General features: G+C 63.9%; 55 protein-coding genes and 1 riboswitch (1 of these 56 only partly in view). Of the genes, 23 read left to right on the forward strand and 32 right to left on the reverse strand.

What is annotated here, in order from left to right; all coding sequences use genetic code 11:
* Both BLV07_RS20865 and BLV07_RS20870 read right to left on the reverse strand, forming a co-directional pair.
* Window positions 1-908, reverse strand: partial view of a low temperature requirement protein A gene (locus tag BLV07_RS20865; protein ID WP_091889029.1) — the 5' portion only. The gene continues 274 nt to the left of window position 1, outside the view; the window shows 908 of its 1,182 coding nt (coding positions 1-908); its start codon is at window positions 906-908; its stop codon lies beyond the left edge, outside the window.
* Window positions 909-947: 39 nt separating this feature from the next.
* Window positions 948-1,193 carry a BolA family protein gene (locus BLV07_RS20870; RefSeq protein WP_091889031.1) on the reverse strand — a complete coding sequence of 82 codons (246 nt, stop codon included), beginning with the start codon at window positions 1,191-1,193 and terminating at the stop codon, window positions 948-950.
* A 174-nt stretch (window positions 1,194-1,367) separates the two neighbouring features.
* Between BLV07_RS20870 and BLV07_RS20875 the strand changes: the two genes are divergently transcribed.
* Entirely contained in the window at window positions 1,368-1,727 is a 360-nt protein-coding gene (locus BLV07_RS20875) for a DUF427 domain-containing protein (protein WP_091889032.1), read from the forward strand.
* 182 nt (window positions 1,728-1,909) lie between these two features.
* On the opposite strand, the gene BLV07_RS20880 is transcribed toward BLV07_RS20875, so the two are convergent.
* Window positions 1,910-2,083: a DUF1328 domain-containing protein gene (locus tag BLV07_RS20880; protein ID WP_007612121.1), complete on the reverse strand. Its 174-nt coding sequence runs from the start codon at window positions 2,081-2,083 to the stop codon at window positions 1,910-1,912.
* Window positions 2,084-2,257: 174 nt separating this feature from the next.
* Here BLV07_RS20880 and BLV07_RS20885 point away from each other — a divergent pair, with 174 nt between their 5' ends.
* Window positions 2,258-3,448 (forward strand): acyltransferase family protein, encoded by a 1,191-nt coding sequence (locus BLV07_RS20885; protein ID WP_091889034.1) that lies wholly within the window; start codon window positions 2,258-2,260, stop codon window positions 3,446-3,448.
* A gap of 201 nt (window positions 3,449-3,649) precedes the next feature.
* Here the strand turns inward: BLV07_RS20885 and purL are convergent, their stop codons facing one another.
* The gene (gene purL, locus BLV07_RS20890) at window positions 3,650-5,860 is read right to left on the reverse strand and encodes a phosphoribosylformylglycinamidine synthase subunit PurL (RefSeq protein ID WP_091889036.1); all 2,211 of its coding nucleotides are present in this window, start codon (window positions 5,858-5,860) and stop codon (window positions 3,650-3,652) included.
* A 184-nt stretch (window positions 5,861-6,044) separates the two neighbouring features.
* Between purL and BLV07_RS20895 the strand changes: the two genes are divergently transcribed.
* Both BLV07_RS20895 and BLV07_RS20900 read left to right on the forward strand, forming a co-directional pair.
* A complete protein-coding gene (locus tag BLV07_RS20895; protein WP_176945662.1) occupies window positions 6,045-6,524 on the forward strand; it encodes a PaaI family thioesterase in 480 nt (159 codons plus the stop codon).
* A 75-nt stretch (window positions 6,525-6,599) separates the two neighbouring features.
* Window positions 6,600-7,562, forward strand: coding sequence for a DMT family transporter (locus BLV07_RS20900; protein WP_091889038.1), 963 nt, complete (start codon window positions 6,600-6,602; stop codon window positions 7,560-7,562).
* Window positions 7,563-7,588: 26 nt separating this feature from the next.
* Here BLV07_RS20900 and BLV07_RS20905 read toward each other — a convergent pair whose 3' ends face one another.
* A complete protein-coding gene (locus BLV07_RS20905) occupies window positions 7,589-8,944 on the reverse strand; it encodes an NAD(P)H-dependent oxidoreductase (RefSeq protein ID WP_091889040.1) in 1,356 nt (451 codons plus the stop codon).
* Window positions 8,945-9,082: 138 nt separating this feature from the next.
* Window positions 9,083-9,988 (reverse strand): LysR substrate-binding domain-containing protein, encoded by a 906-nt coding sequence (locus BLV07_RS20910; protein WP_091889042.1) that lies wholly within the window; start codon window positions 9,986-9,988, stop codon window positions 9,083-9,085.
* A 284-nt stretch (window positions 9,989-10,272) separates the two neighbouring features.
* On the opposite strand from BLV07_RS20910, the gene BLV07_RS20915 reads away from it, so the two are divergent.
* Window positions 10,273-11,298, forward strand: a complete 1,026-nt coding sequence (locus BLV07_RS20915; protein ID WP_091889044.1) for a TRAP transporter substrate-binding protein — start codon at window positions 10,273-10,275, stop codon at window positions 11,296-11,298.
* Window positions 11,295-13,175 (forward strand): TRAP transporter large permease, encoded by a 1,881-nt coding sequence (locus tag BLV07_RS20920; protein ID WP_091889046.1) that lies wholly within the window; start codon window positions 11,295-11,297, stop codon window positions 13,173-13,175. Before BLV07_RS20915 ends, BLV07_RS20920 begins: the two co-directional genes overlap by 4 nt.
* Before the next feature lie 16 nt (window positions 13,176-13,191).
* On the opposite strand, the gene BLV07_RS20925 is transcribed toward BLV07_RS20920, so the two are convergent.
* Genes BLV07_RS20925 through purQ form a run of 3 tightly spaced genes read right to left on the reverse strand, consistent with a single transcriptional unit; the run spans window position 13,192 to window position 15,099 of the window.
* Complete coding sequence (locus BLV07_RS20925) at window positions 13,192-13,389, reverse strand: hypothetical protein (protein WP_091889048.1); 198 nt, start codon at window positions 13,387-13,389, stop codon at window positions 13,192-13,194.
* Between the two features lie 40 nt (window positions 13,390-13,429).
* Window positions 13,430-14,401 (reverse strand): tripartite tricarboxylate transporter substrate binding protein BugD, encoded by a 972-nt coding sequence (locus BLV07_RS20930; RefSeq protein WP_091889050.1) that lies wholly within the window; start codon window positions 14,399-14,401, stop codon window positions 13,430-13,432.
* The gene (gene purQ / locus BLV07_RS20935; protein WP_091889052.1) at window positions 14,398-15,099 is read right to left on the reverse strand and encodes a phosphoribosylformylglycinamidine synthase subunit PurQ; all 702 of its coding nucleotides are present in this window, start codon (window positions 15,097-15,099) and stop codon (window positions 14,398-14,400) included. The genes BLV07_RS20930 and purQ overlap by 4 nt, the downstream gene beginning before the upstream one ends.
* 169 nt (window positions 15,100-15,268) lie before the next feature.
* Here purQ and BLV07_RS20940 point away from each other — a divergent pair, with 169 nt between their 5' ends.
* The gene (locus tag BLV07_RS20940; RefSeq protein ID WP_091889054.1) at window positions 15,269-16,285 is read left to right on the forward strand and encodes a magnesium and cobalt transport protein CorA; all 1,017 of its coding nucleotides are present in this window, start codon (window positions 15,269-15,271) and stop codon (window positions 16,283-16,285) included.
* Between the two features lie 12 nt (window positions 16,286-16,297).
* Here the strand turns inward: BLV07_RS20940 and purS are convergent, their stop codons facing one another.
* On the reverse strand, window positions 16,298-16,537 hold the full coding sequence (gene purS / locus BLV07_RS20945; protein WP_091889056.1) for a phosphoribosylformylglycinamidine synthase subunit PurS: 240 nt from the start codon (window positions 16,535-16,537) through the stop codon (window positions 16,298-16,300).
* A gap of 15 nt (window positions 16,538-16,552) precedes the next feature.
* Complete coding sequence (gene purC, locus BLV07_RS20950) at window positions 16,553-17,320, reverse strand: phosphoribosylaminoimidazolesuccinocarboxamide synthase (protein ID WP_173015815.1); 768 nt, start codon at window positions 17,318-17,320, stop codon at window positions 16,553-16,555.
* 319 nt (window positions 17,321-17,639) lie between these two features.
* Here purC and BLV07_RS20955 point away from each other — a divergent pair, with 319 nt between their 5' ends.
* Window positions 17,640-17,963: a DUF1476 domain-containing protein gene (locus tag BLV07_RS20955; RefSeq protein WP_091889058.1), complete on the forward strand. Its 324-nt coding sequence runs from the start codon at window positions 17,640-17,642 to the stop codon at window positions 17,961-17,963.
* A 5-nt stretch (window positions 17,964-17,968) separates the two neighbouring features.
* On the opposite strand, the gene BLV07_RS20960 is transcribed toward BLV07_RS20955, so the two are convergent.
* Entirely contained in the window at window positions 17,969-18,943 is a 975-nt protein-coding gene (locus BLV07_RS20960; protein ID WP_091889171.1) for a LysR family transcriptional regulator, read from the reverse strand.
* A 104-nt stretch (window positions 18,944-19,047) separates the two neighbouring features.
* Here BLV07_RS20960 and BLV07_RS20965 point away from each other — a divergent pair, with 104 nt between their 5' ends.
* Entirely contained in the window at window positions 19,048-19,875 is an 828-nt protein-coding gene (locus tag BLV07_RS20965) for an isocitrate lyase/PEP mutase family protein (RefSeq protein ID WP_091889060.1), read from the forward strand.
* Here BLV07_RS20965 and cynS read toward each other — a convergent pair.
* The 4 genes from cynS to BLV07_RS20985 all read right to left on the reverse strand — a co-directional run bounded on the left by cynS (window position 19,862) and on the right by BLV07_RS20985 (window position 23,738).
* Window positions 19,862-20,350, reverse strand: coding sequence for a cyanase (gene cynS, locus BLV07_RS20970; protein ID WP_091889062.1), 489 nt, complete (start codon window positions 20,348-20,350; stop codon window positions 19,862-19,864). The two genes, BLV07_RS20965 and cynS, sit on opposite strands and share 14 nt — an antisense overlap.
* Window positions 20,351-20,424: 74 nt before the next feature.
* Window positions 20,425-21,348, reverse strand: coding sequence for an ABC transporter ATP-binding protein (locus BLV07_RS20975; RefSeq protein WP_091889064.1), 924 nt, complete (start codon window positions 21,346-21,348; stop codon window positions 20,425-20,427).
* Window positions 21,349-21,352: 4 nt separating this feature from the next.
* On the reverse strand, window positions 21,353-22,192 hold the full coding sequence (gene ntrB, locus BLV07_RS20980; RefSeq protein ID WP_091889066.1) for a nitrate ABC transporter permease: 840 nt from the start codon (window positions 22,190-22,192) through the stop codon (window positions 21,353-21,355).
* A 166-nt stretch (window positions 22,193-22,358) separates the two neighbouring features.
* The gene (locus tag BLV07_RS20985; protein WP_091889068.1) at window positions 22,359-23,738 is read right to left on the reverse strand and encodes a CmpA/NrtA family ABC transporter substrate-binding protein; all 1,380 of its coding nucleotides are present in this window, start codon (window positions 23,736-23,738) and stop codon (window positions 22,359-22,361) included.
* Between the two features lie 159 nt (window positions 23,739-23,897).
* Between BLV07_RS20985 and BLV07_RS20990 the strand changes: the two genes are divergently transcribed.
* The gene (locus BLV07_RS20990; protein ID WP_091889070.1) at window positions 23,898-25,832 is read left to right on the forward strand and encodes a sigma 54-interacting transcriptional regulator; all 1,935 of its coding nucleotides are present in this window, start codon (window positions 23,898-23,900) and stop codon (window positions 25,830-25,832) included.
* A 217-nt stretch (window positions 25,833-26,049) separates the two neighbouring features.
* On the opposite strand, the gene BLV07_RS20995 is transcribed toward BLV07_RS20990, so the two are convergent.
* The 3 genes from BLV07_RS20995 to BLV07_RS21005 form a co-directional block, all read right to left on the reverse strand.
* On the reverse strand, window positions 26,050-26,928 hold the full coding sequence (locus BLV07_RS20995; protein WP_091889072.1) for a sulfurtransferase: 879 nt from the start codon (window positions 26,926-26,928) through the stop codon (window positions 26,050-26,052).
* A gap of 76 nt (window positions 26,929-27,004) precedes the next feature.
* On the reverse strand, window positions 27,005-28,138 hold the full coding sequence (locus BLV07_RS21000) for an acyl-CoA dehydrogenase family protein (protein WP_176945663.1): 1,134 nt from the start codon (window positions 28,136-28,138) through the stop codon (window positions 27,005-27,007).
* 37 nt (window positions 28,139-28,175) lie between these two features.
* Entirely contained in the window at window positions 28,176-28,718 is a 543-nt protein-coding gene (locus BLV07_RS21005; protein WP_091889076.1) for an OsmC family protein, read from the reverse strand.
* A 247-nt stretch (window positions 28,719-28,965) separates the two neighbouring features.
* Between BLV07_RS21005 and BLV07_RS21010 the strand changes: the two genes are divergently transcribed.
* Complete coding sequence (locus tag BLV07_RS21010; RefSeq protein ID WP_091889078.1) at window positions 28,966-29,625, forward strand: TetR/AcrR family transcriptional regulator; 660 nt, start codon at window positions 28,966-28,968, stop codon at window positions 29,623-29,625.
* 185 nt (window positions 29,626-29,810) lie between these two features.
* Here BLV07_RS21010 and BLV07_RS21015 read toward each other — a convergent pair whose 3' ends face one another.
* Together BLV07_RS21015 and BLV07_RS21020 are read right to left on the reverse strand one after the other, a co-directional pair.
* The gene (locus BLV07_RS21015) at window positions 29,811-31,493 is read right to left on the reverse strand and encodes a tetratricopeptide repeat protein (protein WP_244551156.1); all 1,683 of its coding nucleotides are present in this window, start codon (window positions 31,491-31,493) and stop codon (window positions 29,811-29,813) included.
* A gap of 237 nt (window positions 31,494-31,730) precedes the next feature.
* Window positions 31,731-32,930, reverse strand: a complete 1,200-nt coding sequence (locus BLV07_RS21020; RefSeq protein ID WP_091889080.1) for a TrmJ/YjtD family RNA methyltransferase — start codon at window positions 32,928-32,930, stop codon at window positions 31,731-31,733.
* Between the two features lie 336 nt (window positions 32,931-33,266).
* On the opposite strand from BLV07_RS21020, the gene BLV07_RS21025 reads away from it, so the two are divergent.
* A complete protein-coding gene (locus BLV07_RS21025; protein ID WP_091889082.1) occupies window positions 33,267-34,481 on the forward strand; it encodes an NADP-dependent isocitrate dehydrogenase in 1,215 nt (404 codons plus the stop codon).
* A gap of 155 nt (window positions 34,482-34,636) precedes the next feature.
* Complete coding sequence (locus tag BLV07_RS21030; RefSeq protein WP_091889084.1) at window positions 34,637-35,137, forward strand: DUF3455 domain-containing protein; 501 nt, start codon at window positions 34,637-34,639, stop codon at window positions 35,135-35,137.
* Window positions 35,138-35,153: 16 nt separating this feature from the next.
* Here the strand turns inward: BLV07_RS21030 and BLV07_RS21035 are convergent, their stop codons facing one another.
* Together BLV07_RS21035 and alaS are read right to left on the reverse strand one after the other, a co-directional pair.
* The gene (locus BLV07_RS21035) at window positions 35,154-36,386 is read right to left on the reverse strand and encodes a cyclic nucleotide-gated ion channel (RefSeq protein ID WP_091889086.1); all 1,233 of its coding nucleotides are present in this window, start codon (window positions 36,384-36,386) and stop codon (window positions 35,154-35,156) included.
* A 6-nt stretch (window positions 36,387-36,392) separates the two neighbouring features.
* Window positions 36,393-39,071, reverse strand: a complete 2,679-nt coding sequence (alaS, locus tag BLV07_RS21040; protein ID WP_176945664.1) for an alanine--tRNA ligase — start codon at window positions 39,069-39,071, stop codon at window positions 36,393-36,395.
* A 235-nt stretch (window positions 39,072-39,306) separates the two neighbouring features.
* Window positions 39,307-39,395, forward strand: a riboswitch (glycine riboswitch).
* 164 nt (window positions 39,396-39,559) lie between these two features.
* Here alaS and gcvT point away from each other — a divergent pair.
* The 3 genes from gcvT (at window position 39,560) to gcvP (ending at window position 44,117) form a co-directional block, all read left to right on the forward strand.
* Window positions 39,560-40,708: a glycine cleavage system aminomethyltransferase GcvT gene (gene gcvT / locus BLV07_RS21045; RefSeq protein WP_091889090.1), complete on the forward strand. Its 1,149-nt coding sequence runs from the start codon at window positions 39,560-39,562 to the stop codon at window positions 40,706-40,708.
* A gap of 10 nt (window positions 40,709-40,718) precedes the next feature.
* A complete protein-coding gene (gcvH, locus tag BLV07_RS21050; RefSeq protein WP_091889091.1) occupies window positions 40,719-41,087 on the forward strand; it encodes a glycine cleavage system protein GcvH in 369 nt (122 codons plus the stop codon).
* A gap of 162 nt (window positions 41,088-41,249) precedes the next feature.
* Window positions 41,250-44,117 carry an aminomethyl-transferring glycine dehydrogenase gene (gcvP, locus tag BLV07_RS21055; protein ID WP_176945670.1) on the forward strand — a complete coding sequence of 956 codons (2,868 nt, stop codon included), beginning with the start codon at window positions 41,250-41,252 and terminating at the stop codon, window positions 44,115-44,117.
* 121 nt (window positions 44,118-44,238) lie between these two features.
* On the opposite strand, the gene BLV07_RS21060 is transcribed toward gcvP, so the two are convergent.
* The 3 genes from BLV07_RS21060 to recA all read right to left on the reverse strand — a co-directional run bounded on the left by BLV07_RS21060 (window position 44,239) and on the right by recA (window position 47,210).
* Complete coding sequence (locus BLV07_RS21060; RefSeq protein ID WP_244551157.1) at window positions 44,239-45,213, reverse strand: hypothetical protein; 975 nt, start codon at window positions 45,211-45,213, stop codon at window positions 44,239-44,241.
* 120 nt (window positions 45,214-45,333) lie between these two features.
* Complete coding sequence (locus BLV07_RS48915; RefSeq protein WP_244551158.1) at window positions 45,334-45,663, reverse strand: hypothetical protein; 330 nt, start codon at window positions 45,661-45,663, stop codon at window positions 45,334-45,336.
* 461 nt (window positions 45,664-46,124) lie between these two features.
* Complete coding sequence (gene recA / locus BLV07_RS21070) at window positions 46,125-47,210, reverse strand: recombinase RecA (protein WP_091889095.1); 1,086 nt, start codon at window positions 47,208-47,210, stop codon at window positions 46,125-46,127.
* A 368-nt stretch (window positions 47,211-47,578) separates the two neighbouring features.
* Here recA and BLV07_RS21075 point away from each other — a divergent pair, with 368 nt between their 5' ends.
* Together BLV07_RS21075 and BLV07_RS21080 are read left to right on the forward strand one after the other, a co-directional pair.
* Window positions 47,579-47,770, forward strand: coding sequence for a hypothetical protein (locus tag BLV07_RS21075; RefSeq protein WP_091889097.1), 192 nt, complete (start codon window positions 47,579-47,581; stop codon window positions 47,768-47,770).
* Window positions 47,771-48,024: 254 nt separating this feature from the next.
* The gene (locus tag BLV07_RS21080; RefSeq protein WP_164934493.1) at window positions 48,025-48,192 is read left to right on the forward strand and encodes a hypothetical protein; all 168 of its coding nucleotides are present in this window, start codon (window positions 48,025-48,027) and stop codon (window positions 48,190-48,192) included.
* Between the two features lie 844 nt (window positions 48,193-49,036).
* On the opposite strand, the gene BLV07_RS21085 is transcribed toward BLV07_RS21080, so the two are convergent.
* A complete protein-coding gene (locus BLV07_RS21085) occupies window positions 49,037-49,294 on the reverse strand; it encodes a DUF2798 domain-containing protein (protein WP_091889177.1) in 258 nt (85 codons plus the stop codon).
* A 263-nt stretch (window positions 49,295-49,557) separates the two neighbouring features.
* Here BLV07_RS21085 and BLV07_RS21090 point away from each other — a divergent pair, with 263 nt between their 5' ends.
* Together BLV07_RS21090 and BLV07_RS21095 are read left to right on the forward strand one after the other, a co-directional pair.
* Window positions 49,558-49,746, forward strand: a complete 189-nt coding sequence (locus BLV07_RS21090) for a hypothetical protein (protein WP_091889179.1) — start codon at window positions 49,558-49,560, stop codon at window positions 49,744-49,746.
* Between the two features lie 164 nt (window positions 49,747-49,910).
* Window positions 49,911-50,156, forward strand: a complete 246-nt coding sequence (locus BLV07_RS21095; protein ID WP_091889101.1) for a DUF6894 family protein — start codon at window positions 49,911-49,913, stop codon at window positions 50,154-50,156.
* Between the two features lie 97 nt (window positions 50,157-50,253).
* On the opposite strand, the gene BLV07_RS21100 is transcribed toward BLV07_RS21095, so the two are convergent.
* Window positions 50,254-50,508, reverse strand: a complete 255-nt coding sequence (locus tag BLV07_RS21100; protein ID WP_176945665.1) for a hypothetical protein — start codon at window positions 50,506-50,508, stop codon at window positions 50,254-50,256.
* Between the two features lie 109 nt (window positions 50,509-50,617).
* Complete coding sequence (locus BLV07_RS21105) at window positions 50,618-50,911, reverse strand: hypothetical protein (protein WP_091889181.1); 294 nt, start codon at window positions 50,909-50,911, stop codon at window positions 50,618-50,620.
* A 115-nt stretch (window positions 50,912-51,026) separates the two neighbouring features.
* Here BLV07_RS21105 and BLV07_RS47680 point away from each other — a divergent pair, with 115 nt between their 5' ends.
* Window positions 51,027-51,236, forward strand: coding sequence for a hypothetical protein (locus tag BLV07_RS47680; protein WP_164939634.1), 210 nt, complete (start codon window positions 51,027-51,029; stop codon window positions 51,234-51,236).
* Window positions 51,237-51,273: 37 nt separating this feature from the next.
* Window positions 51,274-51,738, forward strand: coding sequence for a PaaI family thioesterase (locus BLV07_RS21115; protein WP_091889104.1), 465 nt, complete (start codon window positions 51,274-51,276; stop codon window positions 51,736-51,738).
* 81 nt (window positions 51,739-51,819) lie between these two features.
* Here the strand turns inward: BLV07_RS21115 and BLV07_RS21120 are convergent, their stop codons facing one another.
* Window positions 51,820-52,113, reverse strand: a complete 294-nt coding sequence (locus BLV07_RS21120) for an HdeA family protein (protein WP_176945666.1) — start codon at window positions 52,111-52,113, stop codon at window positions 51,820-51,822.
* 177 nt (window positions 52,114-52,290) lie between these two features.
* Here BLV07_RS21120 and BLV07_RS21125 point away from each other — a divergent pair, with 177 nt between their 5' ends.
* Window positions 52,291-52,533 carry a PilZ domain-containing protein gene (locus BLV07_RS21125; protein ID WP_091889108.1) on the forward strand — a complete coding sequence of 81 codons (243 nt, stop codon included), beginning with the start codon at window positions 52,291-52,293 and terminating at the stop codon, window positions 52,531-52,533.
* Window positions 52,534-52,577: 44 nt separating this feature from the next.
* On the opposite strand, the gene BLV07_RS21130 is transcribed toward BLV07_RS21125, so the two are convergent.
* Together BLV07_RS21130 and BLV07_RS21135 are read right to left on the reverse strand one after the other, a co-directional pair.
* On the reverse strand, window positions 52,578-54,614 hold the full coding sequence (locus tag BLV07_RS21130) for a pyrroloquinoline quinone-dependent dehydrogenase (protein WP_502690182.1): 2,037 nt from the start codon (window positions 54,612-54,614) through the stop codon (window positions 52,578-52,580).
* A 13-nt stretch (window positions 54,615-54,627) separates the two neighbouring features.
* Window positions 54,628-54,858 (reverse strand): hypothetical protein, encoded by a 231-nt coding sequence (locus BLV07_RS21135; RefSeq protein ID WP_091889110.1) that lies wholly within the window; start codon window positions 54,856-54,858, stop codon window positions 54,628-54,630.
* Window positions 54,859-54,906: the final 48 nt, after the last annotated feature.

Raw genomic sequence — 54,906 nt, forward strand, 5'->3', positions numbered from 1 at the left:
AGCTCGTCCGAGACCGCAGTCAGGATGATGCCGGCGACGATCGGCATGTGCAGATAGGTGTAGGCGAGCCGCGCCAGCCGGCCGGATTCGGTGGACTTCGAGATGCGCTCGGAGCCGGCCTCAGCCCCTTTGTGGAAATAGACCCACCACATCGCGATGGCGCCGACCAGCGCCGAGACGAAGGCGAGGATGTTGTCCGCGGTCCACGTCAGCTCGGCAAAAGTGGCACCGTTGACGACGATGGCCTCGCCGAGCGCGATGATGACGAACAGAGAGCAGCGCTCGGCCATGTGCGCGCCTTCGACGGCCCAGGCCTCGACCGACGAGAAGCCCAGCTTCGGGACCCAGAAGCGCGCCGCCGGGGAGATGTACTCCCAGGTCACCGCCGCGATCCACAGCCATAGCCGCGTATCACCCTCGGACAGGCCGCCAGCGATCCACAACACCGCGGAGATCGAGAGCCAGGTCAGGATGCGAATCGCATTGTGCCGCACCGCGGTGCGGTGATGCGGGGTCGCGAACAGCCAGAACGCGGTACGCCCCACCTGCATGGTCGCATAGGCGATCGCAAACCACAGGCCCCGCCCCTCGAAGGCGGTCGGAATCGTCGTCGACAGCACGAGGCCGCCCAGCATCATCGCGAAAAGCAAGATGCGGACCGGCGTCAGCTCGGGATTGAGCCAATTGGTGACCCAGGCGGTGTAGACCCACACCCACCATACCGCGAGAAACAGCACCGCGACATGCACCGCGCCGAGCGGCGTAAAATGGTGCAGCAGAGTGTGCGAGACTTGTGTGACGGCAAAGACGAAGACGAGGTCGAAGAACAGCTCGGCATTGGTGACACGGCTGTGCTGGTTCGGACCGATGACGCGAAACATCGCGCCGCGCGGGTTCTCCGCCGCCATCTTCGTGCCCCGTCGCGCTTGGATCAGGTGCCCGTCAGATCAAGCGCCCGGCCCGCCGGGTACCCCGGTTTGCAGCGCCAGCGCATGCAGCACGCCGCCCATCTGGCCGCGCAGGGACTGATAGACGATCTGGTGCTGCTGGACGCGGGATTTGCCGCGGAAGGATTCAGAGATCACAGTCGCAGCATAGTGGTCGCCATCGCCGGCGAGGTCTCGGATGGTCACTTCGGCATCGGGGATTGCTGCCTTGATCATCGCCTCGATATCGTGGGCGTCCATGGGCATTCTGGTCTCGCTCCTTCTGGTCTCGAATCGCTTGCCGGGGTCCCCTCACCGGCACGGCCAAACTTAGCGTGAACGGCCTTCACCGTCACGCACTCAGGCACTATATCCCTGATCCCAACAGGAAGGCACGACAAAGTGCCGCGCGCGGCAGGTTGATCGAAAAGGCGTGACATCATGAAGCTTCCAGGGCCCGACCACCCCATCACCATCACCCAAAATCCCCGGCGCGTCCGCGTCACGGCCGGCGACATCGTGATCGCCGAGACCAGCAAAGCGCTGACCTTGAAGGAGGCCAAATATCCGGCGGTGCAATATGTGCCGCGGGAGGACACCAATATGGCCCTGCTCGAGCGAACCGACCGCGTCACCCATTGTCCGTACAAGGGCGACGCGAACTATTACAGCGTCAAAGCCGACGGCAAGACGCTGGACAACGCGATCTGGACCTACGAGACGCCCTTCCCCGCGATGACGGAGATTTCCGGCCATCTTGCCTTCTATCCGGACAAGGTGAAGATCGAGGAAGTGGGGTAACGTCATGGCCGGGCATAGCCGTCCGAAGGACGGCGTCGCTTCCGCTCGCCTTTGTCCCGGCCATCCACTTTCTTAGCTTCGGGCATAGAAGACGTGGATGCCCGGGCCTTTGCCTCGCCGAAGCGGCTTCGGCCGCGCTGGCGGGTCCGGGCATGACGAGTGTAAGCGTGGAAGCTGCGCAGCTACGCCCTGAAGATCGTGAGCCCCAGGATCAGCAGCACCAGGAAGATCACGACGAAAACGTAGAACAGGAAGCGGGCGATATCGGCGGAGGCGGCCGAAATGCCGGTGAAGCCGAGTACACCGGCCACGATCGAAACGAGTAAGAAGATCAGCGCCCACTTCAGGATCGTCATCGCCAGCTCCGAATTGGTGCCGCCCCTCGCGGCCTCACGCCCTTTTCGCGAACCCTAACTTCGTCACGCGGAACTGGTTCCTAAGGGTCCGGGACTGAAGAGCGACCCAAACGGCCCTTGCTGAATCAGGTTCCCGGCGGCACAGTCCAGCCGGGGCGGGAGCGCGGGGCAATCATGATGACGATGTCACATTCGGCGACGATCGGCGCAGAGGCACACGCCGCACCCAAGGCCAAGACGCGCAATTTGTCGCTCGATCGTGCCCGTACCTTCCTGACGCTGGTGGTGCTGCTGCACCATGCCGTCATCCCCTATACTTACTTCGGTCATACCGACCCGAAATTCTTCTTCGGCTTTGACATGATCGTGCTCGCCACCGACAGCTTCTTCATGGCGATGTTCTTCTTCCTGTCGGGCTTGTTTGCGTGGTCGGGCATCTCCCGCAAGGGACCGCTGAACTATTTGGCAGATCGCCTGCTTCGGCTTGGCCTGCCGTTCGTGATCTGCGCATTCACGATCATTCCGCTCGCCTATTACGCCATCTCGCTCAGACACCATCCCGAGATCGGCTTTTCGGAATATTGGTGGAATATGGTCACGAAGGGCCCGTGGCCAAGCGGGCCGATCTGGTTCCTTTGGGTCCTGCTCGGATTCGACGTGGTCGCCTGCATATTGCATCGGCTGTCACCCACCCTGCTCGATCCGATCAACCGCCTCTCGCTGCACGGTCGCCGTCGGCCCGCCGTGTTCTTCGCGGTCATGCTTGCCGTCACCGCAGCGTTCTATGTTCCCGGGCTGATGTATTATGGACCAGGCAACTGGTTCGAGTTCGGGCCGTTCTCGGTGCAGCACGGGCGCGTGATGCTCTATGCGAGCTACTTCTTTTTCGGTGCCGGCATTGGCGTCGCGAATATGGATCGCGGCCTGCTCGCGGCAGACGGCCGGATGGCGAAGGTCAGCTGGGACTGGATGGTCTTGACGATCGTTCCGTATTGCCTGCTCTGGGGACTGATCTTCATCAAGCGCGAAATATTGGGAAATCCGTCGCCGCTGCCGAACTGGTATGAGGGGCTCTATGCCATCTGCTTCGCTGTCTTCAGCGTGGCCATCATGTTTCTAATCCTCGCCTTTTTCCAGAGGTTCAGACAATCAGGCTCAGCCAAGCTACTCGATCCGATGCAGTCGGACGCCTACGGCATGTTTTTGGTGCACTACCCGATCGCGCTTTGGCTGCAATATTGGCTGTTTGAATATGACCTGCCAGCGATCGTCAAGGCGACGATCGGCTTCGTGCTGACAGTCGCGTTCAGTTGGGCGCTAACGCGCGCCTTGCGCCAGATCCCCGGGGCAACGAAGGTGCTGTGACCCAGTAGATGGGATGGAGCGCAAGCGCAATCCGGGGTCTTGCCACAAGCGGCAGTGGTCCCCTTATCGTGAGGCCAAGGTCTCTCAACTCGTCATTGCGAGGAGCCGCTTGCGACGAAGCAATCCAGAGTCCCTCCGCGGAGACCGTCTGGATTGCTTCGTCGCTTTGCTCCTCGCAATGACGGAGAGCGCGGGAACGCCTTACGCCGCCTTCCCGCCCATATACTCCGGCAGCCAGTGCTCGAACGATTTGCGCAGCGTGTCGATCGCCACCGGCGCCTCGCCCGCGATGGCGATCGCATAGCTCCCGGTGGTGCCGATCCGCACGCAGGGCACCTCGCATCCGCGCATCTTGGCGAGCACGCGGCCGGCCTCAGTTTCCGGCACAGTGACGAGATAGCGTGCCTGGTCCTCGCCGAACCAATAGGCCTGCGACACAAGCGCGGTCGGCGCGGCGAGCAATTTTGCGCCGATGCCGCTCGCCATCGCCATCTCGGCGAGCGCGATCAGGAGACCGCCGTCGGAGAGGTCGTGCACGGCCGTCGCGGTACCCGCATGGATCATGCCGCGCACGCAATCGCCGTTGCGCTTCTCGGCTGCGAGATCGACCGGCGGCGGGGCGCCCTCCTCGCGGCCGCAGATGTCGCGCAAGTAAACCGACTGGCCAAGCCAGCCATGGGTCTCGCCGACAAGCAGGATCGCCTCACCCTCGGCCTTGAAGGCGAGCGAAGCGGATTTGGTGAAATCGTCGAGCAGGCCGACGCCGCCGATCGAGGGCGTCGGCAGGATCGCGCGGCCATTGGTCTCGTTGTAGAGCGAGACGTTGCCGGAGACGACCGGGAAGTCGAGCGTGCGGCAGGCTTCCGAGATGCCCTTCAGGCAGCCGACGAACTGCCCCATGATCTCGGGCCTTTCAGGGTTGCCGAAATTGAGGTTGTCGGTGATCGCCAGCGGCTTGCCGCCGACCGCGGTGATGTTGCGCCAGGCTTCCGCCACCGCCTGCTTGCCGCCCTCAAACGGATCGGCCTCACAATAGCGCGGCGTGACGTCGACCGTCAGCGCCAGGCCCTTCGGTCCGTCCTGCACGCGCACCACGGCGGCATCGCCGCCGGGGCGCTGCATGGTGTTGCCGAGGATGACGTGGTCGTACTGCTCCCACACCCACCGCTTGCTGCACATATCCGGCGTACCGATCAGCTTCTCCAGCGCCGCGCCGAGGCCTATCGGCGCCGCAACGTCACGCGCATGTACGATCGGCAGCGCGGCGGAGGGGACATGCGGGCGGTCATAGACCGGCGCTTCGTCACCGAGCTCCTTGATCGGCAGGTCGGCCATGACGTCGCCGCCGTGCTTGACCACGAAACGCTTGCTCGGCGTGGTGTAGCCGACCACGGCAAAGTCGAGGCCCCACTTCGTGAAGATGGCCTCCGCTTCCTTTTCCTTCTCGGGCTTGAGCACCATGAGCATGCGCTCCTGGCTCTCCGAGAGCATCATCTCGTAGGCGCTCATGCCGGTCTCGCGCGTCGGCACCGCATCGAGATCGAGGTCGACGCCGAGATCGCCCTTGGCGCCCATCTCGACCGCCGAGCAGGTCAGGCCCGCCGCGCCCATGTCCTGGATCGCGATGACGCAGCCCTTCTCCATGATCTCGAGGCAGGCTTCCAGCAGCAGCTTCTCGGCGAAGGGATCGCCGACCTGCACGGTCGGGCGCTTCTCCTCGGACTTGTCGTCGAACTCGGCCGACGCCATCGAGGCGCCGTGGATGCCGTCGCGGCCCGTCTTGGAGCCCAAATAGACGATCGGCATGTTCACGCCGGAGGCGGCCGCATAGAAGATCTTGTCGGCATCGGCGAGGCCGACGGCCATCGCGTTGACGAGGATGTTGCCGTCATAGCGGGTGTGGAAGCGGACCTGGCCGCCGACCGTCGGCACGCCGAAGGAATTGCCATAGCCACCGACGCCGGCAACGACGCCGGAGACGAGATGCCGGGTCTTGGGATGTTCCGGCGCGCCGAAGCTAAGCGCATTGAGGCAGGCGATCGGGCGCGCGCCCATGGTGAAGACGTCGCGCAAAATGCCGCCGACGCCGGTGGTCGCGCCCTGATAGGGCTCGATGTAGCTTGGGTGGTTGTGGCTCTCCATCTTGAAGATCACGGCCTGGCCGTCACCGATGTCGATCACGCCAGCATTCTCGCCCGGGCCCTGGATCACCCAGGGCGCCTTGGTCGGCAAGCCGCGCAGATGGATACGCGACGATTTGTACGAGCAATGCTCGTTCCACATCGCCGAGAAGATGCCGAGCTCGGTGAAGCTCGGCTCCCGCCCGATCAGCTTGAGGATGCGCTCATACTCGTCGGGCTTGAGCCCGTGGGCGGCAACCAGTTCGGGGGTGATCTTGGGTTCATTCTTCATGGATTCGGGGCTTTCGGCGGGCTTTGGCCGTTCTTAGGAACATCGGAGGGCTTGGAAAAGCCCTTTATGGCGCATTTTCCCGCTGTCCCACGTTTTGCGCCGGGGGCCCCGCGGGAACAGGAATTGCACGGCGCGGACGGATCGGATTTAAGGGCTAAAGACCCGTAATTGAAGGCCCATTTCCTTGCACGAATTGACCAAAGCGCCCGCTCCCCGCCGCCCCGACCTCCATGTTGCCACCGAGGGAGAATTTAAGGGCTGGCGGACCTGGATTCGGGACAGTTTTGAGTCCCATGTCGGCCCCTTCTGGCACCGGATCGAGGCGGACGGCAGTGTCCGCAGCGCCTTGCGGGTCGAGAAAAAGCACCTCAACGGCTCCGGCAACGTCCATGGCGGCTGCTACATGGCCTTTGCCGACTACTCCTTGTTCGCGATCGCCACCCACGTCCTGGACAGCCGGGCGGTGACGACCAATTTTGCCTGCGAATTCCTCGACGCGGCGCGGGAGGGCGAGCTGATCGAATGCACCGGCGAGGTCAGCCGCGCCGGCGGCTCGCTGATCTTCCTGCGCGGCAAGATGATGTCCGGCGAGCGGCTGCTGCTCACCTTTTCCGGCACGATCAAGCGGATGAAGCGGCGGCCGCAGCCCCAGCCAAACGCATAGCTCGACGCCTTCCCTTTTCACGCCCCCTCGCCCAGAGTTGCACCAAGCGCTTGTGCGCCGGGGAGCAGGAACAAGGTGCCGCAGAGCACATCTGAGGCGGGTCGCGCGATGGCGTCCGCATCAACGCCGTCGTCCATGGCCGCCACCGGCGCGCGCAACTGGCGCGACTATGCGTTGCTGTTCGCGCTCGCCTGCTGCTGGAGCTCGACCTATCCGCTGGCCAAGCTGGCGCTGGACACGATTCCGCCCATCACCTTCATCGCGGCGCGCTCGCTGATCGCGGCCGCCTTTCTGTTCGCGATCCTGTGGATGCGCGGCGTCAGGATCCCGACCGACGCCAAGGCCTGGAAGCTGTTCGCGACCCAGCAATTGATCAACTCGACCTTCCCGTTCCTGATCATCACCTGGTCGCAGCAATACGTGCCGGCATCGAACACGGTGGTGCTGGCGTCGACGACGCCGATCTTCGCCTTCCTCATCACCTCGCTGATCACACGGCACGAACCGGCAACGCTGCTGAAGCTCGCGGGCGCGATCCTCGGCCTTGCCGGCACGATTCTCATCGTCGGCCTCGATGCGCTACGCGGTTTTGGAAGCGAGATCATCGCGGAGATCGCGATCCTCCTCGCCACCATCTCCTTTGCTTGCGCGACGATCTTCGGCCTCAGGCTGTCCGACTACGACCCGATGGTGGTGGCAGCGGGCTCGCTGCTGTTCGGCGGCATCATCCTGCTGCCGCCCTCGCTTGTCATCGATCAGCCCTGGACTCTGCACCCGACGCCGACAGCGATCATCGCCACCATCGTCATGGGCATCGTGTCGAGCGCATTGGGCTTGATGCTGTTCTACGTCTGCCTCGGCCGGCTCGGCACGCTGACCACGAATGCGCAAGGCTATTTGCGCATCCCGATCGGCGTCGGCCTCTCCGTGCTGCTGCTCGGCGAGAGCGTGCCATCGAACCTGGCGCTGGGCCTGCTGCTGGTCATGGCCGGCGTTGCGGCCATGACGGTGCCGGCGGAGCGGCTGAAGCTACGATAGCGTGAAGCGCTTTTTGCGAGCGCCAATCAAGCAGCCACGTTCGGCTGCCGGAAGGCCGCTTCCATCTCGCGGCGCACCCGCACGGCGAGACTATTGGGATCGTATTCGACGTCCTCCCATCTCAGGCGCTGACCTGGCTCGATATCGGTCTTGAGCTTGACATGGTGGGCGAGGCCGAGCGGCAAGTAGCCCTGCTTCAGTGAAGCGTCAGCTGGGGTCTGCTTGCCCCAGACGCAGAAGCCGCCTTCGCCGTCGAGCATCTCGCCGGCCTTCAGCTTGCGCTTGGCGGTCGCGACCACGTCAGAGTTGAACACGATCGGCGCGCCGGTCGGCTCCTTGCGCAGCGCTGCGGAGGCGACGGAGATGCCGAGCTCGAGCCCGATCATGTGGATCGGCCGGTACAGCGAGGCATATTTGCCGGTCTTGTCCGGCAGCATGCTGTATTCGCGGAAGCATTCCTCGGAATAGGCGCTGTCAGTCTCGAACACGACATAGGTCCCCATCACGAGGCTCTGCGGCACGTCGGAGCCGTCCCGATAGACCGACGACGTGACCTCGGTGACGCCTGACTTCTCCAGCATGCCGCCGTCGGATTTCGGCTTGCAGATTTCGGCGTGCTCGAAGCGCGTTGCTGGCGGGAACGACAGGCCCTCACTCTGCGCATGCAGCCCCGTCGCATTACATACCGCCGTCATCTCGATGCCCGACTTGGTGCCGTCGACGAAGGAGTTGAACATCTTCGGGTTGATCGAGTTGCGATCCTTGATCTTCATGTACTTGTCGAGAATGTCCCACACCGTATCCGGCGTCGACTGGTGATAGGTCGGGTGATAGCGCGTTCCCTTGCCGGCAGCGACGACCTTGAAGCCGGCGGCACGCGCCCAGTCGACGTGATCGGCGATCAGCGCCGGCTGGTCGCCCCAGGCGAGTGAATAGACGACGCCGGCCTGCTTCGCCTTGCGCGCCAGGATGGGGCCTGCGACTGCGTCCGCCTCGACATTGACCATCACGATGTGCTTGCCGTTCTCGATCGCCTTCATCGCGAAGCGGATGCCGGCGCCGGGATCGCCGGTCGCCTCGATGATCACCTCGATGGCCGGGTGCGTGATCAGCGCGTCGGCATTGTCGGTGACGACGGTGCGGCCATGCTTGAGCGCGTCGTCGATCGAGGTTGCCGCATATTGCTCCTCCGGCCAGCAACCGAGCTTGAGCTGCGCGCGGGCACGGGCGGTGTTCAGGTCGGCGACGCCGACGAGATGCATGCCGTCGGTCTGGCGCACCTGCGACAGGAACATCAGGCCGAATTTTCCGGCCCCGATCAGGCCGATGGTAACAGGTTTGCCGGCCGCCTTGCGTTCCAGCAGCATGCGATGGAGATTCATCTGGATTTCCTTAAGCGTTCCTCGGATGACGGCGTTGTTGCAGCTGTGAAGTCCGGCCGCGCTCGCCTTGCACGGAAACGTTAGGCAGCGGCGAATCCGGGGGCAATTCAGATTATCTGCCGCGACGATGTAGGCGCGCTAAACAATCGACACGGTCTGCTGCCCGCTCCAGGCGTCGCGTTCCCCGCGCAACCAGTCGAGGAAGGTGCGGGTCTTGCGATGGCGCAGATGGCCGTGCGGACAGACGATCCACTGCGTGGTCAGCGCGACCTCCGGCGGGTTCTTCACGGGGCAAACCAGGCGACCGTCGCGCAATTCGCGCCAGGCCAGCAGTTCGCTTTCCAGCCCAATGCCGAGGCCGTCGACCGCAGCGTCGATCGCCATGTGGCTGCGGTCGAACAGCACGCGCTTCCAGCGTTCCGCAGGCTCGATGCCGGCCTCCGTGAACCAGCGCGGCCATTGCATCTGCGATTTCACCGAATGGATCAGCCGGTGCTTGAGCAGGTCTTGGGCTACGAGACTCCCCGCAGCAAACGAGGAAGGCGAACACAGCGGAAAGAAGCGCTCCTTGCCGAGACTTTCCACGAACAGACCAGGCCAGCTGCCTTCGCCATGGCGAATCTCGAGGTCGACATTCTCCTTGCGGAAATCGGTCGGCTCATTGGTGCCGTCGAGCCGCAATTCGATGTCCGGATTGGCGTTGACGAAGCTTGCCAGTCGCGGCAGCAGCCATTTGCTCGATACGCTCGGCGCGGCGCGCACCGTCAATGTGGTGGCGGAGCGGATGCCGCGGACATGCTGCGTGACGTCGGTGACGTGCTCGATCTCGCGGCTGATCATCTCGAAATAGCGTTCGCCGGCCTCGGTCAGGGTAATGTTACGCCCCACCCGAGAGGTCAGCGCCGTGCCGAGATGCAGCTCCAGCGCCTGGATCTGCTGGCTGACCGCCGACGGGGTGACCCGCAATTCATCCGCCGCACGGGAAATGCTGCCCGCGCGCGCCACCGCGTGGAAGACGATGATGGCGCGAAACGGTATCTGCATCAGGAAACCTTTTAGGCCAGCTAAAGTGACGGCGAATATAATTCAATTGTCGCCCATGGCCAGCGATCTAGGCTTCAGGCTCAAGGCGACCCGCGGCAGACGGGTGCTGATCGAGGAAACAGGACGGCGCGGAGCGCCGGTTCGCCCGGGGGGAAGGACGCAAGGCTAAGCCCTTTCACCAGACAAGCGATTTTGAGAACACCGGCGCAGGGTTTGCGCGCGGCAACGAAGACGTGCGCCGACAAGACAAGGCGCGGCACAACAGCATCAGGGGAGGACGAACGATGTCGGGTCAGCGCCACACCATCTCGCGCCGCAATTTCATGGCTGCCGCTGCCGCGGCTGTACCTCTGGTCGCCGTTCGCACCAGGCCGGCGCAAGCGGCCGAGTTCGAGTACAAGCTCGCCACCGGCCAATCGCTGACGCAACCGATCAACACCCGGCTCGACCAGGCTGTGAAGCGGATCAAGGAGGCGAGCGGCGGGCGCCTCGAGATCAAGTTCTTTCCGGCCTCGCAGCTCGGCTCGGACACCGATCTGTTGACCCAGATCCGCAGCGGCGGCGTCGACTTCCTCAACATCGCCGGCTCCGTGCTGTCGACCGTATCGCCTGTGGCCGGAATCGCCAATGTCGGCTTTGCCTTCTCCGACTACAGCCAGGTCTGGAATGCGATGGATGGCGATCTCGGCAGGCTGATCGCAACCCAGATCGAGAAGACCGGCGCGCTAGTGATGGCCAAGCCGGCCGACAACACGTTTCGGCAGATCTCGTCGTTTACCAAGCCGATCAAGACGCCGGGCGATCTCGCTGGCTATCGGATCCGCGTGCCTGTTTCGCCGATCTTCACCTCCCTGTTCAAGTCGCTGGGTGCCAACCCGACCTCAATCAACTTCAACGAATTGTACACGGCGCTGCAGACGCATCTGGTCGATGGGCAGGAGAACGGCCTCGTCACCATCGAGGCTGGCAAGATCTATGAGGTGCAGAAGTACATCTCCGAGACCAATCACATCTGGGATCCCTTCTTCATCCTCGGCAACCGCCGTTCGGTGAAGGCACTGCCTGACGATCTACAGGTGATCGTCCGCAAAGAATTCGACCAGGCCGCGATGGAGCAGCGCGCCGATACCGCGAAGCTCAACACGACCCTGAAGGATCAACTGGTCGCCAAGGGCATCAGCTTCGAGGTGTCCGATAAGGAGGCCTTCCGCAAGGGATTGTCGAGCGCCGGCTTCTACAAGGAATGGCGCGGCAAGTTCGGTGAGGACAACTGGAAAACACTCGAGGCCGCCGTCGGGGCGCTCGCATGAGCGCGGTCGTCGACATGCCCGAGGCGGTCACGCTCGGTGACGCGCGGGCGATCCGGGGACGCTGGCCGGAGCAGGTGCTGCGCTGGCTGGTGGAGATCCCGGCGGCGATCGCCGTGGTCGCCGAGGTGATCATCCTGTTCGCCGGCATCGTCGCACGCGGAGTCTTCCATCGGCCGATCGTCTGGTCGGACGAGCTCGCCTCGATCCTGTTCCTCTGGCTCGCCATGCTCGGCAGCGCCATCGCGGTGCAGCGCTCGGCGCATATGCGCCTGACTTTCTTCACCTCCCATTTGTCGCCACGCGCGGAGGCGTGGGCCTCGACGCTCGCAGCCGGCTCCGTCGCGCTGTTCCTGGCGATCATCCTGCATCCGGCGCTGGACTATGTGGAAGATCAGGCGTTCGTGGAGACGCCGGCGCTCGGCTGGTCGGGCGTGGTCCGCGCCGCGGCAATTCCGGTCGGCTGCGTCGTCGCGCTGGCCAGTATCTGCCTCATGCTGGTCAAGCGATCGGCGAAGGACCTGTTGGCCGTTGGAATGTTGTTTGCCGCGATCGCCGGCGCACTCTATTTCGCCGGGCCTTGGCTGAAGTCGCTCGGCAACTGGAACCTGCTGATCTTCTTCGTCGGGCTGCTCGGCTGCGCCGTGATGGCGGGCGTGCCGATCGCGTTTTCCTTTTGCCTTGCGACCGTCGCTTTCCTGCTGACCACGACGCGCACCCCGTTGCTGGTCGTGGTCGGGCGGATCGACGAAGGCATGAGCTCGCTGATCCTGCTCGCAGTGCCGCTGTTCGTGCTGCTGGGCCAATTGGTCGAGCAGACCGGCATGGCGCGGGTCATGGTCGCCTTCCTCGCCTCAGTGCTCGGCCATGTCCGCGGTGGGCTGTCCTATGTGATGCTCGGCGCCATGCTGCTGGTCTCGGGCATCTCCGGCTCCAAGACCGCCGATATGGCGGCGATCGCACCGGTGCTGTTTCCCGAAATGCGCAAGCGCGGCATGAAGGATGGCGAATTGGTTTCGCTGTTGGCGGCATCGGGCGCGATGAGCGAGACCATTCCGCCATCGATCGTGCTGATCGCGATCGCCTCCGTCACCGGCGTGTCGATCGCGGCTCTCTTCACCGCCGGCATCCTGCCGGGGATCGTGCTGGCGATCGTGCTTGCTTTCGTTGCGCGCTATCGGGCGGGCGCGGAGGAGAATGGCGCGGCCAAGGTCGCTCGCGCGCCGCTATCCGTGGTCGCAAGAACGTTCTGGGTGGCGCTGCCGGCGCTCGCCCTGCCGTTCCTGATCCGCAGCGCCGTGGTCGAGGGCGTTGCGACCGCGACCGAAGTCTCGACGATCGGCATCGCCTACTGCCTCGTGCTCGGCCTGATCATCTATCGCGGCAGTCTGACATGGAAGAATGTGCTGCCGATGCTGGTCCAGACCGCCTCGCTCTCCGGCTCGATCTTGTTCATCGTGGGCGCCGCGAGCGCGATGGCCTGGGCGTTGGCGCAATCCGGCTTCTCGCATGATCTCGCCGCGCGCATGGCGGGCGTGCCAGGCGGCGCCTACGGCTTCCTGCTGATCTCGGTGCTAGCTTTCATCGTGCTTGGCAGCGTGCTGGAGGGCATCCCGGCCATCGTGCTGTTCGGCCCCCTGCTTTTTCCAGTGGCGGCGCAGTTCGGCATCCACGAGGTGCACTATGCGATGGTGGTGATCCTCGCCATGGGCCTCGGCCTGTTCGCGCCGCCGTTCGGCCTTTGCTACTACGCCGCCTGCATCATCGGCAACGTGCCGCCGGATGCAGGCATGCGCCGGATCTGGATCTATCTCGCCTGGCTGTTCCTGGGCCTGTTGCTGATCACTTTCGTACCCTGGATATCCCTAGCGTTTCTATGAGATTGGCACGCCCCCTTCAGGTCGAAAGCTGCTTCTCGGCGATCGACAGCCATTCGGCCTGCGCCTTGCGCAGATATTTCGGCGCGCGCCGCATCTGGATCAGGAGCTCGTTGAAGACCATGCGCGCTTTGGCCGTGCGGCCGACCATCTGCAGCAAGTGCGGCCATTGCTTCTGGAGATCGTCCAGCGTCGCGACGAGGGTCAGTCGTCTCAAACGCGATGCAAGTTCATGAAATCGCAGCCGAATGCCGCTATTACTTGGCGTCGTCCGCCAGCATCTTCCGGTACTTCTCGACGTCACGCGTCACGAGCTTTTGCAGCACCTCGGGCGTGTGCTCGTCGGGGTCGGGCGCAACGGTCGAGAGGTCGGCAAAGCGCTTCTTCACCGCGTCGGTTTCCACCGCCGTGCGCGCGGCGGCACTGAGCTTGGCGATCACCGCCGGCGGGGTGCCTTTGGGCGCGAACAGGCCGTTCCAGCCCTGCGCCTCGAATTCGGGCAGGCCGGCTTCGGCCGACGTCGGAAGATCCGGCAGCGTCGCGAGCCGCACCGTCGAGCCGACCACGAGCCCCTTCACCAGCTTCTCGTTGATCGACTGTGAGACGGACGCCGCCGCATCGCAGACGCCGTCGATCTGACTGCCGACCGCATCGGTCAGCGCGGGCGCGGCGCCGCGATAGCCGACCAGCGTCGCGTCGATCCCGGCGGCGGTGACGAAGCTCTTGCAGATCAGGTAATTCGAGGAGCCGACGCCGGCATGGCCAAGATTGATCCTGCCCGGATTGGCCTTGGCATAGGCGATGAACTCCTTCAGGTCCTTCGCCGGAAGATCCTTGCGCACGGCGATGATGCCGAACGTCTTCGCCACCATGGCGATCGGCACGAACGAGTCCGGCGTGAACGGCAGTTTTGGATAGATCGTATAGGTCGCGGCATTGGTGCCGGCATTGCCGATCGCGATGGTGTAGCCGTCAGGCTCGGCACGAGAGGCGCGTGCCAGCGCGGTCGAACCGCCGGCGCCGGCGACGTTCTCGATCACGATGGTCTGGCCGAGCGCAATGCCCATCTGCTCGGCGACGGTCCGCGCGATCACGTCCGAGGTGCCGCCGGCCGCGAACGGCACGATCATGGTAACAGGACGTTTGGGATAATCCTGCGCGAACGCAGCGGTCGCGAACGACAGCGCCGCGAGCGCGGCGAGCGACCGCTTCAGCATGAACGAAATCACGCGGCTTTTTCCAGATGCTGGACCAGACCGGCGAACAGGCCGCGGCCGTCGGTGCAGCCCATGATGTCTTCGACGTGGTTTTCCGGATGCGGCATCATGCCGAGCACGTTGCCCTTGTCGTTGACGATGCCGGCGATGGAATGCGCCGCGCCGTTGATGTTGCTGTCATCGTCAACGACACCGTCGGCCGAGCAGTAGCGATAGAGCACCCGCCCCTCACCTTCGAGCCGCTTGATGGTCTCTTCGTCCGCCTCGTAATTGCCCTCACCGTGGGCGACCGGCACGCGGATCACCTGCCCGGCATTGTAGCCGCGGGTGAACGGCGTGTCGGAACGCTCGACCCGCAGATGCACGTCGTGGCAGATGAATTTCAGCCGCGCATTGCGCATCAAGACGCCCGGCAACAGGCCGGACTCGCAGAGGATCTGGAAGCCGTTGCAGACGCCGAGCACGAGGCCGCCCTTGGCCGCATAGTCGCGCACAGCGTCCATCACCGGCGCCCGTGCCGCAATCGCGCCACAGCGCAAGTAATCGCCGTAGGAGAAGCCGCCCGGCACCACCACGAGGTCGGTGCCCGCAGGCAGCGAGGTCTCGGCGTGCCACACCATTGCGGGCTCGCTGCCGGAGATCAGCCTCAAAGCACGCGCCATGTCGCGCTCGCGATTGATTCCGGGAAAGACGAGGATGGCGGCTTTCATGGCTTAAGTTCCGACGGTGGCTGGAATCGGGGTGGCACGGAGGGGCCAATTCGCCAAGAGACATAACCATTTGACGGGGATTTTACCAGTGCTAGCCTCCGCAAAGGGCCTTGTACACAGGCTCTGGTTGCACGCAGTCTGACCGCTCGATTTGCCCGGGATTGAAGCCATGAATATCCCGTCGCTGCCCGCATCCCCCTCCGAGCCGGTGCCCACCGAGGGCGTCGTCGCTGCCGGCGCCTATGTCGACGGCCGGCGCGTCGCCAATATCGCCATCAGCGAGGCCTCGAGCTGGCGGGCCAAGCCCGGCCATGTGGTCTGGATCGGCCTGCACGAGCCGGACATGGCGCTGCTCCGCGCGGTGCAGAAGCAGTTCGATTTGCACGATCTCGCGATCGAGGACGCAAACCACGCCCATCAGCGGCCCAAGATAGAGCAGTACGGCGAGGCTCTGTTCATCGTCGCGCGCACCGCGCAACTGGTCGAAGGCCGGATCGCCTTCGGCGAGACGCACATTTTCGTTGGCGATGGCTATCTGGTCTCGGTGCGCCACGGTGCTTCGACCTCCTACACACCGGTGCGCGAACGCTGCGAAAGCTGCCCGCGGGCGCTCGCCCGCGGCGAGGACTACATCCTCTATGCCATTCTCGATTTCATCGTGGACAACTATTCCCCCGTGCTCGAAAGCATTCACGAAGAGATCGAGGAGATCGAGGACTACGTGCTCGCGCACGCGATCACCAAGGCGCAGATCGAGCGGCTCTATATGCTGCGCCGCGACCTCCTGCGGCTCCGCAACGCGATCGGACCGCTGGTGGAGGTCTGCCGCCGGCTGGAGCATGACGAGCTGTCGATGGTGCGGCAGGCCATGCAGCCACTGTTCCGCGACGTCACCGACCACGTCCGCAACATCCAGGAGCGGATCGATTCCATGCGTGAGGTGCTGGCCTTCGCCTTCGAGGCGAGCCTGCTGGTCGGGCAGGCCCAGGAGACCGCGGTGTCCAAGAAGCTCGCTTCCTGGCTCGCGATCATCGCGATCCCGACCGCACTCGCCGGCATCTACGGCATGAACTTCAAGCACATGCCCGAGCTGGAATGGGAGTACGGCTATTACATGCTGCTCGGCGTGATGCTGACGGCGTGCGGCGCGCTGTACTGGCGATTCCGTCGTGCAGGGTGGCTGTAAGCCGCCCGCGCGTTAGACGATCTCGACCCGATAATTCTCGATCACGGTATTCGCCAGCAGCTTGTCGGCGGCTTCCTTCAGCACGGCTTCCGCCTTGGTCTTGTCGGCGCCGGCGAGCTCGATGTCGAACACCTTGCCCTGGCGGACGCTGGCGACGCCGTCGACGCCGAGCGACTTCAGCGCGCCTTCGATGGCCTTGCCTTGCGGATCGAGGATGCCCGTCTTCAGGGTAACGGTGACACGTGCCTTCACGTCAAAGATCCTCTCTCAGCTCTTCACCAGCACCGGGCCGGAGCCCTGCGGACGCTCGTTCTCCATGAGGATGCCGAGGCGCTTTGCGACTTCGGTATAGGCCTCGAGCAGGCCACCGAGATCCCTGCGGAAGCGGTCCTTGTCGAGCTTCTCGTTCGACTTGATGTCCCACAGACGGCAGGAGTCCGGCGAGATCTCGTCGGCGACGATGATCCGCATCATCTCGTTCTCGAACAGGCGGCCGCACTCCATCTTGAAATCGACGAGACGGATGCCGATGCCGAGGAAGAGGCCGGTGAGGAAGTCGTTGACGCGGATGGCGAGCGCCATGATGTCATCGATCTCCTGCGGCGTCGCCCAGCCGAAGGCGGTGATGTGCTCTTCCGACACCATGGGGTCGTTGAGCTGGTCGTTCTTGTAGTAGAATTCGATGATCGAACGGGGCAGCTGGGTGCCCTCCTCGATGCCGAGGCGCTGCGACAGCGAGCCGGCGGCAACGTTCCGCACCACCACCTCCAGCGGCACGATCTCGACCTCGCGAATCAACTGCTCGCGCATGTTGAGGCGGCGGATGAAATGGGTCGGCACCCCGATGTCGTTGAGGTGCTGAAACAGGTACTCCGAGATCCGGTTGTTGAGGACACCCTTGCCCTCGATCACCTGATGCTTTTTCGCATTGAATGCGGTGGCGTCGTCCTTGAAGTGCTGGATCAGGGTACCGGGCTCCGGGCCTTCATAGAGAACCTTTGCCTTGCCTTCATAAATGCGACGCCGACGGCTCATTGGGATGTACCGTGTTTTGTTGAAATCCATGAATTTGGTGTGCTCCGGTTGACTAGGATTAGGACCCACAGCGGAGCTGCCGTGAACGGCTCGGAACCCGTCTCGAATCCTTGGAAACAGAACGGGAACCAAGCCTTAGGCAACCTATCCGATTGGCTGTCCAAGCACAATCGATCCGGCCGTCCGGCACCAACTTATACCGTCTTGCCTGCGGCTTAACGGCCCGTTGTTTTGCCTATTTCTGCTCTCTATGTAGGCATGCAGCCGGGTCGCCGCAACGGAAGGCTCCCACTCCATTCAGAGGGATTTGGAACAAAGCATGAGCGAGTTCGACAAGCGCGAGGAAGGTTTTGAGAAGAAGTTCGCCCTCGACGAGGAGCAGAAATTCAAGGCGGAGGCCCGCCGCAACCGGCTGCTCGGCCTGTGGGCGGCCGAACAGCTCGGCATCACCGGTGACGCCGCCAGCGCCTATGCCAAGGAGGTGGTCGCGGCCGATTTCGAGGAGGCCGGCGATGGCGACGTCCTGCGCAAGGTCATGGCCGATTTCGCCGCCAAGAAGGTCGCCGTCACCGAGCAGGCGATTCGCGCCAAGATGAGCGAGCTGATCGCGGTGGCAGCCGCCGAGGTGAAGGCCGGGAAGTAACTGGTTCAGGCGAGTCGCCGGCGCGCAATTCCCTTGCGCGCCGGCGATCGCTTTCCGGCGTCCCGCGTGGTCGAGACATCCAGCCCGGCATAGTTGCGGCGGATGGTCTCGAGCAGGCGCTCGGCGGCCGTGCTCAGAAAGCCGCCGCGACGCGTGACAAGGACGATGTCCTGGTTCGCGGCAAGATCGCCCACGGCGATCGTCGCGATCGAGGCCGCACGCAGCTCCTCCGCGACGTGGCTTCGCGCCAGGAGTGCAAGGCCAAAGCCCGATTCCACGAGCCGCTTCTGCGCGGTGAGGCTGTCCACGGCCGTCCACGCGATTTCGCCAAGCCCCTGCGTCAGAAACAACGCGAACACGTGAGCGGCGGCGATCTCGCGACGCCCGCGAGTCTCCGGGAATGCGATCCAGCGCTCGCCGCGCAGCTCGGCGAGGCGCTTCACGCGCTTTCCGGCCAGAGGATGGTCGGGCGCACAGACGACCTGCAACGCCTCGCTCAGCACCTGCTCGCAGGCGAGATCGCCGGAGCGGTCGGTGTTGTAGCGCAGGCCGATCGTGGCCTCGCCGCGCCGGATGAGATCGCTGACCTCCGCACTGGTCGCTGTCTGCAATGCTAGCGTGACGGCGGGATTTTCCCTGGCAAACCGCTTCATGATGGTCGAGAGGCGGCCATCGGCCAGCGTGCCGGTGACGGCCAGCGAAACCGGCCCCGAATTCTGCTTGGTCAACGCCCGTATCGCCTGTTCGGCGTCCTGCGCCGCGGCAACCGCGCGCTCGGCATAGGGGATCAGCACGCGCCCGGCATCGCTGAGCCGGGTGCGGCCTGCCACCCGGTCGAACAGGGGCACGCCGAGCTCCTGCTCCAAGAGGGCGATACGGCGCGAAATCGCCGGCTGCGAACGATGCAGGAACTTTGCGGCATTCGAGATCCCGCCCCTGCGATGCACCGCCAGGAAGGTGTTGAGGGCATCACTGTCCATCGCGACCTCATGCAAAAAACTGATGATCACTGAAGGAATAACAAATTTGGCGGATGACGGAAACGCTCCTAAGGCTGCTTGGACGAACAACACGGAGACGAGCCATGACGAGCCAGCTGGACAAGGCGACGGCGTTTCGCGCACTGCACGAGCGGCCCGGAGCCTTCATCATTCCCAATCCATGGGACGCCGGTACGGCCAAGCTGCTCGTGGCGATGGGCTTCGAGGCCCTGGCGACCACGAGCCTCGGGGTGGCCAACATGCTCGGCAGCGGCGGCGTCAGTCTCGACGTCATCCTCGCCAACGCGCGCGCGATCGTCGAAGCTACCGAACTGCCGGTCAGCGTCGACCTCGAGAATTGCGGCGCAGATGAGCCGAAGCGTGCCGCCCAAGCGATTCAGCGCGCCGCCGAGGCTGGCGCGGTCGGAGGTTCGATCGAGGATTTCAGCGGCGACCGTGATCGTCCCATCTACGACTTCTCCCACGCCGTCGAGCGCGTCCAGGCCGCGGTCGAAGTGGCGCGCGCGCTGTCAATTCCGTTCACGTTGACCGCGCGGGCCGAGAACTTCCTGCACGGCCGCAAGGACATCGACGACACAATTCGCCGCCTGCAGGCCTTCGAGGCCGCGGGCGCCGATGTCCTGTATGCGCCGGGCCTCTACGATCTCGCCACGATCCGGACCGTCGTCGCCTCGCTCGGCAAGCCGTTCAACCACGTGATGGGCTTTGCCGACCCGACGCTGACGGTCGGGCAATTGTCCGCCGCCGGCGTCAAGCGCATCAGCGTCGGCGGGGCCATGTCACGCTACGCGCTCGCCGCGTTCCTGAACTGCGCACGCGAGATGAAGGACCAGGGATCCTTCACCTATATTCGCGAGATGGCTCCGGTCGGCGAGCTGCGCGCCGCCTTCGCCGCGGTCACTCCTCCCTGAAGCCGTACTCCGGCACGTTGCCGCTGGCACCGTAATATTTGTACGGCAGGAACTTGCCGCTCATGGTGATCTTGACGCGGTCGCCCTTCGGGTTGGCGACGCGCTCGATGCCCATGTCGAAGTCGATCGCCGACATGATGCCGTCGCCGAACTCTTCCTCGATCAGCGCCTTCCAGGCCGGGCCGTTCACCATCACCATCTCGTAGAAGCGGTAGATCAGGGGATCGGTCGGCGGCATTGGCGTGCCGGTGCCGCGCATCGGCACCTCGTTCAGCATGGCAACTTCCGCCTTCGACAGGCCGAACAGCTCGCCGGCATTCGCGGCCTGCGGCTTGGTCAATTTCATCTGACCGAGGATCGCGCCAACGATCAGCACCTCGGAATAGCCGCCGATCTTGTCACAGATGTGTTTCCAGCTCCAGCCCTTCTCGCGCTTGATGTCGAGCAGCTTTTCGGTGAGGTCTTCGCGTTTCATGTCAGGGTCTCCTCTTCAAAAGCATGATCTGGAAAAGTGTGAAGCGGTTTTCCGCAGATCATGCGTCTATAAAATCACGCAATCAGTCCGGGGCTGGGCCCGGCTATCCATGTCTGTCGTTGCTCTTCGCCATTCGACGCGATCGTCAGTCCGGGCTTGCCGATCTGAACCGTCGGCACGTTGCGCGCATCGTGACCGGGCGTCTCGGCGGCAAAGGTCTTGCTGCGCGTCACCAGGAAATCGATGATGTGGTTGCGCAAGGCGTAGTACAGCGGATGGCGGTGCAGATCGGTGCGGCCGCGATCCCTCGGCAGCGGGTTCTCGACGACTTCCGCGAGCACCGCCCCCGGACCGTTGGTCATCAGAAAAATCTTGTCGGCGAGATAGATCGCCTCGTCCACGTCATGGGTGATCATGAACGCGGTCTGCCCAGTCTCGAGGCAAATGCGCCGCACCTCGTCCTGGAGCGTGCCGCGTGTCAACGCGTCGAGCGCGGAGAACGGCTCGTCCATCAGCATCATCTTCGGCGTGATCGAGAGCGCGCGGGCGATGCCGACGCGCTGCTTCATGCCGCCCGACAGCTCGGAGGGACGCTTGTGCTCGGAGCCGGTGAGGCCGACAAGATCGATGAAACTCTGCGCGTGCGCCCTGACCTTGGCGCGATCCCAGCTCCGCCATTTCGAGCTGACGGCATAGGCGACGTTGCCGAGCACGGTGCGCCAGGGCAAAAGCGCGTGGCTCTGGAAGATCACCGCGCGGTCGAGACTGGTGCCGGAAATCGCCTGCCCGTCGACGATGACGGCGCCTTCGCTCGGCGCATCGAGGCCGGCAAGGATGTTGAGCACTGTGGTCTTGCCGCAGCCGGAATGGCCGATCACGCAACAGAACTCGCCGCGGGCCATCGACAGCCACAGATTCTCGAACACAGTCGTCGTTGCGCCGCCCGCGCCCGGATAGCGCTTCGCGATGCCTTCGATGGAGATGAATTTATCGGTCACTGCCCTACTCCGGAAACGTAACCATGCGCGTGAATCGCGCCAGGATCTGGTCGAGCAGCATGCCGACGATCCCGATCAGGAGGATCGCGATGATGACATTGGTGATCGAGAGGTTGTTCCACTCGTTCCAGACGAAATAGCCGATGCCGGTGCCGCCGACGAGCATTTCGGCGGCGACGATCACGAGCCAGGCAATGCCGATCGAGATGCGCATCCCGGTCAAGATCGTCGGCGCTGCCGCCGGCAGGACCACGGTGAAGGCGCGCCTGACGGTGCCGACCTCCAGCGTATGCGCGACGTTGATCCACTCCTTGCGCACGCCGGCAACGCCGAAGACGGTGTTGAGCAGCATCGGCCAGATCGAGCAGATGAAGATGACGAAGATCGCCGAGATCGAGGAATCCTTGATGGTGTAGAGCGCCAGCGGCATCCAGGCCAGCGGCGAGATCGGCTTCAGCACCTGGATGAAGGGATCGAGCGCCTTGCTGAGCAGCGGCGACATGCCGATGAGGAAGCCGAGCGGGATCGCGACCAGCACCGCCAGCAGATAGCCGGTGCCGACGCGCGCGATCGAATAGGCAAGCTGGATGCCGAGCCCCTTGTCGTTCGGCCCGTTGTCATAGAACGGCCGCCTCAGGTGCTCCCAGAGCTTTGCGCCGACATCGAGCGGCCCGGGCATCGCGGATTTGCCTTGCGTCGCGGTCAGCCCCATCAGCTTGGCGTATTCCGGACTCATCGCTGTCGTTGCGCCGGTCGAGCGCGTGGCGAGATGCCAGATGCCGAGGAATGCGGCGAGAAGCGCGATAGAGACGAGGCCGGCGCGGAGGCGGAGGGAAGAGTTCATTGCGCGAGACCTCTCCACATGTCGTCCCGGCGAAGGCCGGGACCCATTCCGCGGAATCTATCGATCGCGATCTGCAGCAGTACCGAACGACGAGTCTTCGCCAAACATCTCCCTGGGGTTATGAGTCCCGGCCTTCGCCGGGACGACGGTAGCGAGAGAAGTTTACTCACGACGCCTTCCTGATCTTGAAGCTGGCCAAATAGTCCTCCGGCTTGGTCGGATCGAATGTCTTGCCCATCACCGCGAACGACTTGTAGCTGCTCGTGGGCGGCGACAGCCCCATCTCGGTCATCAGCTTCTTCGTATCGGTCGCCAGGTACACCTGCTCGGCGACCGACTTGTAGTCGACCTCGCCCTTGATCTGGCCCCAGCGCTTCATCTGCGTCAGCATCCACACCGCAAAGGACTGCCAAGGGAACGGATCGAAATCGACCCGCTTGGCGTCGGTCTTCACCCCGCCGAGGCCGTCGGCGTAGGTGCCGGTCAAAACCTGCTCCAGTACGGTGACCGGCGCGTTGATGTAGTTCGCCGGCGCGATCGCCTCCGCGATCTGCTTGCGGTTCTCCGCCTTCGACGCATAGGCCGTCGCATCGACGATGGCCCGCGTCAGTGCCGCAAAGCTGTTCGGCGCCGTCGTGATGAACTCGCGGCTCGCAGCAAAGCTGCAGCAGGGATGGCCATCCCAGATCTCCTTGGACAAGAGATGCATGAAACCGACGCCGTCATAGATCGCGCGCTGGCAGATGTTGTCGGGCGCGAGGAAGCCGTCGATGTTGTCGGCGCGCAGGTTCGCGACCATCTCCGGCGGCGGTACCGAGCGCAGTTGCACGTCGGTATTGGGGTCGAGACCGGCTTCCGCGAGATAATATCGCAGCAAATAGTTGTGCATGGAGTAATCGAAGGGGATGGCGAACTTCAGCCCCTTCCAGTCCTTGGGATCGCGCTTGTCCTTGTGCTTGGCCGCCAGCACGATGCCCTGCCCGTTGATGTTCTCGATCGCCGGCACGGCAAAGGGAATGGCGTTCGCACCGAGCCCCAGCGAGATCGCGATCGGCATCGGCGCCAGCATGTGTGCCGCGTCGTATTCCTTGTTGATGGTCTTGTCGCGGATCACGGCCCAGCCGGCGGTCTTGACCACTTCGACGTTGAGGCCGTGCTTGGCATAGAAACCGAGCGGGGCCGCCATGATGATCGGCGTCGCGCAGGTGATCGGGATGAAGCCGACCTTGAGGTCCTTCTTCTCGGGCGCGCCAGTCTCGGCAAACACCTCGGTTGCGGTCTGAAGCGGGAAGAACTGCGACAGCGCGGCCAGCGCCGTCGAGGCCCCGACCGATTTCAGAAACGCGCGCCGCGCCATATCTTGCGGAAACATCGCGCGCATCACAGCGGAGGCGACAACGCCCGCGTAACGCTTCTCCTCGCTCTCGAACGGCTCGCAACGCAGCGCGCTCGCCTGCTCGTGCTCCGCCGCCGATCGGTGCTGGCCACAGACACAACCGGCTCGAAGGTTTCGATCGGGATCAAACGGATTGTCGAATGTGGACATCGGACCTCCTGCGCGTCATTGCAGAAGGAATTACGCAAGGAGCATGCCATCGCCGGATCGCGAGGCAGTGCGTTGATGACGCAGCACTTTCCGTCGCGCTTGGTCGCCACGAAAAGTCGTGATAAACGAAAATTCGTAATCAAATGACGAGATTTCGTAATGGCAATGACGCCAATGCCCGGCCGCGACGATGCGGCCGAAACCATCGATCCGCGCACCGCGGCGTTTGAGTCCTCAGTGGAGGCGACGCTGCTGATCGATCCCTCCCGCGATCAGATCATCGACGCCAATCCGGCGGCCTGCACCCTGCTTGGCTACGACCGCGCGCTGTTGCGGCAGACCAGGGCCAGCACCCTCCATGCCGGCCAGCTCCCGGCGCTGACCGTGTTCACCCAGGCCGTGCTGCACAAGGGCGCCTATTGGACCACGGCGCTCACCCCGCGCCATGCCGCCGGGCAAAATCTCAGGCTCGAATATGCCGGTTGCATCCTGCCCCATGACGGCCGCACGCTGGTGCTGCTCACCCTCACCGATCTCGAAGCGCGCCGCCGACGCAACGTCGACGCTGCTGCCGAAGACCACATGCGCGGCGGCATCTCGACCTGGCAACGGGTCGAACGCGTATTCCAGGACATCGAGCGCGAGAACCAGCTGATCCTGCGCGCGGCCGGCGAAGGCATCTATGGCGTCAACGCCGAGGGCAAGACCACCTTCGTCAACCCGGCGGCGGAGCGGATGCTCGGCTGGACCGCCGAGGAGCTGGTCGGCAAGGAAATCCACCCGATCGTGCACCACACCCACCATGATGGCCGGCACTATCACAACCACGACTGCCCGATCTATGCGGCGTTCCGCGACGGTGCCGTGCATCAGGTCGACGGCGAGGTGTTTTGGCGCAAGGACGGCTCGCCGGCCTGGGTCGAATACACTTCCACGCCGATCCGCGACCGCGGCGTGGTGGTCGGCGCGGTCGTGGTGTTTCGCGATGTCAGCCAGCGCCGCGAGGCCGACGAGAAGCTGCATGCCGCGCTTGCCGAGGTCGACCGCCTGCGCGAGCGTCTCGAGCTCGAAAACGCCTATCTCCAGGAAGAAATCCGCATCGAGACCAATCCCCGCGGCATCATCGGCCAGAGCGAGGCGATCCAGAAGACGCTGCGCCAGGTCAAGCTGGTGGCCCCGACCACCGCGGCCGTGATGATCACCGGGGCATCAGGCACCGGCAAGGAGCTGATCGCGCGCGCCATCCACGAAGCCTCGGGTCGCAGCGACCGGCCGCTGATCCGCGTCAACTGCGCCGCGATCCCGCGCGAATTGTTCGAGAGCGAGTTCTTCGGTCATGTCCGCGGCGCCTTCACCGGCGCAACGCGCGACCGCATCGGCCGGTTCGAGCTTGCCGACGGCGGCACGTTGTTTCTGGACGAGGTTGGCGAGATCCCGCTCGAACTCCAGGGCAAGCTGCTGCGCGTCTTGCAGGAAGGCAATTTCGAGCGCGTCGGCCAGGAGCGCACGCGCGCGGTCGACGTGCGCGTCATTGCCGCGACCAATCGCGATCTCAAGCAGGAGGTGCAACGCGGCCGGTTTCGCGAGGACCTCTATTTCCGTCTCAACGTATTTCCGATCGAGACTGTCCCCTTGCGCGAGCGACGCGAGGACATTCCGCTGCTCGCCCAGCATTTCCTGACGCGCGAGAGCAAGGCGTTGAAGTCGAACCTGCGTCTGTCCGAAGGCGATGCGCGGCGGCTGACCCGCTACGACTGGCCCGGCAATGTCCGCGAATTGCAGAACGTGATCGAGCGCGCCGCAATCCTGTCCCAGAACGGGCGGCTGCGCATCGATCTGCCCGACCCCTCCGGCACGCAAGCTCCGAGCGGCGCTGCACGCCCGAAAGCCGATGTGCGCCCCGCGGTCATGACGTCATCGGAAATGCGCGATCACGAGCGCGCCAACATTTTGGCGGCGCTCGAAGCCTGCGCAGGGAAAGTCTTCGGCCCCGGCGGCGCGGCCGAGATGCTCGATATCAAGCCGACCACATTGGCCTCGCGGATCAAGGCGCTTGGTATTGCGCCTCGTCCGCGGGCAGATCTCAACGGCTAGAATGTGGCGAAGCACGGTCGCGCGCCTCGGTTCACCTCTCCCGTAGGGAGAGGTCGGATCGCATCGAGAGATGCGATCCGGGTGAGGGCTTACGGTCTCACCAAAGGCAACGCCCCCTCACCCGGATTGCGCTGGACGATGCTTCGCATCGCCAGGAGCAATCCGACCTCTCCCCGTCGGGGAGAGGTGGACCGAGCCCTACGGCAGCGGCACGCTATCACGCCGCCTTTGTCGTGACACCCGACACAACCGGCAATCCCTGCTCGATCGGCAGCGACGGATCGCGCGACCATTCGTTCCAGGAGCCAAAGTACATCCGCACGTCCTTCACCCCGGCATTCTTCAGCGCCAGGAACGTGTTCGAGGCGCGCGCGCCCTTGAAGCAGTAGAGATAGACCGGCGTCGTCTGCGAGATGCCGACAGTGGCGCATTCGGCCAGAATCTCGTCCTTGGACTTGAAGCGCGGGCCCTCGGCGGTCGGCTTCATCATGCGGTACCATTCCAGCCACACCGCGCCGGGGATGCGGCCCTTGCGTGGGCAGAAATCCTTGCCGTATGGGGACGAGCTGTCGCCGATCCACTCATCGACGTCGCGCACGTCGAGGATGGCGATGCCGGGCTTGCCGACGGCCCCGAGCATGGTCTTGGCGTCGATCAGGATCTCGCCCGCCTCAGGCACGATCGTGAACGAGGCCTTCGCCGGCGTCGGCACGTCCTTGGTGACCGGCAATCCGGCTACTGCCCAGGCATCGAAACCGCCATGCAACACCTTGACCTTGGGATAGCCGAGCATGGTGAGGAGATAGTAGCCGCGGCAGGACTGACCGAAGCCGGAGTTCATCGACTGCTCATAGACCACCGCTGTCTCCGTTCCGGAGAAACCGGCGGCACCAAAGGCGTCGGCAAATTTGGTCTTGAGCTCGTTGATGCCGTCGGGCGTCGAGGTCGCAAGATAGGTGAAGATGTCGTGCACGTTCACGGCATTGGGGAGGTGCCCGGCGCCGTAGGCGTCGGGATTGCGGGTGTCGATGACGACACAGGGCTCGGTCTTCAAGAGATCGGCAAGTTCGCTGGCAGAGATCAGAACGTCCGTCATTGGCAGCCTCTCCGTTGAGGTTGAAGGTGGTCTTAACAGTCGTCTTGGCAGGCGTCTTCGGGTGGACTCGTGAAGATCAGGAATCGGCGAGCATCTTGCGTAATTGCTTGGTGGCAGGCGTGACGATCGCGACGAAATAGGCCTCGCGCAGTCGCCGCTGAGCGCGATGGCTTTTGAGATAACCGCGTGCACCACAATGCAGCATCGCCGCATGCGCCGCCGCGACGCTGGCTTCGCCGGCACGAAGCCTGAGTGCGATCACCTTGCGCCAGTAGGTCTCCTCCTCGTTGTAGGGATCACGCGCCAGCGCCATCGTTTCGATCTCGAGCTCGGCGGCGAGATCGCGAAAATGCACCGGCTGCTGCGGCAGATAGCGGTTGATATGGCCAAGGGGGCTGTCGACTTCGTCCATGATGTTGATGCAGTCCCTGATCACGCCGAGCGCCATGCCGGCCTGGAGCAGGATGAAGCCGGCGCGGATCTTCTTCACGAAGGGACCCGCGGGATCGGCCAGGATCAGTTCGTCCGGCACGAAGACGTCGCGGAACTGGACGCCATAAGTGCCGGTGCCGTCCATGGCGAGGAACGGCTTGCACGGCGTCAGCGTGATCGCGGGATCGGAGCAGTCGGCCAGAAACATCACCGTGCCAGGCTCGCCTTTTGCGATGCCCTGATCGTCCTCGCGTTCGAAGATCGTGCCGAAGTAATGGTCAGGACCGAGATTGGAGACCCAGGGCAGCGCGCCGCGCACGATGTAGCCGCCCTCGACCTTGCGCCCCTTCAGCTTGAGCTTCTCGATGCCAAAGAAGCTCTTCATCGGATTGGAGAGCCCGGTGCCGCCGAGCACCCGCCCCGTCGAGAAGGCATCGCCAAAGCGTTTTGCCAGCTTCAGATTCGTCGAGTTCGCGGCGTACCAGACGAGCGTGTTCTGGCACCAGGCCATGAAGGCGGTGGCGCCGCAAATCTCGCCAATCGCCGCCATCGCCTGGATGGCGCAGCGCAGATCCGCGGGGCCTTCGTGCGGGACGTGACTGCCCCAGGCGCCGACCGCGCCGAACTTGCGCAGAACCTCGGCCGGATAGACCGTGCCGGCGTCGATGCCGGCAGCGAGCGGCGCGAGCTGCTCCCGCGCGATCCGCGCCACCTCTCCTGCAATGGACGGTGCGGGATGATCCAAAACGTCGACCCGCGATAAAGCCAGTGAACCCATGATCGTCTCCCGCACCCCAGTTGCTGATTGCTGTCTGCTAGATGCCGACCTCGAGATTGACCGGGCGGGTGAAGGTGTTGGCGACCGGCGACCATTTCTTCACATGGGCGACCAGCGCGTTGATCTCGTCCGGCGCGATGCCCTCGCACTCCATGTCGACCTTGACGCGGACGTCAGTGAAGCCGACCGGCTTGTCGGAAGTGTCGCCGGTGCCCCAGACCGCAGTGATGTTGAGGTCGCCCTCGAGCTCCAGCTCGAGCTTGTTGACGATCCAGCCGCGATGCACGGCGTTGGCGTGCAGACCGACGGCGAGGCAGGAGCCGAGCGCGGCGAGCGAGGCTTCCGACGGATTGGGCGCGGTATCGTCGCCCAGAAGCCCCGGGGGCTCGTCGACGATGTAGGGCGGCAAATTGCGGATGTAGTTGGCGTGGCGGAATTTTCCCTCCGCGACCGTCTTGCACTTCAAGGTCTTGACGACCTTCGGATTGGCCTTGCCGCTCGCGATCAGTTGCTCGAGGCCATTCTTGTCGATGGGCGCGAGGCACCCCGTCAGCACTGTCTTCTGAACGACGGCAGTCATCAGTCTTCTCCCTGGCAGAAGTGGAAATCGGCAGGATACCGAACGGTCTGTTTCCTTGCATGGAGCGTGCCACAGCAAGCCGAAAACAAAACGCGAAGCATTGGAGCCGCTTAAGTGTCCCTGCCTGCGGATTGATCAGCCGCAGCTTGCTTAAAGGCGAAGCAGATGCGCTTGCGCATGCGAATCTTTTCGGCGCGGAACAGATGCGGCTTGCTGATGCGGCGCAGCTGCGGGTAAGTTCGAGTCCATGGCTAAGACGTCATCGAAGAAAAAATCGAATTCGCCGCACGCCGGTGCTGGCGCAGGCGACGACGAGTCCGCGCGCGGGCGTTTGCTGAGCGCCGCGACCCATCTGTTCTGCAAGAACGGCATCAATGCCACCGGCATCGATGCGATCATCGAGGAAGCCGGCACCGCGAAGACCACGCTCTATAAATTGTTCGGCTCCAAGACCAACCTCGTCAACGCGGTGCTGGAGAGCGAAGGCAAGCAGTGGCGCGAATGGTTCATCGGCGCGATGGAGCAAGGCGGCGGTGATGCGCAGGCGAAACTGACGCGCATCTTCCCCGCGCTGAAGAGCTGGTTCGCCGAAGAACGCTTCTACGGCTGCCCCTTCATCAACGCCGTCGGCGAGCACGACAAGGACCAGAAGCTGTTCCGCAACATCGCGTTGAAGCACAAGAAAATCGTGCTCGGCCACATCGAGAAACTCGCCGGCGAGTTCGGCTCCAGCGAGCCCACCGTGCTCGCGCACCAGCTCGGCCTCATCATCGACGGCGCCATCGTCGCGGCGATGATCTCGCGCGATCCGGGCGTTGCCGATACCGCCGCGCTTGCGGCAGGTCCCCTGCTCAGCCAGTCGAAGACGAAGAAGAAGCGCGCGGCGGACCAGCTAGAGGCAGTGTGATCGGTCTCATCCGTAGCCCGCATGAGCGCAGCGACATGCGGGAACACCGTCCCGGATATCGCTCCGCTCATCCGGGCTACGAAGATTCAGGGGGTGGGCAAAGGCGCGCAGCGCCGTGGCCACGAATTCTGTCGCAACGTTGCCGATCGACATCGGTGGGCACGCTGCGCTTTGCCTAACAACAGTCAGCGGCTCGCTCGCAACGCGCCAAGCTCGACGTCGGCGGCCTGTTTCTCTATGAAGGTCTTCGGGCAATCAGCTGCCGCCAAGTCGAACAGCCTCAACGCCTCTTCCTTGGAGCCGCCCTGCAGTGCGCGCTCAGCAATATAGAAATTCGCCTCGCAGACCTGCGCCTTCTTCTTCGTGGGGTCGGCATCGTCCGCCGCGCTGAGCACTTGCTCCGGCGTCATTGTGCCAAGAAAGAGATTGACGATCGGCGCGGGCCATTTCGCCGCGTCCAGCTGCTTTGCAGCCTCGCTCAGCTGGCTCGGTTGGTCACTGCGCCTTGCAAGAATTTCGCGCCATACGACCGGATAGGCATCCTTTGGATTGAGCAGGATCGCCTGATCCAGGTCGGTCAACGATTTGGTGAATGAAGCACTCTGCCAATAGATCCTCGCGCGATGAAAGTAGGCGCGTGAATCCTTGGCATCCAGCTGCACGAGTTGATCGTAGTCCGCAATCGCGCGGCCGAAGTCCCCCTTGGTTCTGTACGCATTGCCGCGAGACGATATTGCGTCCTTGTCCTTGGGATTGAGGCGGATCGCCTCATCATAGTCTGCGATAGCGCGGTCAAGGTCCCCTTTTGCGTAGTAGGCCACTCCGCGAGCGCGGAGCGCAGGTCCATCCCCCGCAGCGAGTACGATTGACTCACCAGCGACGGATGCAGAAATGGGGTCGGCGCCCTGACCTTGAATCTGAGGCTGCCGATCGCCAGGGATTGCTTGATCCTGATGTGCCAGCTGGATTGCCTGGTTGTAATCGGCAATCGCGTGATCATAATCGCCTTTTCGAGCGTAGGCGACGCCCCGACAGCCGTAGGCAGATCGGCTTTGTGGATTCAACTCGATGATCCGGTCATAGTCGGCGATAGCGCGGTCGAGTTCGCCCAGCTGAGAAAAGGATTCGGCTCGGAAGTAGTAGAAATACTCATTCCTCGGCTTGATTTGGATTGTTTGATCGAGTTCGGCCAATGCACGCTCTCTGTTACCCTTGGCGAAGTAAACCCGGCCGCGGCACAATTGACCGCCGCCGGTTTGGGGGCTGATCTCGACCGCTCGATCACAGTCGGCCATGGCCCGATCCGGATCCCCCTTGCGGACGTAAGCGAGGCCCCGTTCGACATGCTCTATGACATTGTCCGGATGGATCAGGAGAGCCTGATCATAGTCGGTGATGGCGCGGACGAAGTCGCGTCTCGCCGAATAGACGTGAGCACGTCCGAGATATGCGTAGGTATTCTTCGGATCAAGCTCGATCACCTTGGCATAGTCTGGCAGCGCGGCCTCGGGCTCTCGCTTTTGGAGAAACGCAGAAGCTCTCGCGATACGGGCGTTCAGATTGGCCGGATCGCGCTCGATGATCTGGTTGTAGTCCGCGATCGCAAGATCGATCTCGCCCTTCTGGCGGTAGAACATGGCGCGGCGGAAGTACGCCATGATCACGCCTTGCTGCATGCCCGTCGCCGCCTGAATGATGGCGGAGCAGCCCGCGATGCGGTCATCAACGCTGAAATTTCCGACCGCGTTGCACTTGGAGGTCAAGGGCATTTCCGCGCGAGCGCCTGATATTTCGAGCAAGGCCGTCAGCGCCAAAACACTGAAGCTTGCTACCGCACAAATGAGTGCGCGGCCGATCATTCCAAACATACAGTCCCCAACTCAATTCCCGAGGACTGTCATAGCAACGGATTGCGAGTTTGCACAGCCCTCGGTTGCGTCGTTGGCAAATGGAGCTCCAGCTGGCCGAAAGCTTGGAGCAGACTAGTGCCGTAGGGTGGGCAAAGGCGCGCAGCGCCGTGCCCACAAATTCTGTCTCAACATTGCCGATCGACATGGTGGGCACGCTACACTTTGCCACCCTACAAGACCGATGCGCGACGAGACCTACGCGCTCTGCGCCATCATCCCGGCAAGCCGCACCAGCTCCGCCTCCAGATCGCGCTCGACGTCCGCCGCCCGGATCTCCAGCACACGATAATCCCGCGCTTCGAGCCACACACGCCGCGACGCACGGTCGGCGGCGATGGTCTCGCCCTCGCCCGGGTTGACCAGCTCGATCGCGATCCGGTGCGGGAATGAGACGAAATCCGGGATATGCCGCCCCACCGGGGTCTGGCGCTTGAACTGGCCGGCGAAACGACGATCACGGGTCAGGGCATGCCAGAGCAGGCGCTCGGCATCGGTCGGGTTGCGGCGGAGCAGGCGGGCGAGGCCGCGCACGGTCGAGCCGCTGTCGGGCACGCCGCCGCCCTGCCCGTGCTCAGCCAAGAGCGCGCGCAGGCGCGTGGCCTGCTCGCCGTCGAGCACGCCGCCCTTGGCCGGGCCCTTGCGCCCTTCCGCGATCGCCATCACCACGCCGTGGAGCGTGTGCATATCCTGCTTGGTCGGCTCCATCCGGCTGAAGATGTTGCGCAGGTTGACCAGCATGGTGTCGCGCTTCTCGGCGGGGCGCAGGAATTCGACCTTGTCGAGCTCGCGCACGAGGTTGTCGAAGAAGGCCTGCATCTGGTGCTGCGAAGCGCGCTCGGACCGCTCCGGCATGGCGTGCGGCAGCTCGCCGGATGTGGCTCGTTTGAACCATTCATAGCCGACCAGCAGCACGGCCTGCGCGAGGTTGAGCGAGGCAAAGCCCGGATTGACCGGGAAGGTGATGATACGGTTGGAGAGCCCGACCTCCTCGTTGGTCAGGCCCCAGCGCTCGCGGCCGAACAGGATACCGGCCTTGCCCCCGGTGGCGATGTGCCCCGAGATCTCGGCGACGGCGGCTTCCGGCCCGACCACCGGCTTGGCCTGGTCGTGCGCGCGGGCGGTGGCGGCGAACAACAGGTCGAGATCGGCGACCGCCTGCTCGACCGTCTCGAACAATTCGACCTTTTCCAGAATCTGATCGGCGCCGGCGGCGGCGCGCTGGGCCGCGATGTTGGGCCAGCCGTCGCGGGGATTGACGATGCGAAGCCGGCTCAGGGCAAAATTGCCCATGGCGCGCGCGGCCATGCCGATGTTTTCCCCGAGCTGCGGCTCGACCAGGATCACGATGGGACCATCGAGAGAAAGCCCCGCCTTGCTCTTGTCAGTCCCCGACATCTCGCTTCGCTTTCACGCTGTCTCTCAAGGCCTTGCAGAGGCCACTTCAGGAGTTGATTCAAGCCGGCCCACCGGGCGGGCCGCCCGTCCGCCTGTCGTTTGCCTGTCCTGACAAAATTCTCAAGGGAAATAACGGGTTGGATTCGACTTTTGAATCTCGCCTGGAACATGACCCGGGTCCGGCCGAGGGCGGGCTGCCGCTGCCCGTCTGCGGAAGCTGGATGAGCTAAAAGTGCATAATCCCTTGGCTTTCGCCCGCCGCGCGGCGGTGCTAAGAGGCGCCGGATATTCCCGTGGCGCACCCAAAGCGCCGTTCCCCAAGAGGCTTCCCCGATCATGGCAAAAATCAAGGTATCCAATCCCGTCGTCGAACTCGATGGCGACGAGATGACCCGGATCATCTGGCAGTACATCAAGGACAAGCTGATCACTCCGTTCCTGGATGTCGAGCTGCTCTATTTCGACCTGGGCATGGAGCACCGCGACCACACCAACGATCAGGTCACCATCGACGCCGCCGAGGCCATCAAGAAGGTCGGCGTCGGCGTCAAGTGCGCCACCATCACCCCGGATGAAGCCCGGGTGAAGGAGTTCAACCTCAAGCAGATGTGGAAGTCGCCGAACGGCACCATCCGCAACATCCTCGGCGGCTGCATCTTCCGCGAGCCGATCATCTGCAAGAACGTGCCGCGCCTCGTTCCCGGCTGGACCAAGCCGATCATCATCGGCCGCCACGCCTATGGCGACCAGTACCGCGCCACCGATTTCAAGTTCCCCGGCAAGGGCACCCTGTCGATGAAGTTCGTCGGCGAGGACGGCACCGTGATCGAGAAGGAAGTGTTCAAGGCCCCCGATGCCGGCGTCGCGATGGGAATGTACAATCTCGACGACTCCATCATCGACTTCGCCCGCGCCTCCTTCAATTACGGCCTGCTGCGCGGCTATCCGGTCTATCTGTCGACCAAGAACACGATCCTGAAGGTCTATGACGGCCGCTTCAAGGACATCTTCCAGGACATCTTCGACCGCGAGTTCAAGAAGGAGTTCGACGCCAAGGGCCTGACCTACGAGCACCGCCTGATCGACGACATGGTGGCCTCGGCGCTGAAATGGTCCGGCGGCTATGTCTGGGCCTGTAAGAACTACGACGGCGACGTGCAGTCCGATACGGTCGCGCAGGGCTACGGCTCGCTCGGCCTGATGACTTCGGTGCTGCTCACCCCGGACGGCAAGACGGTGGAAGCCGAGGCTGCCCACGGCACGGTGACCCGCCACTACCGCGAGCACCAGAAGGGCAAGGAGACCTCGACCAACTCGATCGCGTCGATCTTCGCCTGGACCCGTGGCCTGTCGCATCGCGCCAAGCTCGACAACAATGCCGAGCTCGCCAAGTTCGCAAACACGCTGGAGAAGGTCTGCGTCGACACCGTCGAGGCCGGCTACATGACCAAGGACCTTGCGCTCCTGGTCGGCGCCGACCAGCGCTGGCTCTCCACCACCGGCTTCCTCGACAAGGTCGCCGAGAACCTGACCAAGGCGCTGGCGGCGTAAGCCGCCAACTCCACGCGTCATTGCGAGCGTAGCGAAGCAATCCAGAAGCCCTCCGCGGGACCACTCTGGATTGCTTCGTCGCATCAGCGCAAAATTGCTCTGCAATTTTGTCGCGAGCTCCTCGCAATGACGACACATGCACGCGAGGAAACGCCATGCCGACATCGAAGAGCCTTGCATTCGCGGCCTTCGCGCTGGCCAGCACGCCCGCATTCGCCATCGATCCGCTTCCCGAAGCCATCGCCGCGCCGGGCGAGAGCGTCGTGCTCAGCGTCCACGCCGAGGGCGCACAGGTCTATGAGTGCAAGGCCGGCACCGACGGCAAGCTCGCCTGGACCTTCCGCGAGCCGATCGCGACGCTTCTCTCGGACGGCAAGACCATCGGCCGCCACTATGCCGGCCCGAACTGGGAGCATGCCGACGGCAGCGCGGTGGTCGGCAAGGCCATCGGCAATGCGCCGGGCGCAACGGCGAGCGATATCCCCTGGCTGAAGCTGGAAGTGACCGCTCACCGCGGCAGCGGCGTGCTGACGCCCGTGACCACGGTCCAGCGCATCAACACCCGTGGCGGCAAGCTCGACGGCGCTTGCGACAGGGCTGGCGAGTTCAGGAGCGTGCCCTACTCCGCCGAGTATGTTTTCCTGAAGAAGGGCTAACCCGCGGCGGACCTCGTCAGCGCGCCTTGCCCCCATCTTCCTTCTCCGCCTGCGCCAGCTCCGCCGCAGCGAGATCGCCGGTGTCGGCGAGCCTCGCTTTCGCAGTGTTGTGGACGTGGGCGGCCAGCGTCGGCATGCGCGCGATCAGCGCGTGGAAATCCTGGGCGTCGAGCACGAGCAGCCGGGTCTTGCGCGTCGCCGTCACCGTGCCGCTGCGTTTTGTTTTGTGCAAGAGCGCGATCTCGCCAAAGAAGGTGCCGTCCGCAAGCCGCACCTGCTGGCTCGGCAGCGCGATCTCGACCTCGCCGGCGGTGACGAAATACATCGAGGAGGCGACATCGCCCCGCCGCACCAGGATCTCGCCCTGCTCGATGGTGCGTGCCCTGAGCAGCCGCATGATATCGGCGATCTCGGCGGCCGACAAATGCGAGAATAGCGGCACCCGCGCCAGCATGCCCCAGGTGACGACGAAATCGCGCCGCTTCACCTCTTCGGCAAAGGCGGTGGAGATGATCGCGACCGGCAGCGCGATCATGGCAAAGCCGCTGATGATGGCGAAGGTGGAGATGAACTTGCCGAGCGGCGTCACCGGCACGACATCGCCATAGCCGACGGTGCCGAGCGTCACGATCGCCCACCACATCGCCTGCGGGATGGTGCCGAGCTTGTCCGGCTGCACGTCGCGCTCGATGGCGTAGAGCAGCGAAGCAAAGGTCAAGACCACGCCGACCAGGATGACGATGCAGCCGATCAGCGCGCGCCGCTCGGCATGCACGGCCGCAAGCAGCGAGCGCATCGCCGGCGAATAGCGGATCAGCTTGAAGAACGGCAGTACGCCGAGAGCTGCCAGCGTCGCATGCCGGCCCGTGGCCAGCACGATCGCTGCGGGGAGGAACGCCATGAGGTCGATGATGCCGAGCGCGGAGAAGGCGTAGCCGAGCCGGTCGGACAGCGCGGACGCCTTGCGCTGCGTGTGGCCGGCCACGGTCCACAGCCGCGCCGCATATTCCAGCGCGAACACGATCACGGACAGGATGGTGATGCCAGCGAACAGCGTGCCGAATTGCGCGTCCAGCTCAGGCACCGAGGCGAGGATCATCGCCGCCACGTTGATCACGATGACGCCGATGATCACCTGGATGAAGCGCGACCCGACCGAATAGGCCAGCGGATCGTGCTCCAGCAATTCGAAGAGGCGATCCCTCAAATCGGGATCGCGAAGCCCACGTCCTCGCGGAACGGGGGACATAGGGCTTTAAGCGCCTGCCATCGCTTTTTCGATCGCCGAGAGCGCCGCGGCCGCATTGGCGCCGTCAGGGCCGCCGGCCTGGGCCATGTCGGGTCGGCCGCCGCCGCCCTTGCCGCCGAGCGCTTCGGAGGCGATGCGCACCAAATTCACGGCGTTGAAGCGCGCGGTGAGATCCTGCGTGACGCCGACCACGACGCCGGCCTTGCCGTCCTCGGTGACGCCGACGATGGCGACGACGCCGGAGCCGATCTGCTTCTTGCCGTCGTCGGCAAGGCTCTTGAGATCCTTCATCTCGATGCCCTCGACCGCGCGCGCCATCAGCTTGACGCCGCCGGCTTCGCGCACGCCTGCCGCCGCGCCGTTGCTGGACGACGCACCGCCGCCCATCGCCAGCTTCTTGCGCGCGTCGGAGAGCTCGCGCTCGAGCTTCTTGCGCTCCTCCATCAGCGCCGTGATGCGCGCCGGCACGTCGTCGATGGACGTGCGCAGCTCGTTGGCCGCGGTCTTCGCCAGCGCCATGGTGTCATTGGCGTGCTTGCGCGCATAATTGCCGGTCAGCGCCTCGATGCGGCGCACGCCGGAGGCGACCGCGCTCTCGCTCGTGAGCGTGATCAGGCCGATGTCGCCGGTGCGCCTCACATGGGTGCCGCCGCAGAGCTCGACCGACCAGCCGAGCGCGTTGGCGCCGCGCTCGCGCGCGGTCCTGCCCATGGAAACGACGCGGACCTCGTCGCCATATTTCTCGCCGAACAGGGCGCGCGCGCCGGCCTCACGGGCTTCGTCGACGCCCATGATGCGCGTGGTGACCTCATCGTTCTCCAGCACCACATCGTTGGCGATGTCCTCGATGCGGGACAGCTCCTCTGCCGTGATCGGCTTCGGATGCACGAAGTCGAAGCGCAGGCGGTCGGGCGCGACCAGCGAGCCGCGCTGCGCGATGTGATCGCCGAGCACCTGACGCAGCGCCTCGTGAATGAGATGCGTCGCCGAGTGATGGGCGCGGATCGAGGAGCGACGCCCGTGATCCACCTCGAGCTGGAGCGCGGTGCCGAGCTTCACTTCGCCGCTCTCGACCGTGCCGATGTGGACGAAGAGATCGCCGAGCTTCTTCTGCATGTCGGTGATGCGGACCTTGATGCCGCCCTCCCCGAGCAGCACGCCGGTGTCGCCGACCTGGCCGCCGGATTCCGCGTAGAACGGCGTCTGGTTCAGCACCAGCGCCCCGGTCTCGCCGGCCTTGAGGCTGTCCGCCTCCTTGCCGTCCTTTACCAGTGCGGAAACCACGCCTTCGGCGCTTTCGGTCTCGTAGCCCAGGAATTCGGTCGCACCCAGCTTCTCGCGCAGCGGGAACCAGACCGCCTCGGAAGCCGCTTCGCCCGAGCCCTTCCACGACTCGCGCGCCTTGGCCTTTTGGCGCTCCATCGCATCGGAGAAGGCCGCTTGGTCGACGCCGATGCCGCGCGACTTCAGCGCGTCCTGCGTCAGGTCCAGCGGGAAGCCGTAGGTGTCGTAGAGTGTGAAGGCGACGTCGCCATCGAACATGTCGCCCTTCTTCAAGGACGCGCTCTTTTCGTCGAGGATGGCGAGGCCGCGCGCGAGAGTCTTGCGGAAGCGGGTCTCTTCCAGCCGCAGCGTTTCCTCGATCAGATTCTCCGCGCGCATCAGTTCGGGGTAAGCCTGGCCCATCTCGCGCACCAGCGCCCAGACCAGCCGATGCATCAGCGGCTCTTTCGCGCCCAGCAGCTGCGCATGTCGCATCGCGCGGCGCATGATCCGGCGCAGCACATAGCCGCGACCCTCGTTCGAGGGCAGCACGCCGTCGGCGACGAGGAAGGCCGAGGAGCGCAAATGGTCGGCGATGACGCGGAACGACGCCACTGTCTGCTCGCTCGGCCCGGTGCCGAGCGCCGAGGCCGTCGCGTCGATCAGGTTGCGGAACAGGTCGGTCTCGAACACGCTCTCGACGCCCTGGAGGATGCAGGCCATGCGCTCCAGGCCCATGCCGGTGTCGATCGAGGGACGCGGCAAGCCAACGCGCTCCTCCTTCGTCACCTGCTCGTACTGCATGAACACGAGATTCCAGAATTCGAGGAAGCGATCGCCGTCCTCCTCCGGCGAGCCCGGAGGCCCGCCCCAGATGTGCTCGCCGCGGTCGATGAAGATCTCCGAGCACGGGCCGCACGGGCCGGTGTCGCCCATCGCCCAGAAATTGTCCGAGGTCGGAATCCGGATGATGCGGTCGTCGGAGAAGCCGGCGATCTTCTTCCACAGGCCGGCCGCCTCGTCGTCGGTGTGATAGACCGTGACGAGCAGCTTGTCCTTCTTCAGCCCGAATTCGGCAGTGATCAGCTTCCAGGCGAGCTCGATCGCGCGCTCCTTGAAATAGTCGCCGAACGAGAAGTTGCCGAGCATCTCGAAGAAGGTGAGATGGCGCGCAGTGTAGCCGACATTGTCGAGATCGTTGTGCTTGCCGCCGGCGCGCACGCATTTCTGCGACGTGGTGGCGCGCTGATAGGGCCGCTTCTCGACGCCGGTGAAGACGTTCTTGAACTGCACCATGCCGGCATTGGTGAACATCAGGGTCGGGTCGTTGCGCGGCACCAGTGGCGAGGACGGCACGATCTCGTGGCCGTTCTCGGCAAAGAAGTTCAGAAAGGTCGACCTGATCTCGTTGACGCCGCTCATGTTCATCCAATCGAGTGTGCTTGGACCCGCGCTTCTCGCCATAAAAACCGGACGTTAAGGCTGATATCTGCGGGCCAAAGCGCTTTTAGACAAGGCCAGCTTCGCTGTCCAGAAACTGTGCAAGCAGATCAGTGGGTTGCCGCAGGCGCGCAATCCCGTAGCAATCCCGGTTAAAAGGCGAAGCCGCCGCGTTGACAGGCTTGGCCGCCCTGTGGTCTTTACCTATCTATATCGTACGGCCACGTCGGGAGAGACCGGCACTGGTGCCGGCGCCGAAGGAGCAACCGCCCCGGAAACTCTCAGGCAAAAGGACCGCGTGGCTTTGACGACATCTGGAAAGAGGCGCCGACGGGCAATTACCTTTTAAAAGGGGGTGGCCCGGACCAGCGTCCGCCGACGGGATAATACTCTCAGGCACAGCGACAGATGGGGCTTCGACTGGTTGCTCCCGGGGAATCGTCCCCGGGGAACCGCCGAGGGCCCCTGTGATGCTTCCACCCGACGACCACGCCCCCCTCAGACGAACGCCCCTTTACGACCTTCATGTGTCGCTTGGCGGCAAGATGGTGCCGTTCGCGGGCTATGACATGCCCGTGCAATACCCCGCGGGCGTCCTGAAGGAACATCTCCATACCCGCGCCTCTGCCGGCCTGTTCGACGTCTCCCACATGGGCCAGATCGCACTTCGGCCGAAGTCCGGCAGGGTCGAGGACGCCGCCCGCGCGCTGGAGCGGCTGGTGCCACAGGATGTCGTGGCGATTGCACCAGGACGGCAGCGCTACGCCCAGTTCACCAATGCGGATGGCGGCATCCTCGACGATCTGATGGTCGCCAATTTCGGCGATCACCTGTTCCTGGTCGTCAATGCCGCCTGCAAAGACGCGGACGAGGCGCATCTGCGCGCGCATCTCTCCGGCGACTGCGTCATCGATTCGCTTGCCGACCGCGCGCTGATCGCGCTCCAGGGCCCGAAGGCGGAATCGGCGCTGGCGAAAATGTGTGCAGTGGCGCCCTCCATGACATTCATGGACGCCGGTCCTCACGAGGTCGCCGGCCTCCCCTGTTTCGTCTCGCGCTCGGGCTATACCGGCGAGGACGGGTTCGAGATTTCCGTTCCCGCTGGCGATGCCGAGCGCCTTGCCAAGACGCTGCTCGAAAATCCGGACCTGATGCCGATCGGCCTTGGCGCCCGCGACAGCCTGCGGCTCGAAGCCGGCCTCTGCCTCTACGGCCACGACATCGACACCACCACCACACCAGTTGAAGCCGCGCTGGAATGGTCAGTGCAGAAGAGCCGCCGCACTGGCGGCGCGCGCGCCGGTGGCTTCCCCGGCGCTGATGCGATCCTCGCTCATTTCGATAAAGGCGCCAGCCGCCGCCGCGTCGGCCTGCGTGCCGAGGGACGCGCGCCGGTGCGCGAAGGCGCGCTGCTGTTTGCGGAGGCGACAGCGGGCGGGCCGATCGGAAAGGTCACATCGGGCGGCTTCGGCCCGAGCCTGAACGCGCCGGTGGCGATGGGCTACGTGCCCACGAGCCGGAGCGCGCTCGGCACCAAGCTGTTCGCCGAGGTGCGCGGCCAGCGACTGCCCTTGCAGGTCGCCGCCATGCCCTTCGTCAAAAACACCTACAAACGCTGAGGATTCGACAATGACCACGACGCTGTACACCTCCGACCATGAATGGCTCGCCATCGAGGGCGATGTCGCGACCGTCGGCATTACCGACTACGCGCAGCAGCAGCTCGGCGACGTCGTGTTCGTCGAACTGCCCAAGCTCGGCCGCGTGCTGAAGAAGGCGGAAGCTGCCGCCGTCGTGGAATCCGTCAAGGCCGCCTCCGACGTCTATGCCCCGGTCTCGGGCGAAGTGCTCGAGATCAACCCCGCACTCGCCGCCGAGCCGGCGCTGGTGAACTCGGATGCGCAAGGCGCGGCGTGGTTCTTCAAGATCAAGATCGCCGACAAAAGCGAGCTCGGCGGCCTCATGGATGAAGCTGCGTACAAGGCCCATACGGCGTGAGATGAAGCGAACTGTAACCTCATTCTCGATGTCATCGTCCGCGAAGGCGGACGATCCAGTACACCGCGGCTTCTCGGGTCAAGCACGAACGGCCGCGTTTACTGGATGCCCCGCTTTCGCGGGGCATGACGGCGTCAGATGATTTAGAGCGAGGACCCAATGATGACCGCGCACCGCAAATCCAATGGCGAGGCCGCCGCCAGCTTCGTTCGCCGCCACATCGGCCCCTCGGCAGGCGACGTCACCGCGATGCTCGAGGCCGTCAGCGCGAAAAGCGTCGACTCGCTGATGGCGGAGACGCTGCCGGCCTCGATCCGGCAGGCCGCCCCGCTCGATCTCGGCAAGCCGCTGAGTGAAACCGAGGCGATTGCGCATATGGCCGAGCTGGCGCGGCAGAACCAGGTCTTCACCTCGCTGATCGGCCAAGGCTATTCCGGCACGATCCTGCCCGCTGTGATCCAGCGCAACATCCTCGAAAATCCGGCCTGGTACACGGCGTATACGCCCTATCAGCCCGAGATCAGCCAGGGCCGCCTGGAAGCGCTGCTCAACTTCCAGACCATGATCTGCGATCTCACCGGTCTCGACGTCGCCAACGCTTCGCTGCTGGATGAGGCGACGGCGGCGGCCGAAGCCATGGCGCTCGCCGAGCGGCACTCGCAGGTGAAGGCAAAGGCATTCTTCGTCGACAAGGACGTGCATCCGCAGACGCTCGCGGTGATGCGCACCCGCGCCGAGCCGCTGGGCTGGAGCCTGATCGTCGGCGACCCCCTCACCGATCTCGACAAGAGTGACGTGCTTGGTGCGCTGCTGCAATATCCGGGCTCTTCGGGCGCGGTGCGGAACTTGCGGCCCGCGATCGCGGCGCTGAAGGCCAAGGGCGCGCTGGCGATCGTTGCCGCTGACCTGCTGGCACTGACGCTGCTGGCCTCGCCCGGCGAGCTGGGGGCCGACATCGCGATCGGCTCGGCGCAGCGCTTTGGCGTGCCGATGGGCTATGGCGGACCGCACGCGGCCTATATGGCGGTGCGCGATGCGCTGAAGCGCTCGCTGCCCGGCCGCATCGTCGGCCTCTCCGTGGATTCGCGCGGTGCACCGGCCTATCGCCTCGCGCTGCAGACCCGCGAGCAGCACATCCGCCGCGAGAAGGCGACCTCCAACATCTGCACCGCGCAGGTGTTGCTCGCCGTGATCGCCTCGATGTATGCGGTCTATCACGGCCCCGAGGGCCTGACGCAGATCGCGCGCAACGTGCACCGCCGCGCCGCGGTGCTCGCCGCGGGCCTGCGCAAGCTCGGCTTTGCGCTCCAGTCGGACAGCTTCTTCGACACGCTCAGCGTCGATGCCGGCGCCAAGCGCGTCGAGATCGTCGCGCGCGCCGCTGCCGAGAAGATCAATCTTGGAATCGGCGATAGCGGCTTGCGCATCGCGCTCGACGAGACCACGACGCCCGCGACGGTGGAAGCGGTCTGGCGCGCCTTCGGCGGCACACTCGCCTATGCCGAGATCGACGCCGAGACGCGCGAGGCGCTGCCGGACGAGTTGAAGCGCACCACCGCGTTCCTCACCCATCCGGTGTTCCACGCGCATCGCTCGGAGACCGAGATGCTGCGCTACATGCGCAAGCTCAGTGATCGCGACCTCGCGCTCGACCGCGCCATGATTCCGCTCGGCTCCTGCACCATGAAGCTGAACGCGACCACCGAGATGATGCCGCTGACCTGGCCGGAGTTTGCGACGCTGCATCCGTTCGCTCCGCGCGAGCAGGCCGCCGGCTATCACGCGCTGTTCGCGCGGCTTGAAAAGTGGCTGTGCGACATCACCGGCTATGACGCCATCTCGCTGCAGCCGAACTCGGGCGCGCAGGGCGAATATGCCGGCCTGCTCGCAATCCGTGGCTATCACGCGTCGCGCGGACAGAGCCAGCGCAAGATCTGCCTGATCCCCTCCTCCGCCCATGGCACCAACCCGGCTTCGGCCGCGATGGTCGGGATGGACGTGGTGGTGGTCGCTTGCGAGAAGAACGGCGACGTCGACGTCAATGATCTCCGCGCCAAGGCGGAGAAGCATTCGAACGATCTCGCCGCGGTCATGATCACCTATCCCTCGACCCATGGCGTGTTCGAGGAGCACATAAGCGAGATCTGCGACATCGTGCACGGCCATGGCGGCCAAGTGTACCTCGACGGCGCCAACCTCAACGCACAGGTCGGCCTTAGCAGGCCCGGCGATTACGGCGCCGACGTCAGCCACCTCAATTTGCACAAGACCTTCTGCATCCCGCATGGCGGCGGCGGCCCCGGCATGGGCCCGATCGGCGTCAGAGCGCATCTCGCGCCGTTCCTGCCCGGTCATCCCGCAACAAAGGCGGACGCCCCGGTCGGTCCCGTGTCGGCCGCGCCGTTCGGCTCGGCCTCGATCCTCACCATCTCCTACATCTACATCTTGATGATGGGCGGTGAAGGATTGAAGCGTGCGACCGAAATCGCGATCCTCAACGCGAACTACATTGCGGCCCGTCTCGACCCGCATTTCCCGGTGCTCTACAAGAATGCGAAGGGCCGCGTTGCGCATGAATGCATCGTCGACCCCCGTCCGCTGAAGACGACGAGCGGCGTCACCGTTGATGACATCGCCAAGCGCCTGATCGACTACGGCTTCCATGCGCCCACCATGAGCTTCCCGGTGCCGGGAACTCTGATGATCGAACCGACCGAGTCGGAATCGAAGGCCGAGCTGGACCGGTTCTGCGACGCCATGATCGCGATCCGGAAAGAAATCGCCGAGGTCGAAGCCGGCCGCTTCAAGATCGAGGCCTCGCCCTTGCGCCACGCTCCGCACACCGTGCACGACATCGCGGATGATGCGTGGAATCGTGCCTACACCCGCGCCGAGGGCTGCTTCCCCGACGGCGTCTCGCGTACCGACAAATATTGGAGCCCGGTCGGCCGTGTCGACAATGTCTATGGCGATCGTAACCTGGTGTGCTCCTGCCCGCCGGTGAGCGATTACGCGGAAGCTGCGGAGTAAGACGCGACGGAGGTCTCGTAGGGTGGGCAAAGCGAAGCGTGCCCACCACCTTGCCTTTATTGAAATATGGTGGGCACGGCGCTTGCGCGCCTTTGCCCACCCTACGGCACTGAACGCGCCTCTAAGGCCCAACCAACAATCGGCTTTCGCGATCCCAACGCCAGAGACGTTCATTGGTCAGTTCAGTACCGCCCCACCAACGTTTGATCGTGTTGTGACGCCACATGTCGTCTTCGCGCGCTACAAGTGAACGTCCGAGCTCAGTCAGCGTGACCTTCCATTCGCTCTCGCCGCGGTAGCGGGCCTCGTTGTCGAACGCCGGATCGCCCAGCAGGACGGGCGGTGCCGAATGTTGCGCCAGTTCGATCAAAGCATCGCTCGCTTCGCCATCTTCGAGCACATCACGAAGCCACCTCGCCTCACAGACGCGCTTTGGCTCGGTGTGCCCGTCGTTCACAAAGTCCAGCATGTCCATTTCGCTGGCTCCGAGTTCCGTCAACCTGTCCGGAAGCTCTTCAAGCATCGCAATGAGCGCCGATCGAAGTCTCGGCAGGATCATCAGATCCGTCATCAGCAGATCGAAACAGGGTTCTGGCGTCGACGCCCGATAGGCCCGCCAGGCGCGGCTTGCCGTCATCAAATGATTGTCGACCACCTTGAAGGCCGGCAGCTTCCATTTTGCGACCGATTGCGCAGCATAGTTCGCAACAATGTCATCCGTATGCACCAAGCTCAGCTTCGTCGTGATCTCCTTGTAGGGGCGAAGCAGGTCGAGCAGCCAGACGAGCACAAGCTGATCATTGGGCCGAGGATCAACCCATATTTCAATCGAGTCGAACTTCTCGCACAGCTCGAAGAAACCGATATCGCGCGTGCCGAAACCTTCCAGCGAGCCGCGACAAACGTCGTCGAGCCAATGATCGCCTGGATTACAGTGCTTTGCCGATCGCCGCTCCAGCCCCATCAAAAGTTGCTCCTCGGAGGGTAATTTCCCCGAGACGAAGCGTAGACAGAATCCGAGCGCGATGTTCGCCGCACCCGATTGGCGAAGCGTGTTTGCCGCAAGATCGTTCGTGGCCAGGATCAGATGTGACACGATCGCCTCTCAAATTGATACGTAATACAGGGGCACTTTTGAGCAACATTTTGAGCAACACGCACGCGTTACACCGGCGCAACCAACAAGCGGCTCCGCGTATCCCAGCGCCACAATCGTTCATTGGTGAGAAGCGTACCGCCCCACCAGCGCCTCATCGGTCCGATTGTGTCCTGCCGCGATGCGTTCGAGAAGCCGCGCTTCCGTCGCTCCCAGCCCCGTCGTCGGCGCCGGCAGTTCTGCCAGCAATGCTTCCAGAGCCGGCTTCAGGAAGGGCAGCCTAGGCAAATCCCTCCCCAGTAGCCCGAAGCAAAGTTCAGGCGTCGGCGCCCGATAGGCCTCCCAGGCCATGTTGGCTATCTCGAAGTCGCCGTCCGCGACCCCCGATTCCCGCACCGTACGATCGCGAAGCTGCGGGCCGTCCGCTTCGCGTAAGATCGAAATTGACACGTCGCAATCTCAGACGATCGGTGATCGATGGATGGGACCGCAAATGGTCGAGGATCCAGATCAATTGCAATTGACTGTTAGGCTCAGGGTCGAACCACAGCTCGATAAGATCGACGCCATAGGTCTCGCAAAACCAAACCAGGCCAGTCTCCTTGTGCGCGAGACCGGTCTGAGGCAACCGGCCCACAAGATCGGACCACCGCACCTCCGTAGCCGCCCGTGAGGTAATCCTCGAGGTGATGCGACGTAGGCAGTGGCCCCCAAACGAACCGAAAGATCAAGGGGACGACCATGTCAGCACGACCGGCATAGGTGAGACCAACGCCGGACGAACTGGTCAAGATCACACGCTTCATCGTCGGCGCGCCCCACCCTCACGTAAACGAAACGGGCACCGAAGACGTCGGCAACTCAACGTCCTCAGCGCCCGCTCCTCGCGAAAACTCTACTGCTTTAAGGCCTTACTCTGCCGGCTCCTCGCCGTCGGCGTCGCGCTCCGGTGTGCCGGCGAGAATCTGCTCGGCGATCAGGCCGGAGTTCTGGCGGATCGAGGTCTCGATCTTGGCGGTGATGTCGGGGTTGGCCTTCAGGAAGGCTTTCGAGTTCTCGCGGCCCTGGCCGAGGCGCTGGCTGTCATAGGAGAACCAGGCGCCGGACTTCTCGACGATGCCGGCCTTGACGCCGAGATCAAGGATCTCGCCCATCTTGGAGACGCCCTCGCCATACATGATGTCGAACTCGACCTGCTTGAAGGGCGGCGCCAGCTTGTTCTTCACCACCTTCACGCGCGTGGTGTTGCCGACGACCTCGTCGCGCTCCTTGATCGCGCCGATGCGGCGGATGTCGAGGCGGACGGAGGCGTAGAATTTCAACGCGTTGCCGCCGGTCGTGGTCTCGGGCGAACCGTACATCACACCGATCTTCATGCGGATCTGGTTGATGAAGATCACCATGGTGTTGGACTTGTTGATGGAGGCCGTAAGCTTGCGCAGCGCCTGGCTCATCAGACGGGCTTGCAGACCCGGCAGCGCATCGCCCATCTCGCCCTCGAGCTCGGCCTTCGGCACCAGCGCCGCAACCGAATCGACCACCAGCACGTCGACCGCGCCGGAGCGCACCAAGGTGTCGCAGATTTCCAGCGCCTGCTCGCCGGTGTCGGGCTGCGAGATCAGCAGCTCGTCGATGTTGACGCCGAGCTTGCGGGCATAGACCGGGTCGAGCGCGTGCTCGGCATCGATGAAGGCGCAGATGCCGCCCTTCTTCTGCGCTTCCGCCACCGTATGCAGCGCCAGCGTGGTCTTGCCCGACGATTCCGGCCCGTAGATCTCGACAATGCGTCCCTTGGGCAGGCCGCCGATGCCGAGCGCAATATCGAGTCCGAGCGAGCCGGAGGACACCGCCTCGATGTCCATGGAGCGGTCGCTCTTGCCGAGCTTCATCACCGATCCCTTGCCGAACTGGCGCTCGATCTGAGAGAGCGCGGCAGCCAGGGCTTTACTCTTGTCCATGGAAGATCCTTCGACGATACGCAGGGCAGTGGCGGACATTGGGTCGTGCTCCTTATGGCGAGGATTCGCTAGGGGGACAAACGATTGAGAGGGCGGGCCGGCGATAAAAGTAATGTACCCTATTTGTTCTAGGTTCGCAATATGTTCTTTGCGGCTGTCCCAATCCCCTGCCCGTGCCTGAATCGAAAAGGGGCCGCCCTTCAGCGACCCCTTTGCCGGTTGCAATCTCGTTTCGGGATGAAATCCAGCCCCGGCGGGAGGCACCGTACCGGTGTCCAGATGCCAAGTGGATTCCGGGCAACTACTGTTCGTAGCACTGTCCTAATTTGCGTTTCGCTGGATCGCTACGCTATGTAACGCTAATATATGTAGCGTTACCTTTCGTACCCTTGAATCCAGGAGGCGTGATGAAATCGGTTCTCAAGATCGTTATAGCGCTGGCCATCTTCGTCGGCTCGGCCTCGACGCAAGCGCAGACATCGAACACTCCGATCTCATCGGGCGCTCCGAAAGTCGGTGCAAAAATTACGAAGAAATCGCAATTGCACGACGGCTGCCACAGCCGGCACGCGCAGATGCTTGGTAAGCCCTGCCACTAAAGCGCGATGACGAAGAATCGTCATCGCGCTTTAGTCTATTGTTTGAGCATGATCTCCGCGCAAACGCGTTCGGCGTTTGTCGCGAGGAAAAACCGCTGCACACTTTGCGCTAATGGGATCCTCGTCCGAAACTGACGCGCATCAAAGACGCGCGGGCCTTGGCGCCGTCATAAATCCTTAATCCTGAGGCACCGAACCTTTTCGCGGTCTGTGGCCTTCTTCGGGATGGGACCGCAACTCTGGGGACCCCTGTCATGACTGAAGACACACACCACGGCGCCATCAGGCGCAACCACCTCCTGGAGGCCGCGCAGGAGGAGATGATCAAGTTCGAGCGCAAGGAGAACGAGTTTCGCAAGAAGGACCGTGACGAGCGCGCCGCCGAGCTACGGTTGCCTCTCGGCGAGATCAAGGTTCACTAAAGCCCACGACGGCGAGCGGCAGCGCCTGGGCACACGTTGCAGAACCTGACCGCCGCGAGCGGCTGCCGTTGACTTCGCGGGAATCCAGCATCGCGCGCCGGGATGCGCTTGGCTGAGCATCCCGCGTGGTTATGGTATCCAAATACTTCCAGTAAGCCATTGATGGAAAGACGAAATCACCCCACAGCCTACTGTGCATGGGGTTGTTTTCCACCTTTTTGAAAGATTGGTGCCCATTCACCATCGACGAAGCGCGCCGGCGCGGACCCCGGCCGCCTCCCCCATACCTGCGCTGACGCCTTGCTACAGCAACGCCAGCAGCACGAGGCCGATCACCAGCACGACGAAGCCAGCCGCCGTCGCGGCGGCGAAAGACCGCTCTACGTTATCCATGATGCCACCCCGTTGCCGCCGCGCCACGTTTCCCCCATGGCTGCGCCGGACGGTGTGGAATCTTGCCGACCCGTGTGTCGCCAGTTGTGCGGACGGATGTCGAAATTGGGACGGGCGCGAGGCCAGTCTGCGGCCCGCGCGATCGCGGCTTCCCCACTGACACCGTCAGGCGCGTGTAAGCCTGATCGCCTAGTCTCGACGTGCCCGGTGGACCAACACCGGGTCTCCATACCCAGCCGACGACCCCGCTCCCCGCGAGCGGGGTTTTCTGTTTGCGGGCATGGACGAAAGTGGCGCGACGAACATGACGCCGGCCCCCGCTCCGCTTTGGCCGCCTGTCAGGCTGACGTAAGTCGAACCAGTTAGGGTCTCTTGGCTATGGTGTTGCAGCCCAGCACCTCAGCCTCCAACAACTCTTTGCCCCGCTTGGCTCTCCCCAGGCGGGGTTTTTTCATGGCTGCTGGCTGGTTCGCAGCTCCCGCTCCTCCCGCGTCAGCCGCAGCGAGACGGCGCGGATCGCGGGCGCAGCCAGCAGCACGATCGGCAGCATCGCGGCCCAAGCGATCAGCCACGACACCATCCAGTGCCCGAGGAAGACCCTCGCGCTGCCTGCGGGAAGGCTGGCGATGCCTGCCGCGATCAGTGAGGTCAGCCCGGACTGGATGATGCCGAAGACGAAATGAGAGTAGCGGCGGGGAATGCCGAGCATGAGACGTCCATGGTTGCTTGCCGTCATGAGGGCCAAGCAAGGCCCATGCCGTCGCGCGCGGATTGCTCCGTGGTTCTCCGACCATGAACAGAGTTCCGGGGCGGCGCGCAAGCGGCGCCGAATCCGACCTCGTTTGCTTCGGAGTGCGCGCCCTCGCGGTTTCCGTCAACGGTCCGCGACTCATCGACAGATTCCACTTGTCGCGGGCATATGATGACGCCCAACATGTTACGGGCATGGAAGGTGAATCGTGGGAGGTGACCATGAATCACAGGGGCGTCGAGTTCACCGTCGCCAAGACGGCAGTTCCCGGAATCTGGCAGTGGCAGTTCCGAATCGGCGACCAAATCAAGACCGGCAGGACCGAGACGAAGATCGACCTCTTGGCGATCCGGCGGGTGCAGTTGCGCATCGACCGAGAACTGAAGGCCATCGAGCGCAAGACGGCCTGAGCAAGACGGCCTGAACCGGCCGGTCTGGGTGAGATCAGCGGCCGGCGCGGCGCCCCGCAGGGTATATCCCGTAGCCGCCCGGAATTGATCTGACCGGGGTTTGGGATTGCACTGCGCGCCCGTGGCCTTGGGGTTGGGCCGTCACGCGTTGATCGGTGCCAGCCATGCCGCTCTACTTCTTTCGAATCCGGAACGGCCGTTATTCCGGCTGCGCGGACCAGGCGAGCGAATTTGCCGATCGCGATTCGGCCTGGAAGGAGATGACCAGCGTCTGCGCCGACATGGCCGCCGGCATCGCCCGCAAGCTCCAGCAAAATTCCGAATGGCACATGGAGCTGCTGGACGAGGCGAAAGAGCCCGTATTCCGGATCCGCATCGTCGCAGAGACGATCGAAAAGGTGAGCCCCTAAAGCGCGATGCGATTAGGATGAATCGCCATCGCGCTTTACGCTCTTGTTTGAGCATGATCTTTCCGGAAAACCGCTGCACACTTTTCCGGATCATGCTCTAATCCGCGCTGGGCAGCCGCCGCATGGTGAATTCGATGTCGCCGCCGGGCAATTCGCGCCAGGTCTCGACCGCGCTCATATAGCCGGCCTTGGGGTAGCGGGCGAAGAAGGCCTCCGCCCTTGCCCGTGCCGCTGCGCGCGGCAGCGTGAAGGTCTCGCGCAGATAGCCGTCGCCGGTCGGATGGCCCGGCTTGCCGCCCATCTTGCGCCGGCGTGCCATCCGTTCGGCGAGATCCCGCGGACGATCGGCCATGTCCCGTCCTCCTCTACGCAATACTCTACTCTCTTGCGAGATGTAGGAGGCCGGCAGGGCAAAGAGGAGTCCCACCCGGAGGCGTCAACCACCCCCGAGCGGCGGCAGGTTAATTGGCGGCCGTGCCGGATTTTTTCTTCGGCGCGCTGGTCGCGGCCGAGGCCTTCGGCGCCGCCGACTGCTTCGGCGGATCGGCGCGCATGCCGCCCCAGGGATCGTTGGACGCCTTGGAGTCCGGAATCTTCTTCAGCGTTTCCTTGTAGGCCTTTTCACGCTCGGCGTCCGCGGCCTTCTCCTCGGGGGTCTTGCCCGGGCCTTCCTGCAGCAAATTGAGATTGGGCATTTGCGCATAGGCCGGCCCCGCCAGCACGGCCAGCACCGCGGCCAAACGGAAAAGCTTCATCATCCACTCCTTGATCATTCATGAAGCACGGATCGCCCGCGCCTTGTCATCCTTGTCGCGGCCGACCGCGACCTCAGGGCCGCTAGAGCCGGTCCGATCTGCACGATTTCGGCGCATGCAGCCAGTCGTCCCAGATCGGGCCGCATTTGGTGCACCCGTTCAGCGCAAGGCCGAGCGCAGCCAGACAAAAGACCAGGACACATCGACGCAACATCATCCACCCGTACCCAAGCGAGCCATCATATCGGGCGAAGTCGGGCATTTTCAAGCCGAAGAGACCGGCGCCAGACCGGGTGACTTTGCCGCGCCGATGCGCGCAGAATGAGGCGAAACATCCGGCCATCATGGAGGGAACGACAGCAATGCAAACGCAGCCAGACGCCGAGTTCGGCATCACTGACGCCAAACGCATCCTCGGCGAGGTCTTTGCGCCCTGGGTCCAGGATCTCGACCTCTCGGTCGAGCGCATCGAGCACGCACAGCCGGCGGATGCGCCGGACTGGCAGCCGGGTGCCCTGCTGCGCATGCCGTTTTCAGAACGATTGTGCCGGAACGGCGGCGTGGTCTGCGGCCAGGCGCTGATGGCGCTCGCCGACACCGCGATGGTGATCGCGATCCTCGCCGCCAACCGCGGCTATCGTCCGATGACCACGGTCGACCAGACCACGCATTTCATGCGCGCAGCCTCCTCCTCGGACGTGCTGGCGGATGCCCGCGTGGTGCGGCTCGGGCGTACCATGAGCTTTGGCCGCGTCACGCTGCTCTCGGCCTCCGACAACAAGCCGATTGCGATGGTGTCGAGCGCGTTCGCGATGCTGCCTGGGTGATCGTCCTCCGAAAAGAAGAGAGCCGCGGAAGCACAAGGCGCGCCGCGGCTCTCGACGAATCCCATGTCGAGACAGGAAACGCTACTTGCCGAGCACCTCGTCGGCTGCGGTCACGATGCTGACGTTCGGATTTTTTCCGCAATAGGCGCCGAACTTCTTGGCGTTCTCGATGAACACGTCGGTGTCGATGATCGCGTTGTCCTCGTCGCCCTTGTACCAGCCGTCCATCCAGGTCAGTACGACTTGGATGTTGTCTTCGCCGCTCTCGAGGAATTGCTTGCAGCTCATGGTCGAGAGGTCCCATTTGACGGCGTGGGCGGGCATGGACGACAGCGAGAGCGCTGCAGCGAACAGAATCGAAAGCATGGTCTTCATCAGTATCTCCATCGGCGCGAACGCCATAAAGGGCTTGTCAGGAAAGTCGGCGGAGAGATTGTCCGCGTCAACGTGGTAAACGAAGTCTGAAGCGCTGTGCAAGTAGCGCCAGTATTGAGTTGAGTTCAAGGTAATTTCTATGCGCTATTTCACAATGGTCATTGTGGATGAACGCAGATGATTGAGAGGCGTGCAACGCAGCGTCACCGTGTTTTCAAGGGGGGCAGGATCACCTTTGAAAATAGCGGAATCGCATGCACGGTGAGAAACATATCGACCGGCGGCGCTGCCGTCGATCTCGACGGCCCCACAACGCTGCCGCAGAGCTTCAAGTTATCGATTTCGTGCGACAATTTCGTGCGGACTTGCCGCCCCGTGTGGCGCAGCGACAAACGCGTCGGCCTTGCTTTCGTGCAATAGCGCGCGCGATGTGAACGATCGTTCGCATCGCATCCACAACACGATCATGATCGCGCCATACGATGGCGGCGACGCCAGCGCAGGCTTGCGATCATAAGCGCGACGACCGCGAGCGCGATCGTTGAGGACACCGCAAGAAATCGTCCGCCGGGACGATCGATGGTGCGCGACCATAGCGATGGTGCCTCGCCCGGCCGCGCCAGGCGAAACGCAACGACGCTGTCGCCGATCGAAGTGCCTGCCTCGGAGTGGCCGCCGGCGCCGATCGCGACATATTGCTCGCCCTGCCAGAGATAGGTCATGGGATTGGCGACGCCCGGGACCGGCAACCGGCCCTGCCACAGCTCCCTGCCGCTCCGCGCATCGAAGGCGCGCAAATAGGCGTCCATCGCTCCGGTGAAGACGAGCCCCCCTGCGGTGACCGCGAGCCCGTTGACGAGCGGCGCGCCCCACGGCAGCGGCACGCCGAGCGGTGCAAGATCCTCGGTGGTGCCGACCGTCGAACGCCACAGGATTTTTCCGGCCTTCAGATCGACCGCGACCATCTCGCCCCAGGGCGGCTTGTTGCAGAGCAAGCCGAGCGGCGACATGACCACTGCGCGTGTCATCGCGAACGGCGTACCACGCTGCTGGCCGAAATCATGACCGGGCGGCGGATTGAACCCGACAGCTTCCGCCCGCGGGATCAGCTTCACGCGATGCACGGCGCGGCTGGTGTTGACGTAGAGGATCTGGCTGACCGGATCGAAGGCCGCACTGCCCCAGTTCACCCCGCCACCGGTGAATGGAAACAACAGCGTACCCTGCCTCGAAGGCGGCGTGAACAGGCCCTCATTGTGCGCCTCGGCGAACTGTCGCTCGCAGGACGAGCGACGCAGCGCAGGCAATAGCGCGAGCGCATCATCGGTCGAGATCGTCTGCGACGTCAGCGCGGGCACGTGCGTCGGGAACGGCTGGGTCGGCGACAATCTTTCCCCTTCCGCGCCGTCCTGCGGCACGGCGCGCTCCTCGACGGGCCACACCGGCTTGCCGGTGTCGCGATCGAGCACGAAGACAAAACCCTGCTTGGTCGGCTGGATCACGACATCGCGCTGGCCCTCACCCGTGTCGAGGCGCGCCAGCGTCGGTTGCGCCGCCAGATCGTAGTCCCAGACGTCGTGATGCACGATCTGAAAGGCCCATACGAGTTCGCCGGTCTCGATGTGCAGCGCGACCACCGAATTGGCGTGCTCGTTGTTGCCCGGCCGCTTGCCGCCCCAGAAATCCGGCGAGGGCGACGACGTCGGCAGGAATACGAGTCCGCGCGCGTCATCGACCGACATCGGCGCCCAGACATTGGCGTGACCGGCTTCGATGCCTTCGCGCTTGAGCGGCTCGAAGGTCCAGCGTGGCTGGCCGCTGCGCGCATCGAACGCTCGCACCACGCCGCTCGGCGCGTCGACACGGCGGTTGTCGCCGATCGCAGATCCGACCACGACGACACCGCGGCCGACCGCTGGCGGCGAGGTGATCTGGAATTCGCCCGGCCATTCCAGGGCCATTCCGATATCGAGCTTGATCTCACCGCCATTGCCAAAACCGGCACAGGGAATGCCTGTCTTCGCATCGAGCGCGATCAGGCGGACGTCGTTCGTTCCCATGAAGATGCGCGCGCGGCAGGCCGCATCCGGCGGTGCCGTATCGTCGACCCAATAGGTGACGCCGCGGCAGACATAGCGGTTGGCGGGACGCTGGTTGATCGCGATCTTCGGATCATAGCGCCATTTCTGCGCGCCCGTGCCGGGATCGAGCGCGATGACCTCGTTGAAGGGCGTGCAGAAGATCAGGCTATCTTCGACGAACAGCGGCGTTGCCTGGAATTTGGTTCGCCGCATCAGCTCGGGCGAGCGTGCCGTGAGATCGCCGGTGTGATATTCGAAGGCGCGAACGAGTTGGCCGACATTGCCCGGCGAGATCTCCCGCAATGGCGAGAAGCGCGAACCGCCGGGATCGCCGCCCCAGCTCTCCCAGGCGAAGCACGGCGGCACGGCAAACGACAGGAGCGTAACGAATGCGGCAGCAACGCGCAGGTGGATCCGCAACGCCCGCCTCGTTCTATTTCGACTTCTTGGCAGGTTCGCTGGGGCGGGCCCCACCCCACGGATCGTACTTTTCCTTGGGCTCGGGGATGCGCTCGAGCGCGGCCTTGTAGGCCTTTTCGTCGACCTTGGGCTTGTTGTCCGCCTTGGCGTCGTTGCCATGGCGCTTGCTGCCGGCGCCCATCTGCGCCTGAGCCACGCTTCCCGCCAGCGCCAGCACCGCGGCCGCTATCACCAGAATCCTCATGAATGCAACCCCCCTCGCCTGGGGTACAAACTAGCCTGCAATCCCGTA

Origin of the sequence: Bradyrhizobium sp. Rc2d (assembly GCF_900099855.1) — a bacterium.
In the GTDB taxonomy this organism is placed as follows: Bacteria; Pseudomonadota; Alphaproteobacteria; order Rhizobiales; family Xanthobacteraceae; genus Bradyrhizobium.

Coding starts and splice junctions, on each gene's coding strand:
- BLV07_RS20870 (WP_091889031.1), bottom strand. CDS start 1,193: ATGCCCATGGACGCCCACGATATCGAGGCGATGATCAAGGCAGCAATC.
- BLV07_RS20875 (WP_091889032.1), top strand. CDS start 1,368: ATGAAGCTTCCAGGGCCCGACCACCCCATCACCATCACCCAAAATCCC.
- BLV07_RS20880 (WP_007612121.1), bottom strand. CDS start 2,083: ATGACGATCCTGAAGTGGGCGCTGATCTTCTTACTCGTTTCGATCGTG.
- BLV07_RS20885 (WP_091889034.1), top strand. CDS start 2,258: ATGATGACGATGTCACATTCGGCGACGATCGGCGCAGAGGCACACGCC.
- purL (WP_091889036.1), bottom strand. CDS start 5,860: ATGAAGAATGAACCCAAGATCACCCCCGAACTGGTTGCCGCCCACGGG.
- BLV07_RS20905 (WP_091889040.1), bottom strand. CDS start 8,944: ATGAATCTCCATCGCATGCTGCTGGAACGCAAGGCGGCCGGCAAACCT.
- BLV07_RS20910 (WP_091889042.1), bottom strand. CDS start 9,988: ATGCAGATACCGTTTCGCGCCATCATCGTCTTCCACGCGGTGGCGCGC.
- BLV07_RS20915 (WP_091889044.1), top strand. CDS start 10,273: ATGTCGGGTCAGCGCCACACCATCTCGCGCCGCAATTTCATGGCTGCC.
- BLV07_RS20920 (WP_091889046.1), top strand. CDS start 11,295: ATGAGCGCGGTCGTCGACATGCCCGAGGCGGTCACGCTCGGTGACGCG.
- purQ (WP_091889052.1), bottom strand. CDS start 15,099: ATGAAAGCCGCCATCCTCGTCTTTCCCGGAATCAATCGCGAGCGCGAC.
- BLV07_RS20940 (WP_091889054.1), top strand. CDS start 15,269: ATGAATATCCCGTCGCTGCCCGCATCCCCCTCCGAGCCGGTGCCCACC.
- purC (WP_173015815.1), bottom strand. CDS start 17,320: ATGAGCCGTCGGCGTCGCATTTATGAAGGCAAGGCAAAGGTTCTCTAT.
- BLV07_RS20955 (WP_091889058.1), top strand. CDS start 17,640: ATGAGCGAGTTCGACAAGCGCGAGGAAGGTTTTGAGAAGAAGTTCGCC.
- BLV07_RS20960 (WP_091889171.1), bottom strand. CDS start 18,943: ATGGACAGTGATGCCCTCAACACCTTCCTGGCGGTGCATCGCAGGGGC.
- BLV07_RS20965 (WP_091889060.1), top strand. CDS start 19,048: ATGACGAGCCAGCTGGACAAGGCGACGGCGTTTCGCGCACTGCACGAG.
- cynS (WP_091889062.1), bottom strand. CDS start 20,350: ATGAAACGCGAAGACCTCACCGAAAAGCTGCTCGACATCAAGCGCGAG.
- ntrB (WP_091889066.1), bottom strand. CDS start 22,192: ATGAACTCTTCCCTCCGCCTCCGCGCCGGCCTCGTCTCTATCGCGCTT.
- BLV07_RS20985 (WP_091889068.1), bottom strand. CDS start 23,738: ATGTCCACATTCGACAATCCGTTTGATCCCGATCGAAACCTTCGAGCC.
- BLV07_RS20990 (WP_091889070.1), top strand. CDS start 23,898: ATGGCAATGACGCCAATGCCCGGCCGCGACGATGCGGCCGAAACCATC.
- BLV07_RS20995 (WP_091889072.1), bottom strand. CDS start 26,928: ATGACGGACGTTCTGATCTCTGCCAGCGAACTTGCCGATCTCTTGAAG.
- BLV07_RS21000 (WP_176945663.1), bottom strand. CDS start 28,138: ATGGGTTCACTGGCTTTATCGCGGGTCGACGTTTTGGATCATCCCGCA.
- BLV07_RS21005 (WP_091889076.1), bottom strand. CDS start 28,718: ATGACTGCCGTCGTTCAGAAGACAGTGCTGACGGGGTGCCTCGCGCCC.
- BLV07_RS21010 (WP_091889078.1), top strand. CDS start 28,966: ATGGCTAAGACGTCATCGAAGAAAAAATCGAATTCGCCGCACGCCGGT.
- BLV07_RS21015 (WP_244551156.1), bottom strand. CDS start 31,493: ATGTTTGGAATGATCGGCCGCGCACTCATTTGTGCGGTAGCAAGCTTC.
- BLV07_RS21020 (WP_091889080.1), bottom strand. CDS start 32,930: ATGTCGGGGACTGACAAGAGCAAGGCGGGGCTTTCTCTCGATGGTCCC.
- BLV07_RS21025 (WP_091889082.1), top strand. CDS start 33,267: ATGGCAAAAATCAAGGTATCCAATCCCGTCGTCGAACTCGATGGCGAC.
- BLV07_RS21030 (WP_091889084.1), top strand. CDS start 34,637: ATGCCGACATCGAAGAGCCTTGCATTCGCGGCCTTCGCGCTGGCCAGC.
- BLV07_RS21035 (WP_091889086.1), bottom strand. CDS start 36,386: ATGTCCCCCGTTCCGCGAGGACGTGGGCTTCGCGATCCCGATTTGAGG.
- alaS (WP_176945664.1), bottom strand. CDS start 39,071: ATGAGCGGCGTCAACGAGATCAGGTCGACCTTTCTGAACTTCTTTGCC.
- gcvT (WP_091889090.1), top strand. CDS start 39,560: ATGCTTCCACCCGACGACCACGCCCCCCTCAGACGAACGCCCCTTTAC.
- gcvH (WP_091889091.1), top strand. CDS start 40,719: ATGACCACGACGCTGTACACCTCCGACCATGAATGGCTCGCCATCGAG.
- gcvP (WP_176945670.1), top strand. CDS start 41,250: ATGACCGCGCACCGCAAATCCAATGGCGAGGCCGCCGCCAGCTTCGTT.
- recA (WP_091889095.1), bottom strand. CDS start 47,210: ATGTCCGCCACTGCCCTGCGTATCGTCGAAGGATCTTCCATGGACAAG.
- BLV07_RS21075 (WP_091889097.1), top strand. CDS start 47,579: ATGAAATCGGTTCTCAAGATCGTTATAGCGCTGGCCATCTTCGTCGGC.
- BLV07_RS21080 (WP_164934493.1), top strand. CDS start 48,025: ATGACTGAAGACACACACCACGGCGCCATCAGGCGCAACCACCTCCTG.
- BLV07_RS21085 (WP_091889177.1), bottom strand. CDS start 49,294: ATGCTCGGCATTCCCCGCCGCTACTCTCATTTCGTCTTCGGCATCATC.
- BLV07_RS21090 (WP_091889179.1), top strand. CDS start 49,558: ATGAATCACAGGGGCGTCGAGTTCACCGTCGCCAAGACGGCAGTTCCC.
- BLV07_RS21095 (WP_091889101.1), top strand. CDS start 49,911: ATGCCGCTCTACTTCTTTCGAATCCGGAACGGCCGTTATTCCGGCTGC.
- BLV07_RS21100 (WP_176945665.1), bottom strand. CDS start 50,508: ATGGCCGATCGTCCGCGGGATCTCGCCGAACGGATGGCACGCCGGCGC.
- BLV07_RS21105 (WP_091889181.1), bottom strand. CDS start 50,911: ATGAAGCTTTTCCGTTTGGCCGCGGTGCTGGCCGTGCTGGCGGGGCCG.
- BLV07_RS47680 (WP_164939634.1), top strand. CDS start 51,027: ATGCAGCCAGTCGTCCCAGATCGGGCCGCATTTGGTGCACCCGTTCAG.
- BLV07_RS21115 (WP_091889104.1), top strand. CDS start 51,274: ATGCAAACGCAGCCAGACGCCGAGTTCGGCATCACTGACGCCAAACGC.
- BLV07_RS21120 (WP_176945666.1), bottom strand. CDS start 52,113: ATGAAGACCATGCTTTCGATTCTGTTCGCTGCAGCGCTCTCGCTGTCG.
- BLV07_RS21125 (WP_091889108.1), top strand. CDS start 52,291: ATGATTGAGAGGCGTGCAACGCAGCGTCACCGTGTTTTCAAGGGGGGC.
- BLV07_RS21135 (WP_091889110.1), bottom strand. CDS start 54,858: ATGAGGATTCTGGTGATAGCGGCCGCGGTGCTGGCGCTGGCGGGAAGC.